Genomic DNA, 56242 nt, shown 5'->3' on the forward strand with positions numbered 1-56242 from the left:
CACCCCCCACACCCCCGCCCTGCCCGCCCCCGCCCCCCTGGGGGGGGGCGGCCCGGTGGGGGCGCTGAGCCGGAGAGGGGAGCGGGGACTTTTGTCCGCGGACAAAAGTCGGAGCGGCGCCGGGAGCGGGGAGTTCGCGGTCTGGTGAGGGGCGTAGGACGTCGTACGGCGTTGCTCGGTACCAGGCATCGCGGAGGACGGCACGTCCGACCACGCGGGCGGCGGTCGTCGGCATGGCCATCTGGGGACGCCCTTGGCAAGGGCCGGCGGAGGTCGCCGGTGGTGGCGGTCGAGGCGGCGGCCCCTCTCCTCGGTCTGTTCCAGGGGCGCGACGAACTCTTGGTCTGTACCGCCCTGCCCCGGCAGGTTCGCCGTCTTGAGCGCGGGCTTCGGTGGATGGACCCGAGGGGCCCCGGTCAAGGGGCGTCCGGCATGCTGGGGTCCGGCCGGCCGGCGCGAGGTTCGGAGAAGTTCTCGGGCGGCTCGGCCGTCACCGCCAATGGGTGAGGGATGACTCCGGGAAGAGGACGAGACGTTGGACATCGCGGTGGACGACCTGACGGGTCCCGAGATCGCCAGGTTCCTTGAGGAACACGTCCGGCAGATGCGGTCCATCACGCCCGAGGGCAGCAAGCACGCCCTCGATCTCGACGGCCTCCGGAACGCGGACACGACGGTCTGGTCGGTCTGGGACGGGCACACGCTGGTCGGCTGCGGCGCGATCAAGCGGTTGGACGCGGCGCACGCGGAGCTGAAGTCGATGCGTACGCGGGCCTCCCGGACAGGGAGCGGGGTCGCGTCGCGGCTGCTGGAGCACATCATCGCGGAGGCCAGGGGAATGGGTTACGCCCGGCTGAGTCTGGAGACCGGCTCCTCCGCGTTCTTCCTGCCCGCGCGCAGGCTGTACGAGAAGTTCGGCTTCCGGGAGTGCGTGCCGTTCGCGGCCTACCGGCCCGACCCGAACAGCACCTTCATGACCAGGGAGCTCTGAAAGGGGCTGAAGGGGGCTCTTCGTGGGCCTCTCGCAGCGGCTCGTGGACCGGGAGGTCGGGCCGGCTGTTTCCCGTGCCCTTCTTCTGTGTCCTCCTTCCGTCCCTCCTGTCGAGGGGCGCTGCCGCGCTTCGGGGTCGAGCCCCCCTCCCCTGTCCCCCCTGACCCCCGACAGGTGCTGAGGGTCTGAAGAACGGCTTCGGTCCCTGGCCCTTCAGTCACTGCATAACCTGCAGGTCAGGGGCTTGGGCCCGGCTGCACAGGGACCGAAGGGACTCAAATCTCTAGTTATAAGCCAGATATGCATTACCTAGATCCTTTACGCGCCCGCGCATACACACACGCACGTAAAGGCCGGAAGTAGTGACTTTGAGTCCCTTTGGTCCCTGTCAGTCCCTGTGCATCTCTGTGACCTGCGGTTTTTCCGAGGGACTGAACGGTCAGGGACCGAAGCGGTTCTTCAGACCCTCAGTACCTGGGGAGGCGGGCCGCACCCGGGCGAGACCGCAGGTTGTCTTTTTTCCTGGGGTGGCCGTCGCGGACGACTGGAAGCCCGGTGGAGGAGGAGCGAGCTCTCGGCAGGTGCGAAGGGAGGCGACACGCCCGGGGGGAAAGGCCGAAAACCGCCGGGATCCCGGCGGGGCGAAGGAGCGTAGGACCTCAGGGACGGAGGGACTGAAGGGACTCAAATTCGAATAGAGGAGTGATCCACACCGGACGCGGCGGTGTGGCTGGGGTAATCTCCGCGATAGTGAATCTTCAGTCCCTCTGGTCCCTCCCTAGCAAGGTCCGGGGACAGAGCAGTCGACCCGACACCGCGTCAAGGAAGAGCCAGTGCTTGTCCATCCCGAGGAGCCGTCACAGGGTGTGCGCGGCGGGGGGCCGGTGGATGTGGCCGTCTGGCTGGCGGGGCGGGGTTATCCCGTCCATCCGCTGGCTCCGGGGGGCAAGACCCCGGCGGCCAACTGCCGTGACTGCCGGGAGAGTGAGCACGCCCCGGAGGCGTGCCCGTGCCGTGCCGAGCGTCGTTGGTGTCATGGGTTCCACGCGGCGACCACCGACCTGCGTACGGTGCGGGAGTGGTGGGCGGCCGAGCCGGGATTCGGGATCGGTGTGTCCTGTGGGGGCGCCGGGCTCGTGGTCATCGACGTGGACGCGCACTCGACGCCGCTGCCCGACCGGCAGCGGCTGCTTCCCGGCATTCCCATCGACGACCGGGTCGATCTGACCGGTCTGCAGAGCGGATTCGACACCTTGGCGCTTCTGGCCGCATACAGGTCCCGGCCCAACCCCTGCGAGGACACCTCCACCTTGCGCGTACGCACGCCCTCCGGCGGGATGCACATCTGGTACCGGGCGCCCAAGGACGGGCCCCGGTTCCGGTGCTCCAGCGGGTCGAGTTCCCGGGTCGCCCTGGCCTGGCAGGTCGATGTGCGGGCGATCGGCGGCTACATCGTGGCGCCCTCCACCCGTACCACCGCGGGGGTCTACGAGGCGCTGCCCGGGGCCCGGGTGCCCGCGGCCCTGCCGCTGTGGCTGGCGGCCGAGTTGGTGAGTACGGGGCACGACGGGCAGTCCGTCGCCGCCGCGGCGGTCCCGGGCCCGGCCAAGCCGCCTGCGCGGGGCCGGGGGCGGCAGGGGCACGGTCAGGGTCAGGGGCGGGGTGAGCGGCTCCTGGCGTCGCTGTTGGAGGAAGTGCGCGCCTGTGGACTCAGCCCCTCCGGGACGGCGTTCAGCGAGAAGCTCAACCGGGCCGCCTTCACCGCCGGCGGACTGGCCGCCGCCGGGCACCTCCCGGAGGAGGAGGGCCGCCGGCTGCTCCTGGAGGCGGCGGACCGGGCGCGGCCGCACCAGACGCGCCGCAACGTCCTGATCGTCGACGCGGGGCTGCGCGCCGGAAGAGACCGACCGATCCAGCCCAAGGAACGCACATGAGCGCCGGAAGCACGGGGTTCGACGCCCAGGCCGCGGCGGAACAGCTCGCCGCGTTCACCACGGATGCCACACCGGCGGGGCCTCGGCTGCCCGCCCAGCAGGGAGGGGGGCAGGCCGTCGCGGGCGCCGCGGACTTCGTCCAGGCCGGTCTGTTGAACAACCTGACCGACCGGGGCAACGCGAAGCTGTTCGCGCACCTGCACCACGACCGGTTCCGGCACGTCGAGGGCCTGGGTTGGTACGTGTGGGACGAGTACCGGTGGAAGCGCACCGGTGGCGAGAAGGCGGCGATCTGGGCCGCCGGGGACATGGCCGAGGAGCTGCCCGTCCACGACCCGCGCGGGGTGTTCACCGATCGCGAGCTGGCCCAGCACCGCAAGCGGGCCATGTCCACCTCGGGCGTGAAGGCCATGCTCACGCAGGCCAAGGCCTCGCCGGAGCTCGCGCTCGACCCCGACACCCTGGACGGGGACAAGTACGCCCTGTGCACCCCGGCGGGCGTCGTGGACCTGCGTACGGGCGACCTCCACAAGCCCAACCCCAACCGCGACCTGCACTCGCGCGCCACGCACCTGGCGCCCGAGGCCATGCCCACGCCCCGGTTCCACCGGTTCCTCGACGAGACCTTCGGCGAGGACGACAAGGGCAAGGAGATGATCCACTTCCTGCATCTCCTGCTCGGCTACAGCATCACCGGCGATGTGGGCGGGCAGGTGCTGCCGTTCCTGTACGGGGTGGGGGCGAACGGGAAGTCCGCGCTGCTCGACGTGGTGATCAAGATCCTTGGGGACTACGCGGACGTGGCGCCGCCCGGTTTCCTGATGGAGCGCGGCAAGTTCAACGAACACTCCACCGAGCTGACGGAGCTGCACGGTCGGCGGCTGTTCGTCTGCAGTGAGCTCAAGCCCCACGACAAGTTCGACGAGGCGCGGGTCAAACTGCTGACCGGCGGCGACCGGCTCAAGGCGCGTCGGATGCGGCAGGACTTCTTCAGCTTCGAACCCACCCACAAGCTGTGGCTGTTGGGCAACCACCGGCCGGAGGTGGGGACGGGCGGCCATGCCTTCTGGCGCCGGATCCGGCTCATCCCGTTCGAGAAGGTGGTGCCCGACCACCGCAAGATCGACAACCTGGCCGAGACGCTGGTGCAGGAGGAGGGCCCCGGGATCCTCCACTGGATGATCCAGGGCGCCAAGGCGTACCTCGCCGCCAAACCGGCTCTGGTGGGGCCCAGCGTGGTCCGTACGGCCACGCAGGCGTACGCCACCACCGAGGACCACATCGGGCGGTTCCTGGCGGAGTGCTGCACGACCGGGAGCGACTTCGCCGAGCCCCGCGACCTGAAAGTGGAACAGGGCGCCCTCTACCGGGCCTACAGTGCCTGGTGCAGTGACGGGGAGGGCCTGCGGCCCGCGACCACGCGCGCGTTCGCCACGCGGATCAGGGCCGAGGTCGGCGTCGCGTCGCCCAGTGAGATGTTGCGCTCGAACGGGCAGAAGTTCTATCCCGGGCTGGCGCTTCTCGCGGACGAGGACCAGTTACCGCGCGAGGCGAACAGGGCAACCACGACGTGATCGGCCCATGCGTGCCGCCGCCCCGGGACGGGCATGCCTACGATGGACGAGGAACATGAAGACATCCACCACCCGTTCGCGCCGCACAGGCGGCGGCTGCATAACGGCACCGGCGTCGCTCGCGGCGTGGCGGAACCAGGGGCCCCACGGGGGCGACGTGCACGAGGAGGGACCCACGCCATGAGCTCGCTACTGTCAGCAAGCGATCTCGCCCACGAGGTCAAAGTGGTGTGGCTGGAGAACCCCGAACAGCTCGACTACGTCCGCCAGGCCCTCGACAAGACCCCCCGGCGGCGGGGCAAGCCCCGTTACCACCGCGACGGGCGGATGATCGGCTTCACCGAACTCGGTGAGACGGCGGAGGCCGATCCCGACAGCGGGCTCCAAAAGCGTCGGGTCTTCTACTTGCTGCCGCACGACCGGGACGCCGAGCCCGACGGGCTGTACCGCGAAGGGGCGCCGGGCGAGGCCGTGGATCCCCGCACGATCCAGCCCCGACAGGTGGGCCGGAAGACGGAGCGGTCGCAGCGGGGCCTGTCCGCGCCCACGGTCGCCTGACCCGTTTCCGGTAGCGGTCCCTCAGGTCCCTCGGGTCCCTCGGCGCGCGGGGAGGCCGAGACGCGGGGGACGTCCTCGCCCAGGCCGCCGCGCGGATCGTGGAGGCCGTCGGGGGGCGGGGAGGTCAGAAGGCGAAGTCGACGTAGTCGATGTCGGTGAACTCGACCAGGAGTCCGGAGGCGCGGGCGCCGTTGTCCTTGAAGTAGATCTCCTGGAGGCCCTCGGCCGCGATGGCGCGGAGTTCGGCTTCGGTGGCGCCGGCCGCCTGGGCGGTGAAGAGGCGGCTCGCGTACTCCGGAGGCAGGTGCTGGGTGATGCGTCGGATGCGGCCGTCGTCGGTGGTGCCGGGGGCCGCGGTGAAGCCGAAGCGGGCGCGGGTCTCGATGACGAGGCCGGTGGTGCGGGCGGCCCGGTCGCGGGCGCGCCTGCGGACCACGGGCTGCCAGCGCCGGCGTACCTCGTCGGCCAGGCGGGCGGCCAGGGTCGGTTTTGGGCTCCGGATCTGGTTCTTGACGTATCGCTCGACCGTGCGCTGGGAGATGCCCAGCAGACGGGCCGTTTCCCGGGTGGACTTGAGCTGCTTCACGAGGAAGCGCATCTGGGCGCCCGCGGACTTGGGGATCGGGCGGGTGAAGTTCTGCTCGTCGGCGCGGAGCAGGCTGTCGTCGATGTCGGAGGGGGGCATGGGTTCTTACTCTCCGTCGGCCGCTGCGTCGTGGCCCTTGATGTGGCGTGCGGGGTTGAGCTGAGAGTCGAGCATCTCGACCGCCCAGAGGAGGGGTTGGGTCCCCTCGTGCTTGACCATGCCCGGGCTGACCCCGATCCGGAAGCCGCCGGGGAGGGGCTTGCCCTCGGGGGTGCGGGGCAGGAAGTCGAGCGGGCCCGGGCCGGGGGAGAGGTAGACGGCGCAGTCCGAGAGGACCGCGATGGGGTACTCCCCGGCGGCGGTGGCGAGCTTGCGCATCTTACGGTGCATGTTGACGCGGGCCGTCGAGATGACGGCGGCGCGGATGTCGGGGCGCCACGTGGCGCGTTCGAGGGCGGCCCACGGTTCGCCGGGGCGGTAGCCGGCGCCCTGGGGGCGTTCGCGGAGTTTGCCGATGCCGCCCTTGACGGTGGATTTGATCGCGGAGAGGACCGAGGCGGCGATCGGATCGTGCTGCTTGTACGTCGTCATGGCCTCCAGGAACTCGGCTTCCGTGAGGGCGGGGGTGATGCCGAGGTCGGCCATGGTGGCCATGTAGGCGTCGCGGAGGCGGGTGTACCAGGCGTCGAGGTAGGCACCGCTCTCGGGGCGGATCCACGCTTCGGTGGGGTGCACGGCGTGGCCCAGTTCCTCGGCGTAGGCGAGGGTCGGGGTCGCGTACCAGGCGGGGCCGGTGGGGGGCCGGCCGTGGGGCGTGAAGGGGCTGGGGAGGCGGGGGTCGTGGGGGAGGGCGGAGAGGTCCGCCAGCCAGCAGCCGGGGGTCTTGGGGTCGAAGCGGGGCGCGGTCGTGTGGGTCGCGGGACCCAGGCCGACGACGAGCCGGTTGGCCGCCGCGGCGAAGGCCATGTTCACGTCGATGCCGACGGCGTGGGTACGGGCGCACTCGGCGTCGGTGAGGAGCTGCGGGTCGCGGATCCAGTCGTACGCCTCTTCGTCCAGGACCTGGTCCGGGGTGCGCTGGTGGGCGCGGGGGTAGAGGGCGGCGACGACCGGGTGTTCGTCGGGGGCCTCCGGGGGCGCCGGGTCGACGGGGTGGGTGAGGGAGCCGGCCACGGGGGCGGACTCCCAGGCGTTCGTGACGGGGTTGCGGGCGGCGCGGGTGGGCGGGCGCAGGGCCGTCATGAGTTCGAGGCCGGTGACCGCCGTGGAGCCGCGCGGGGTCAGCACGCGGGTGGCGTACGTGGTGAGCAGTTCGGCGAGTTCGGGCGCGGGGAGGTCGGCGGTGTCCTCGCCCCAGGCGCGGGGGTCGAGGGCGCCCCAGGGCAGGACCGCGAGCTGGACGCACTGGCGGCCGGTGGTGGGGCTCGCGGGGCGGTAGACACGGGCCCAGGGGCCGAAGCCGCGGCGGGTGAGCTGCCACTTGTGCTGCGCGAGGAGCTTGAGGGTGGGGTGGTTGTCGGGGAGGCGGAGGGCGCGGCGGTCTTCGAGGGTGAGGGGGAGACCGAGGGCTTCGGTGGCGGCCGCGGTGAGGACGAGGAGGGGGTCGCCGTCCTTGCCGTTGCGGTGGAGGCGGGGGGAGCGGAGGTCGGCTTCGGGGCTGAGGGCCCAGGTGATGAGGGTGGGGAGGTGGGTGGCGGCCTTGGGGGGGAGGTCGAGGAGGAGGCCGCCGGTGGTGTGGGCGTGGGAGGTGCCGGTGAGGACGGCGAGGGGGGTGGTGTGAGGGGTGGTGCGTGGGGTGGGGGAGTGACGAGGGAGGGCGGTGGGGGTTTTGGGGGTGCTGGGGTGGAGCTGGGTCGGGGGCGCCGGCGCCGGCGTGGGTCGAGGTGTGGGTTCGGCGGCCTCGGTGGGGGAGGGGCGAGCGGGCGGCGCGGGCGGGGGGGTGGCCGGCGTGCCGGGGGCCGGGTGGAGGGCCGAGAGCCCTTCGAGGAGGCGGGCGTAGGCCGCGCGCTTCGGGGGACGGGGGGCGGTGCGGCCGGTTTCCCAGGAGGTGACCGTTTCGCGGCGTACGGAGAGGGCCTTGGCGACCTGGTCCTGACTCAGGCCGGCGGCTTCGCGCAGGCGCTTGCGCTCGTCGGGGTGGGGCAGGCCGTCCTGTGCGGCTGCCTCTTCCAGCAAGGCGTCGACCGCTGCGAAGAGCGTGGTCTGTTCAGGGTCGTGGCTCATGGGGTCTCGTCGGGTCTCTCGTGTGGCGCGTTCGTGGACGTCTCCGCGGTAAGGCTATGCGAAGCGCACGTTTGAACGCACTTGAAACGCACGGAGGTCATGGACGGCGTCGAAGGATCGAGGCGGACGGGCCTTTCGTCCCGGCCGGGGAAAACCGTAGGTGCCCGTCGTCCTCGGCTGCTTACCCTCGGCCCATGTCGAACTCGGAGCTCCGGCGGATCAACTCCTTCATGACGGCCTTCGCCCGCCGCGCGGCTGCGCGTACCGTCGACCTCCCGGGCGGGTTCGCCGTGTACGACGACGCCTTCGCTCACTCCCACGCGGACAACCAGGTCGTCATCGACGACGCCGTCGACGGCGAGGCGCTGACCGCCATCACGGACGAGGCACTGGGGCATCTGCCCCACCGGCGGATCTCGGTCCTCGACGACACGGTCGCAACGGCGTGCGCGGAACCCCTGCTCCGGGCCGGATACACCCACTCCACCCTCCTCGTCATGCTGCACACCGGCCCCGTGCCGGCGGGGGGACCCGCGCAGGAGGTGGACCTCGACGCCCTGCGCGTCCCGCTCACCCGGCGATGGCGGGGTTTCCTTCCGGACGCCGATGACGAGGTGCTGCGCCAGCTCGTGGAGCGGCGCGAGGCGCGCCGCCGCGGCGCCGAGATCGTTCGTTTCATCGCCGCCCGCACACAGGAGGGCGAGGTCGCCTCGTGGGCCGACCTCTATGCGGACCCGGCGACCGGTACGGCGCAGATCGAGGACCTGATCACCTCGGAGGCCCACCTCAGGCGCGGTTACGCCGATGCCGTCCTGGCCGCCGCCCTGCGCCTGGCCGCCGACAACGACTGTGGCACCCGGTTCCTGATCGCGGATGCGGCGGACTGGCCCCGTCAGTGGTACGAGCGACGTGGCTTCACCGTCATCGGCCGCTCGCACTGCTTCGAACGCGGCTGATCGATCGCGAGCCGACCGCGCGCACACCCCGCCTTGAGCTTCCTCGCCGAAATCAGGGGCGCCGGGTTTTGCATGATCATGCGAGGGTGTGCATACTCTTCCTATGTCTAAGGTCCTCACCTCCCTTCCCGCCGGCGAGCGCGTCGGCATCGCCTTCTCAGGCGGGCTCGACACGTCGGTCGCGGTCGCGTGGATGCGCGACAAGGGCGCGATCCCCTGCACCTACACCGCCGACATCGGCCAGTACGACGAGCCCGACATCGGCTCCGTGCCCGGGCGGGCGAAGACCTACGGGGCCGAGATCGCGCGCCTGGTCGACTGCCGTGCCGCGCTGGTCGAGGAGGGTCTGGCCGCGCTCACGTGCGGCGCGTTCCACATCCGCTCGGGCGGCCGGGCCTACTTCAACACCACGCCGCTCGGCCGCGCCGTGACGGGCACGCTCCTGGTCCGGGCGATGCTGGAGGACGACGTACAGATCTGGGGCGACGGCTCCACCTTCAAGGGCAACGACATCGAGCGGTTCTACCGGTACGGGCTGCTCGCCAACCCGCACCTGCGGATCTACAAGCCCTGGCTGGACGCCGACTTCGTGACCGAGCTGGGCGGCCGCAAGGAAATGTCGGAGTGGCTGCTCGCCCACGACCTGCCCTACCGGGACAGCACGGAGAAGGCGTACTCCACCGACGCGAACATCTGGGGCGCCACCCACGAGGCCAAGACGCTGGAGCACCTGGACACCGGTGTGGAGACCGTCGAGCCGATCATGGGCGTGCGGTTCTGGGACCTTTCGGTGGACATCGCCCCGGAGGACGTGACGATCGGCTTCGACCAGGGCCGTCCCGTGACCATCAACGGCGCGAAGTTCGCCTCGCCCGTCGACCTGGTGATGGAGGCGAACGCCATCGGCGGTCGCCACGGCATGGGCATGTCGGACCAGATCGAGAACCGGATCATCGAGGCCAAGAGCCGCGGCATCTACGAGGCGCCCGGCATGGCGCTGCTGCACGCAGCGTACGAGCGCCTGGTGAACGCGATCCACAACGAGGACACCGTCGCCCAGTACCACAACGAGGGACGGCGCCTGGGCCGGCTGATGTACGAGGGCCGTTGGTTGGACCCCCAGGCGCTGATGGTGCGGGAGTCGCTGCAGCGCTGGGTCGGCGCGGCCGTCACCGGCGAGGTGACACTGCGGCTGCGGCGCGGCGAGGACTACTCGATCCTGGACACCCGGGGCCCCGCGTTCAGCTACCACCCGGACAAGCTGTCGATGGAGCGCACCGAGGACTCGGCCTTCGGCCCGGTGGACCGGATCGGCCAGCTCACGATGCGCAACCTGGACATCGCCGACTCGCGCGCGAAGCTGGAGCAGTACGCGGCCCTCGGCCTGATCGGCACCGCCAACCCCGCGATCGGTGCGGCGCAGGCGGCGGCGACCGGGCTGATCGGCAGCATGCCGGAGGGCGGCGCCGAGGCCATCGCCTCCCGGGGCGAGGTCTCCGGTGAGGAAGAGATGCTGGACCGCGCGGCGATGGAGTTCGGCACGGACTGACGGACCGGGGCCGACGGGTCCGACGGGGTCCGTCGAGCGCGTTGAGCGCGACGTGCACGATCAGCAGGACGAGCAGGACGAGCAGGACGAGGACGACGCGAGAGGTCGGCCCGGCGCCCGTGGCGCGGGGCCGGCCTTTTTGCGTTGTGTCGCCGGCGGCGGCGACCTTCGGAAGTCCGCTCCTCGCGGCGCGGGTCCGTTTCCCGGGCGGTGGGTCGGGGGGAGGGGGCCGGGGACGCCGTCGAGGGGAGGACCTGTGGCGGGTGATCCGCTGCCGGGGGTGCTGATCGCGGTGCCCGTGGTCCTGCTCCTGTGCCGGGCCGGCGCGGTGGCGATGCGCATGGCCGGAGTTGTTCACGGTGCTGGTGCTGATGGCCGTGGTGACCACCGCGCTGACGGGCCCGGTGATCCGGCGGATGGTCGTGCGGGACACCGTGGACACCGTGGGCGTCGACGCCGGCAACGCTCCTCCGGCGGATCGTTGACGGCCGTGGGTGTCCCGGGAGGGTCAGCGGGTGGTCCAGCCGCCGTCCACGGAGAGCGTGGTGCCGACGACGAACGAGGCGCGGTCGCTGCACAGCCACACGGCCGCTTCGGCGATCTCGGACGGATCGGCGATCCGGGGAAGGAGAGCCGCCTGGAGGAGCATGTCCTCCACCTCCGGGTTGTGCTTGATCCAGTTGTCGATCATCTCGCTGCGCGTGGAGCCCGGGGCGACCGCGTTGACGCGGATGCCGTGGGGCGCGTACTCGGTCGCGGCGGCCTTGGTCAGGCCGATGACGGCGTGCTTCGAGGCGATGTACGTGGCCCCCACCGGGGTGGCCACCAGGCCGGCGGTGCTGCTGTTGTTCACGATCGCGCCGCCGCCGGTCAGCAGCATCGCCCGGATCTGGTGGCGCATGCAGTTCCACACGCCGCGGACGTTGGTGTCCATGGCGGTGTCGTAGGCGTCCTCGTCGAGGAGGTGCATGGGCTTCGGCTCGACGCCGATACCGGCGTTGTTGAAAGCCGCGTCCAGCTTGCCGTACGTGTCCACGGCCGCGGCGACGGCGCGGGCGACGTCCGCGGAATCGGCGACATCGGCGACCACGTACTGGGCCTGGTGTCCCGTGGCGCGCAGCTCCTCGGTAAGTGCGGCAAGTTGCGGTTCCCGGCGGGCCACCAACGTGACCGCGGCGCCTTCCCGGCAGAACATGCGGGCCGCTGCCGCCCCGATACCGGCGCTGGCACCCGTGATCAGAGCCGACTTGCCTGCGAGAACACCGATGTCACCAGTCATGAAAGCTGACATTAGCAGCGGGTAGGCGGCTTGCACCGGGCTGTCACCAAGAGCGCGTGAGGAAGGGAGAAGGGTGTGGAGAGCGGGTGGGACAACGGGGCGTGTCGAGGGTGCGGCGGAGGTACGGGGAGCGGCCGACCGGAACGGGAAGCCGTGGCTCCAGTGGGAGTCCGCCCGGACTCCTCTGTGGCCACCGACTGTGGCGGCCCGATCCCGTCACACCCTCTCAGGTGTACCGCGCATGCGGCGAATGCGGTTTGTGGAGCCCCCATGGATAAGCAGGAACGTGCCGCGCGCACGCGGGAGTCACTCGTGCGCGCGGCCGCGGAGGTGTTCGCCGAGGAGGGGTTCGCCGCCGCGTCCGTCGCGACGATCAGCCACCGGGCGGGAGTGACCACCGGGGGATTCCACTTCCACTTCGCCGGAAAGGCCGCGCTGGCGCGGGCCGTCGAAGACCGGTCCGTCGAGGCGGTGCGGCGGATCATCGACACGGCCAGGGCGGCCGGGGAGGTGACGGCGGACCCGTTGCGGGTGTTGTTGGACTCCACGTCCGCGCTGATGGTGTTGCTGGCCGAGGACGTCGTGGTGCGGGCCGGCTTCGGGCTGTCCGCCGATGTCGCGCACGGCGGCCGGGTCGACGTGTGGGGCAAGTGGCGGGTGTGGGTGGACGAGTTGCTGGAGGCCGCCGAACGGGCCGGGACCCTCGCCGAAGGCGTGTCCCGCCGGGACGCGGCGCGGGCGGTGGTGGCCTCGACGGTGGGGCTGGAGGTGATGGGCGCCGCCGAACCGGGGTGGGCCGCGCCGGAGACGGTGGCCCGGATCTGGACGCTGATGCTGGGCGAACAGGCGGCGGAGTAAGAAAAAGAGACCAAACGGTTTGATAATTGGCGGGATTTGCGGGGCTGGAGAGGATGAGGTGATGCCGGCGTGAGGGGAACTGTGCAGGTGGCGAGGGTAATGAAGGGTATGGAGGCGAGCGGGAGGGGCGGAGTTGGGGTAAATGGATCGATGCACTCTGCTGGTTGACAAACCGTCTGTCCCGTTTTTTACTGGCTCTCGCGACCTCATCCAAGGACAGGGGAGTACGACGTGGACATCGATGTACTGGGCGCACTGGCCGTGCGGGAGAACGGGATTTCCATCACGCCCACCGCCCCCAAGCCCCGGCAGGTCCTGGCCCTTCTGGCCCTCCATGCCGACCAGGTGGTACCCGTGTCGGCACTGATCGAGGAGCTGTGGGGCGGTCTGCCGCCGCGCAGCGCCCGGACGACGTTGCAGACGTACGTGCTCCAACTGCGCTCGCTGATAGCGGCGGCCCTGGACGGCGGTGACGGCTCTCGGACGGCGAAGGACGTGCTGGTCACCCTGCCGGGCGGGTACCTGCTGAACAGCGGGGGCGGGACGAGCGACGTGCGGGAGTTCGACCGGCTCTCGTCGCTGGGCTACCGGGCGATGGACGCGGGCGACCACCCGGGGGCGGCGCGGCTGCTGCGGGAGGCGCTGGCGCTGTGGTCGGGACCGGCGTTCGCCGACGTGCACGGCGGTGTGCAGCTGGACATGGAGACGCGGCGGCTGGAGGAGACCAGGCTGTGCGCCCTGGACCAGCGGATCGAGGCGGACCTGCGGCTGGGGCGGCACCGGGAGCTGGTGGCGGAGCTGACGGTGTTGGTGAGCCGGTACCGCACGCACGAGAACCTGCACGGACAGTTCATGCTCGCGCTGCACCGGTCGGGGCGGCGGGGGGAGGCGCTGGACGTGTACCAGCGCCTGCGGACGACGCTGGTAAGGGACTTGGGGCTGGAGCCGTCCGCCGCGTTGCGGCGGCTGCAGCGGTCGATCCTGATGGCGGGGCCCGACGGGGTGGCCGCGGGGCGGGTGGTCGGAGCGACGGCGACCGCGGGCGTCGGCGTCGGTGTCGGTCTCGGGGCAGGTACGGGGGAAGTGCGGGAGCGGCTCGTACGGGCCTGATGGCCGGGCCCGATGACGGGCCTGGGGGCCCGGGGTGCGGGCTCGATGTACGGGTGGCGTGCGGTAGGTGCGTGGTGGCGCGGGCGAGAGGAGACGAGCGGTGCAGGAGAGGTCGGAGCGGACACGTAGGCGGTTGGTCTTCGCCGGGGCCGAGTTGTTCCACCGCCACGGCTACGCCAACGCGACGCTGGGCGACATCGCGCGGGCGGCGGGCGTGACCAAGGGGGCGCTGTACTTCCACTTCGCGTCGAAGGACGACCTGGCCGACGCCGTGCAGCGCAAGGGGTGTCGGCTGTTGCACGAAGCGGTGCGCGGGCTCCGGGAGGGCGGGGCCTCGCCGTTGCAGGCGCTGATCGACACGACGCACTGGCTGGCGCGGACGCTGCACGAGGACGCGGCGATCCCGGCGAGCTTCCGCATCACCAAGGAGTGCGCGGGGCAGGAGCCAGCGGTGATGGACTTCCACGGGGCGTGGCTGGCGTCTGTGTGCGAGCTGCTGCGGATGGCGCGCGACGCGGGGGAGATGGCGGCGGCCGGACCGGTCGCGGACGGGTTCGACGGGGACGGGTTCGACGCGGGCGGGCAGCCCGGCCGGGAACGCTGGGAGGAGGCGGAGGCGTTGGTCGCCGCCGCCCTGTCCGGGATCGAGGTGCTGTCCGGGACCGGTTTGTCGTACGGGGAGTTGCGCCGCAAGGTCGCGGCGCTGTGGGGGTTGCTGCTGCCGAGCCTGGTGGGTGAGGCCCGGGTGGGGCAGTACCGGACGGCCGGCGTCGCGTAGCGGCGGAGTACGCGGCGGACCGGGCAGCCGGTCACGGGGTCGGGCCGGCCGCCGCCCGGTGCACGGCGTCGAGGGCCGGCGTCCAGGGGAAGGGGGCCGGGGCGGCCTCGCCCGGCGCGGCCGGGGCATAGCCGTTCTCGCCGTACAGCAGCCCGACACCCGCACCGCGCAGCACGGTCAACGACAGCTCGAAGCGCGGATGCGCCGCCAGCGCGGCGTTGAGGCTGGGCACGGCCACGGTCGGGGTGCCCCTGCCGATGGCCTCGGCGGCGACCCCGGCAACGAACCGGTCGGTGAGGCCGAGGGCCCAGGCGTTGAGCGAGTTGAAGGTGGCGGGGGCGAACAGCACCGCGTCGGCGGGCGGCCAGGCATCGGGTTCGCCGGGCAGCGGGTACTGCCACAGCACGGCGTTCCCGGTGAGCGCGGCCAGTCCGTCGAGGCTCGCGGAGACCCAGTGCGCGGCGGTCGGGGTGAGGCCGAGGCAGACGTTCCAGCCGCGCGACTGGGCGTCTTCGATGACATGGGCCACGTCGAAGACGGGTGGCGCGGCAGAGCAGAGCAGGTACAGAGTCCTCGTCATACCGCCATGTGATCATATTCCCCGCCCTCGACCATGCGTGAGGGTGCCGGGAGCCGCCGCAGCCCCGCCGCCGCCGCCCCGCCGCGTCGCCCGGCAGGAGGAAACGGCGGGCGCCGGGCCCGCTACGCGGAGGGCGTCAGGTCCAGGACGCCCACCCGCTGGCCGCCGCTGAGTTCGCCCGTGGTGCGGAAGCCGAGCCCGAGGTAGAAGGGCTCGGGGCCGCGCTCCCCCGCGTGCCAGGTGACGTAGAGGCGCGAGCCGCCGGAACGGCGGACCTCCTGGGCGACGGCCCCCACGGCGAAGCGGCCGTACCCCTTGCCCTGGTGGTCGGCGGAGATGTTCAGGCGCCACAGGCCCGAACGCCGGTCGGCCGGGTCGCCGTCCCAGGCACAGTCCAGGAACGCCATGACGAATCCCACCACTTCGTCCCCGTCGACGATGGCCCGGGGCCAGGCGAACGGCCCGTTGACATACGCTTCCGCAAGCGATTTCAAGACAGGAGCCACGAAGTGCTCCTGGTGCGGGTGGAGCCGGATCGCGCACACGGCGTCGAAGTTGTCGGGGGTCACCGGCGTCAGACGTGGAGTTGAGCTGGTCATATTCTCAGCCTACTTTCCTGTCGTCGGGTGATCGTCAGGCCGGACATGAGGTATGACAGGACGAGACCACGATCGGGGACCCCCGGTCAGGGGCCTCGACAAGGCCCGAAGAGAATCCCCAGCAGAGCCTCCGGCTCTCCGGCGAAAGGCTGTCGTTGATACCCGAACGGATCCTCGTGACGGGCGGCACCGGCTTCGTCGGCTCCCATGTGACGCGGTTGCTGCGGACCTCGGGCCATGACGCCCCCGTGCTGCGGTTGTTCACCCACCGCCGCCCGACCCCCGGGGACGGCGCCGACGCACGGGCCGTGGAGACCGTGACCGGCGACCTCACCGACCCGGCTTCGCTGCGCGGGATCTGCGACGGCGTCACCACCGTCGTCCACCTCGCGACCCGGATCGGCGGCACGCACGAGCAGTGCCGGGCGGTCAACACCGAGGGCACCCGCGCCCTGCTGGCCGAGGCCGAGCGGGCCGGCGTACGGCGCTTCGTGCACCTCGGCACCGCCGCCGTGTACCGGGACGAGCCGCACCGTGGCGCGGCGGAAGGAGTGCCGGTCGAGGAGCCGTCCTCCTCGACCAGCGTCACCCGGCTGGCCGCCGATCGGTTGGTCCTCGCGGCCGGCGGCACCGTCCTGCGGCCGTACCTGATCTATGGCCGCGGAGACACCTGGGTGATCCCCGCGGTCGCGGACCTGATGGGCCGGCTCCCGCACTGGGTGGACGGCGGCCGGGCGCGGATCTCGATGATCTCGGCGGACGCGCTGGCGGGGGCCGTGGCGGACCTGGCACGGCTGCCCGGGCTCCCCGCCGGACAGGTGTTGCACGCCTCGCACCCGGAGCCGGTGACCTGCCGTGAGCTGATCACCGCCGTGTCCCGGGCGCTGGACGTGCCGCTGCCGGAGGGGGATGTCACCCTGGACGAGGCGCTGGCGCTACTGGGCGGCGCGGACGATCCCCTCGTACGCCGCAGGCTCTCCCTGCTCACGGTCGACCACTGGTACGACAGCAGCCGGTTGTGGAAGCTGGTGGGGACGGAGCCCGGCCCGCCGCCGGCGGCGGCGTTGGAGCGGTACGCCTCGTGGTACCGGGATCAGAGGACGGCGAGCGCCGGGGCGGTGAGGGGAGCCGCGGCGACCTGAGCCGCGGCGACGTCGGTGGTGGCGGCGACGGTGGCGACGTCGGTGGCGGACATCGAGCCGGTGACCAGCGCCTCGAAGACCTTGGTGTCGCCCTGACGGCCGACCACCCGCACCGTGCGCACGGAGGGGTCCGAGGAAGGGGTCGGCTCCGCCTCGATCCAGCAGGGCGCGTCGAGTTCGGCGTAGTTGAGGAAGGACGACTCGATGCCCGTGACGCTGAACGAGTCGCTCGCGAAGGAGCTGTACGCCGCCTGCCGGGCCGCCTCGACCAGGACCATCGCGGGGTGGTGGTCGTTGGCGTGCTCGAACAGGATGGGGTGGTTCAGGTGGGGGTTGAGCAGCCAGCGGCCCGCTTCCGCCGTGGGGGCGAGCACGACGTCGATGGGTAGGACCCGGCCGGCCTCGACCGCGGGGATGGGCGTCTCCCGGGGTACCGGTGCGGCGGCGCTGCTGCTGCATTCGCCGCGAAGCCGCCGGTAGACCGCCGGAGGGACGAAGCTGAAGAACGCGGTGCCGGTGGCCGCGACCCGGCCTTCGCGGCGGACGCTCACTTCGAGGAAGCCGGAGAACCGGTTGCCCTTCCAGGCGAAGTCGCGGCACGAGGCGACGAGTTCGAGGTCGGTGGGTCTTGTGCCTATGAGGAGCTGCGCGCGGTCCGCCTTGAAACCGAGGTTCCACAACAGGGCGTTGTGTCCGAGCGGTACGCCGTACTCGGCGTGGCACAGCAGGAGCCCGGCCTGGCGGATGGTCTCGCCGGCCTGAACCGGGTCGTGGCTGGTGCCGTCGGCACTGGTGAAGAAGGTGTGGGCGCGGGGCCACTGGCCGTTGAGCATGAAGAGGCCGTCACCGATGCGTCGGTAACCGGTCAGGAACACCTCCGCGACGGAGCTCCGGTGGACGTATTCCCTCGGTACCGTGCTCGTGAGCTCTGGAAGGTCGTTGCAGCGCGTCCAAGGCGCCCCTGTTCCAGACAGGGGTTGCACCTGGGCATTGGTCTGGAACGTCAGCAGGGTCATTGAGCTCTCCACAGAGTCGTATCGACGGTTGGGGGTGCACTCCTGAAGCCGCAAGATACGTACTCTCCGGTTTTGTTTGCAAGGTAGTTCGGCGGTGCAGTTGTGACATGACCGCGGCCTCCCGAGGGCCTCGACAGGGGCGCGGGGGTACCTCATCCCGACCCCCATCAGGCACGTTACGGATTGATCGCACTGAGTGGCACTCTGTGGTCCCGTCCCAAGTGGGAGGGGGTATTCCGGTCCTCCGGGGTCCCTCGGGGGCGAGTGGCCGCGTCGCGCGCCCGGACCTTTTGCCGCCTGCGGAGAGTAGGTTCGGTGGCGGTAATGCCGGCGCGTGGCCGAACCGATGTAGGGCTCAACAAACCGCTCAAGCGGTTTAGTATCCATTCCAGCGATGGAGTGGCAGCCTGGCTGGAAGAGGATGGTTTCGTCCCCGTGTGCAGCGCTGCGACGGAGAGGAGGCCGGCTGGTGAAAGCGCCTCGAACTCCAGGTTGTTATCTTCCTGGACTTGATAAAATACGGACCTTCTGGTTCTTTTTGTGGTGGGGGAGAGGGATCTCCGAAGAGAGCCCCTTGGTCGGTTTCCCACACACCATCGGAGGCATCGTGGCACGGCAAGAGCGTGCGGTCCGCACGCGGCGCGCAATCTTGGAGGCGGCGGCCGCCGTCTTCGACGAGCGAGGCTACGAGGCGGCGACGATCGCGGACATCCTCGCCCGGGCGGGCGTCACCAAGGGCGCGCTGTACTTCCACTTCTCCTCGAAGCAGGAACTGGCGCAGGGCATCCTCGACGAGCAGATGGCCGAAGGCGATGTCCCCCCGCGCGAGAGCAAGCTCCAGGAGCTCTTCGACGTCGGCATGGTGCTCGGCCACCGGATGCGGCGCCATCCCATGCTCAGCGCCGGTGCGCGGCTGTCCCTGGGGCCCGAGATGCGGGACATCTTCGGCGGCGGATCGGTGCCCGCCTGGAACTACTTCACCGAACAGCGACTGGTTCAGGCCAAGGCCCAGGGAGAGCTGCTCCCGCACGTGGAACCGTCGGAGGCCGCCTGGATCCTGTCCGCCGGTTGGGCCGGCGTGCAGCTCTACTCCCAGACGTTGACCGGTCGGGCGGACCTGGAACAACGGGTGGCGTCGCTCTACCAGCACATCTACCCCAGCATCGCGACACCCGCGGTGCTCGCGCGCCTGGACATGGCGGCGGACCGCGGGGAGCGCGTCGTGGAGGAGATCCGCGCATTGGAACTGTCCCTCGGGGAAGAGGCGGAGGCGGCACCGGCCGCCGTCGAGGAGCCGGTGGCTTCCTGAGGGTCGAGTGGGACTCCGGGCCGGTTCGATCGGTCCGGCCGACCATCACGATCCACACGTTCCCTGGGGCAAACCGCTGACACGGTTTGTGGAGATGTCATGGTGAAGCAGGAGCGCGCGGTCCGTACGCGCGAAAGTCTGGTCCGTGCCGCCGCAGAGGTGTTCGCCGAGGAGGGGTACGAAACCGCCTCCATCGCCACCATCAGCAAGCGGGCGGGTGTCAGTACGGGCGGTCTGCACTTCCACTTCGGGAGCAAGACCGCCCTGGCGGACGCGGTGGTCGACCGGGCGGCGGAGTCCTTGCGGGTGATCACCGTCTCCCGGCTCGCCGGCGCCAACCCCCTCCAGTCGCTGGTCGACTCGACCCACGACCTGGTGGCGCTGCTGGCCCGGGACGCCGTCGTCAGCGCGGCGTTCGGGCTGGTGGCGGGCAACGGCGCCCGTTCGGCGGTGGGCCGCGAGCGCGGCTGGGCCGTGCGGCGGCAGTGGCAGCGCTGGGTCGAGGCGCAGTTCCACGACGCGGCGGCCGAAGGGCTGTTGGCCGAGGGCGTGTCCCCGCAGGACGCGGCCGCGGCCGTCGTCGCGGCGATCGTCGGCTTCGAGGTGCTCGGCGTCGACCGGCGAGAGTGGTCCTCGCGTTCCTCGCTCACCCGGTACTGGGGGCTGATGCTGCCCCAGTTGGTCCCGGTGCACCGGCTCGGCGACGTACTGGCCGGCGGGTCGGGCGCACCGCCCGCCTCTCGGTCCGCCCGGGCCTCCTGACGCCCGACCGTCCGAGCCGCCGGGGGGCCGGTGGACGGGCCGGGCGCGACATCCGACCGGAGGGCCGGACCGGAGCGGGCCGGACCGAAGCAAACCGGTCCGGACCGGACCCCGTGGTCGGTTCCCTGCCGCTTCAACTTCCCCTCGGGATGCGTCCCGAGGGGATTTTCTGTGTGCGCCCGGCGGCCCGGCAGCGCTCCCCGGGGCACTTAAAGCGCAGGTCGGGGGCGTGGTGCGGGACTTCAGGCCGGCGTTCCGAAGGAAACAGGGCGAACGGTTTGGTATTGACAAACCGGCGATGCTGTTTTTTCCTCATTCCAGCGGGACTCAAGGAACCATCCAGGATCAAGCAGGGGGAGCACGTCGTGGACATCCAGGTTCTCGGAACACTGGCGGTACGGGAGAGCGGAACCTCCATCACCCCGACGGCCGCCAAACCCCGGCAGGTCCTCGCGCTGCTCGCGCTGCACGCCGACCGGGTGGTGTCGGTGACCGCGCTCATCGAGGAGTTGTGGGGCGGCGAGCCGCCGCGCAGCGCCCGCACCACCCTCCAGACGTACGTGCTCCAGCTCCGCACCCTCGTCACGGCGGCGCTGGAACGGGCCGGCGACCACACCAGGACCGCGAAGGACGTCCTGCTCACGCTGCCCGGCGGCTACCAACTGAACAGCGCCGGCGGCACCAGTGACGTCCGCGAGTTCGACCGGCTCGCGGGCCTGGGCTACCGGGCCATGGACTCCGGCGACCACCGCGGCGCGGCCCGGCTGCTGCGCGAGGCGCTGGCACTGTGGTCGGGCCCCGCGTTCGCCGACGTGGCCGGCGGCGTGCAGTTGGACATGGAGGCCTGGCGGCTGGAGGAGACCCGGCTGTGCGCCCTCGACCGGCGCATCGAGGCGGACCTGCGGCTCGGCCGGCACCGCGAGCTGCTCGCCGAACTGACCGTCCTGGCCAGTCGCTACCGCACCCACGAGAACCTGCACGGCCAGTTCATGCTCGCCCTGCACCGCTCCGGCCGCCGGGGCGAGGCACTGACCGCCTACCAGCGGCTGCGCACCAACCTGGTCGAGGAACTCGGCATCGAACCGTCGGGCGCCCTGCGCGCGCTCCAGCGCTCGATCCTGCTGGCCGACCCCGACGGCGCCGCCGAGGCACAGGAGGAGACGGCGCGTCCGGCGCGCCCCAAGCGGCTGGTCCCGGCGGGCTGACCGCCCGGCCCGGAACCCGCCCTACACCCTCGGTGCACACCGCCGACCACCCTCGGCCCACACCCTCGGCCGACCACCCTCGGCCGACCACCCTCGGAGCGCCGCTCGACAGCGGCTCGAGATTTCGGGGACACCGCACACCGCGCCGCTACCGTGCTCGCGTCGAATGCTGACACCCGTGAGCATCTCGACCCATTCCGGAGGGGAGACGGGAGACCGTGAAGATTCAGGTTCTGGGACCGTTGAATGCCGAAGTCAACGGGGGATCGATCGTTCCTACGGCGGGCAAGCCGCGCCAGATCCTGGCGCTCCTCGCGCTCCACCCCGGGAAGGTGGCGCCGATCCCCACCCTCATGGAAGAGATCTGGGGCACCGAACCGCCGCGGAGCGCGCTCACCACCCTGCAGACGTACATCCTCCAGCTCCGCCAGCGCCTGGGGACGGCCATGGGCCCCGGCGCCCCCGGCTCGGCCAAGGACGTGCTCACCACCCGGCACGGCGGCTACCTGCTCCAGATCCCGCCGGAGAGCGTGGACGTCCACGCGTACGAGACCCTCGTGGCCGGCGGCCAGAGCGCCTTCGAGGCCGGGGACGACGAGCGCGCGGCCGACCTGCTGCGCAAGGCGCTCGCGCTGTGGGAGGGGCCGGCGCTGGTCGACGTACGCGTCGGACCGGTCCTGGAGATCGAGGTGCTGCGGCTGGCGGAGAGCCGACTGGTGACCACCGAGCGGCGCATCGACGTGGACCTGCGGCTGGGACGGCACACGGAACTGCTCGCGGAACTCGCCGAGCTGATGGCGAGACACCCGCAGCACGAGGGGCTGCACTCCCAGGCCATGGTGGCGCTGTACAGATCCGGCCGGCAGGCGACCGCGCTCGACGTCTACCGCAGGCTCCGCACCCGGCTCATCGACGACCTCGGGATGGAGCCCTCGCACCAGCTCCAGCGTCTGCACCAGGCGATGCTGCGCGTCGATCCCGCCCTGGACGTGGTGGCGGGCCCGCGCCGCAGCTCGACCTTCGACCTGTACGCGGCCTGAAACCCGACGGCGGTCGCACCGGACGGCCGCCGCACCCGGCGGCGGTGGTCGAGCGGCGCCGTACGCGCGCTCAAGGCGGGCTCGACCGGGCGCGGCCAGACTCTGCTCGGCCCGACACGCCACGTCGGGGCCGCGGGAGGGGGGACCGCTCCCGGTGGGAGGAGAAAGGAAGGCCATGGACCGGCTGGAACTCACCGACCTGACCCGCGTCCTGCGGTTCTGGGAAGGCGAGGACGAAGGCGTCGAGCTGAACGAGGACGCCCTCGACCTCTACTGGGTGGAACTCGGCTACGACTGTCTGTCCGTCTACCAGGCCACCGGCTACATCGAGCGGAAGTTCGACATCCTCCTCGACGGCGAGCTCCTCGAAGCCGCCGACACCCCCCGGCGCTACCTCGCCCTCGTCAACAGCGTGCTGGGCGCACGCGCCGCCGTCTGACGCTCCGGGCGGGCTCCGGCACGGCTCCGGCGGGTCTCCGTCGGCTTCGGACAAGGTCTGCGTCAAGCGTTGGAGGAGGTGTCCGATGTCCCTCGGGCGAGCACACCGGATGTCGTGCGCGGTCGACGCCGCAGCCCCGGCCGGCGTCCTGTACGCACTGCTGGCCGACACCACCCACTGGCCGCTGTTCCTGCCCCACGTCCTGCACGTGGAGCCGCTGGACGCCGACGGCGAGCGGGACGGGTTCTGCCTGTGGTCCGCCCACGAGGGGAGCGCCGTGTCCTCGACGCGGTGGCGCCGGACCCTCGACGCGGGCGCGCTGCGGGTCGACTTCCACCAGGAGGACCCGCGGGCGCCCTTCGCCTCGGTGGCCGGCGCCCTGAGCGTGACGCACCTGGCGCCCGGCTGGTCCAGGCTGACGCTGGAGCGGGAGAGCACCGCCTCCGGGGCCTGGACGGCGCGGACCGAGCAGGCGCTCGCGACCGCCGAGCGGGGCGCGTGCGCCGCGCTGGACGGGCTCAAGGTGGCGGCCGAGCACTGGAGCGCCCTCGACGGGCTGCTGATGACCTTCGAGGACCGGGTGCGCGTGCCCGGGACCGCCGAACAGCTCCTGGAAGTCCTGTACCGCGTCGGCTCCTGGCCCGGCCGGGTCCCGCACGTCGTCCGCGCCGACGTCACCGAGGAGCGGCCGGGCGTACAGCGCGCCGTCCTGGTCCAGGTGAACGGCGACGGCTCCGCGTACACCACGGAGTCGGTACGGGTGTGCTTCCCGGCGGCGGGCCGCATCGTCCACCGCCACACGCGGCCGCACCCCCTGCTGGCCGCCCACGGCGGCGAGTGGTCGGTGCTGCCCGACCCGGAGGCCGGGTGCACGGTGGTGTCCCGCCACGCCGTCCTGCTGGACGGGCGCGCGATCGAGCGGGTGCTGGGGCCGGGCGCGGACCAGGAGTCGGCGCGCCGTCATGTCCGCGAGCTGCTCCGGCGCGAGAGCGCCGCCGTCCTGGGGCCGGCGCAGCAGTCCGCGGCCGAGGGGGGACGGGCCCTGCGCGCGGTGTGACGCGGGGCGCCGACCCCTCGCGACCCGCGGCTATGCCTGGAGTTCGAGGTCCCGCAGGGCCTTTGGGTCCGCCAGGCAGGGCAGCACCACCTGCCAGAAGCCGATCAGGGTGCGTCGGGAGAGCCACTGCGGGTCGTCCCGACCCAGGATTTCGAAGCCGATGGTCGCCGCCACCACCATCGCGGCGGCGTGCCGCCGGCACAGGCCGGGCAGCAGCGTCTCCTCGGCGTCCGCTTCCCTGAGCAGCCGGCGCACATAGGCGTGCCATTCCTCGCGCAGGTCGTGCACCGTCGGGTACAGCGCCTCGTGGCCGAGCTGGAAGCCGGCGCGGGCCACCACGTCGGACAGGAGCGCGTGGGCGAGCGCCAGCGAGCTGTCGGCTAGGGCCTGGAGGGCCGAGGTCCGGCGCACGTACACCTCGTGGGCCACCGTGCGCAGGCAACCGGCCGCCGCGGACTCGACGGCCGCCGCGACGGCCGCCTTGTTCTCGAAGTGGAAGTGCAAGGCGCCCGGGGTCACTCCCGCTCCCGCGCTGATCATGTTCAGCGTCGCCTCCGCGTATCCGCGCCGTCCGAACACCCTAGCCGCTGATTCGATCAGCGCTTGGCGGGTCCGGAGGGCGCGTTCCTGTTTCATCACGCTCGCTCCTATGACAGTTACTCCCTTTATTAAACCGTCTCGTTGGTATTGTCCAGCGGCCGTGCGCTCCGGCAAAGTGGGTGAGTGGGGGAAGTGGCGAAGAGTTCAGCTGCCCTGCGACCTTGTTTCACCCCTTTGTGGCGTATTTCGCCGGAGTTTGAGGGGTAATCAGATCTTTGACAAACCGACGGAGCGGTTTGTATGTTCGTTGACGTTGACTCAACTGAGCTTGAGGACGGAGGGCAGATGAACCAGCGTTCCATGGCTGTGCTGGAACCTCACACGGTCGCTGCGGGAGTGAACGGAGGGCACTCCCTCGCGGAGGGTCTCAGGACGCAGCAGAGCGGACCCGCCCAATCGGCGCTGTGGCGCGTTCTCATCGTCGAGAGCAACGCGGTCGAGGCCGAGACCCTGGCGCGCGGCCTGCGCCGCCACGGGCACGAGGTCGACATCGTCACCACCGGCGGCGAGGCACTGCGCAGCTACGCCGACGCCGACCTCGTCCTGCTCGACCTGGAACTCCCGGACGTGGACGGGCTGGAGGTCTGCCGGGGCATCCGCGCCGCCCACGAGGTCGCCGTGATCGCGGTGACCGCCCGGGGCAGCGAACTGGACCGTGTGCTCGGCCTCCAGGCCGGCGCGGACGACTACCTGGTCAAGCCCTACGGGTTCCGCGAGCTGATGGCCCGGATGGAAGCGGTCTTGCGCCGGGCGCGCCCGCCGCGCCCCGCGGCCGCCGCCATCACCGCAGGACCGCTGCGGATCGACGCGGGGACCCGGGAGGTCACCTTGGACGGGGAGCCCGTCGAGACCACCCGCAAGGAGTTCGACATGCTCTACCTCCTGGCCTCCCACCCCGGCACCGTCATCCCGCGCAAGGTCCTGATGGAGCGGGTCTGGGGCGACTCCTGGTCGCGGCGGACCGTCGACACGCACGTCAGCACGTTGCGCAACAAGATCGGCGCCGGCTGGATCATCACGGTCCGCGGCGTCGGATTCCGGTTCGGCCACGCCTGATCCCGGCCAGCGACACGACGCGGCCCGGCGCGCGAAGCAGAAGGGGGAACGACATGACGGTGACGGCCCTGTGCCACGGCGAGGGTTGCCGCGGCGGTCACGCCCGGCGGCGCGCGTCCGTGGGCACCCGGCTGTGCCGCCCCTGCCGGGACCACTTCGCCGCCGGGCTCGCCGAACTGGCGCACCTGTACGAGGAGTGCGGTCGGATCCTCGGCGGCGGCGCCCCCGGCAGCCTGCGCGAGCGCACCACCGGCGGCGACCTGCCGGGCCTGCCGTTCAACGCCGCCGCCGCCGACGTACGGACGCGCATCGTCTCCGTCCTCGGCTCCTGGAGCGGCCTGGTCGCCCAGCAGCGCGGGCTCGCCGCGCCGCCCCGTACCGTCACCGCCCTCACCGCCTTCCTGCTGCGTCACACCGACTGGCTCGCGGCGCACTCGGCGGCAGCCGAGGCGAGCGAGGAGATAGCCCGCCTGATACGGGGCGGGCGCCGGGCGGCCTTCCCCGACCGCGCCCGCAGCGTCCGCCTGGGCGCCTGCCCCGAGCCCGGCTGCGCCGGAGCCCTCGCCTTCGCCGCCCGCGCGGGGGAGCGGGCCGACGGACCCGCGATCGTGTGTGACGCCGATCCCGCCCACCGCTGGAGCAGCGACCGGTGGAGCGAGCTGAGCGACTGCCTGGACTCCGCGCGGCCGGCGGGCACCGCCGGTGCGCCGGCCACCGAGCGGTGGCTGGCCGGCGCCGACATCGCGCAGCTGTGGCAGGTGCCGATGGGCACCGTCTACCGGCTGGCGAGCGAGGAACGGTGGCGCCGCCGCAACCGGGCGGGGCGCACGTACTACAACGAGAGCGACGTCCGTTCCTGCTTCAGCCGCCGCGCCGCGCGCCGCTGACCGCACCGCGGAACGCCGGAACGGAGAACGCGGTCCGCCGCCCGCACCGGAGTCCGGGGTCGCGCCCTGACCTGTCCTTTCCTTGACATGCTCTTGGCCGTCCTCCGAGGCTGCGGACCGGCTCTTGTGGAACCTGACCGACTCCTGAATCCACCGCCATTGAATGCCCGTTCGCATCCGAAGAACCTTGTAGTCAAGATCCGGTGCACTGTCTCCGGAGGCGAATTCAAGGAGACGTGATGGGCGCACCGGTCATCGTCGTCGGCGCGGGACCCATCGGAATGACCCTCGCCGGCGAACTGCGGCTCGCGGGGGTCCACGTCGTCGTTCTGGAGCGGCTTGAACGGCGTACGGGAGAATCGCGCGGCCTCGGCTTCACCGCGCGCACCCTGGAGACCTTCGACCAGCGCGGCCTCCTGGCCCGCTTCGGCGAGATCGAGACCAGCACCCTCGGCCACTTCGGCGGTCTGCCGCTCGACTTCGGCGTGCTCGGGGAGACGACCTGCCGCGCCGCCAAGGCGGTGTGGGTGAGCGCCTTCGGCGACGCGGCCCGGCAAGCCGGGGAGTACCGGCGCGGCCGTGTGCTGCCGGCCGGCGACGCGGCCCACATCCACCTCCCCGCCGGCGGCCAGGGCATGAACACCGGCATCCAGGACGCCGTCAACCTGGGCTGCAAACTCGCCGCCGAGGTACGCGGCGACGCGCCGCCGGCCCTGTTCGACAGCTACCACGGCGAGCGGCACCCGGTCGGCCGCCGGCTGCTGATGAACACCCGCGCCCAGGGACTGCGAAGACGTGCTGCCGGACAGCTCCGTCTCCGTCGCGGCCGCCCTCACGGCGGTCGCCGAGAGCTGCCTGGCGCAGATCACCGACCTGGAGCAGGACCTGATCGTGCTGGGCCGGGCCTGGCTCGCGCCGCTGGAGGCGTTCCGCGAGCACTTCGCCATCGTCCACCCCGTCCGCCCCGTCAGCGCCGAGGTGACCCGGCTGCCGGCCGAAGCCGTCGAGAAGTGGCAGGCGACCGGCCCCCGCCAGGCCCGCCGCGAACTGGCCCGCAGGCTCCTGGGCGTCGCGGGCTTCATCCGGCTGTAGCACCCGTGAACCACTCCCCGACGCACGGAAGAGAGAGACCAGATGACGCACAGCAACCTGATCGTGGCCCGGATGGACAGCATGTCCAGCGATCAAGTGGCGCACCTCTTCGCCGAGTTCGACAAGACCGACATGCCCGAGCGGATGGGCACCCTGCGCCGTCGGCTGTTCATGTACAAAGGCCTCTACTTCCACCTCCAGGACTTCGCCGAGGACGACGGCGGCCGGCGCATCCAGGAGTCCCGCCACGACCCCCGCTTCATGCAGATCAGCCACGACCTGCTGCCCTTCATCCAGCCGTACGACCCGGCGACCTGGCGCACCCCGGCCGACGCCATGGCCACCCGCTTCTACGACTGGAAGGCGTCCGAGTGAGTCGCCGCCACGCCGACACGAGGGGAGGGCCGTGCCGGTGGCTCGCCGGGTCGTGATCACGGGGGTGGGAGTGCTGGCACCCGGAGGCACCGGCACCGGGGCCTTCTGGCGCCTGCTGAGCGAAGGGCGCACCGCGACGCGGCGGATCACCCTCTTCGACGCCTCCGCGTTCCGCTCCCGGGTGGCGGCCGAGGTCGACTTCGACCCGCGGGCACACGGGTTGACCCCGCGGGAGATCTGCCGCATGGACCGCGCCGCCCAGTTCGCCGTGGTCTCGGCGCGCGAGGCGTTCGCCGACAGCGGGCTCGCCCTCACCGGGCTCGACCCGCACCGCACCGGTGTCAGCCTCGGTACCGGGGCCGGAGCCGTGGGCGCGCTCTACCGCGAGTACCGTGCCGTCAGCCACGACGGCCGGCTCGACGTGCTCGACCACACCTATGCCTCGCCCGGCCTCTACGACCACTTCGTGCCGAGCTCCTTCGCCGCCGAGGTGGCCTGGGCCGTCGGCGCGGAGGGCCCCGTCACCACGGTCTCCACCGGCTGCACCTCGGGCATCGACTCGGTCGCGCACGCCGCCGACCTGATCCGCGAGGGCAGCGCCGACGTCATGGTCACCGGCGCCACCGACGCGCCGATCACGCCGATCACCCTCGCCTGCTTCGACGCCATCAAGGCGACGACCCCGTACAACGACGCACCGGGCACCGCCTCCCGCCCCTTCGACGCCTCCCGCAAGGGCTTCGTCCTGGGCGAGGGCGCCGCCGTGTTCGTACTGGAGGAGCTGGCGGCCGCCCGCCGGCGCGGCGCGCACGTCTACGCGGAGATCGCCGGACACGCCGCCCGCTCCAGCGCCTTCCACATGACCGGCCTGCGCCCCGACGGGCGCGAGCTGGCGGAGGCCGTCACGGTCGCCCTCGACGTGGCGCGCCTGCGCCCCGCGGACATCGACTACGTCAGCGCGCACGGCTCGGGCACCCGGCAGAACGACCTGCACGAGACGGCCGCGTACAAGCGGGCCCTCGGCGAGCACGCCTACCGGATCCCGATGAGCTCCATCAAGTCGATGATCGGACACTCGCTCGGGTCGGTCGGCTCGATGGAGATCGCCGCCTCCGTCCTCGCGATGCGCCACCACGTGGTGCCGCCCACCGCCAACCTGCGTACTCCCGACCCCGAGTGCGACCTCGACTACGTCCCGCTTCACGCGCGGGAACACCGCACCGACGCCGTCCTCACCGTGGGCAGCGGCTTCGGCGGGTTCCACAGCGCGATGGTGCTGACCCGCCCCGACAGGAGGACCACATGAGTGCCAGGACCCTGGTCACCGGCATCGGCGTGGCCGCCCCCAGCGGGATCGCAGTGGAGGACTTCTGGGCGGCGACCCGGATCGGCAAGAACGCGATCGGGCCCGTCACCCGCTTCGACGCCTCCTCCTACCCCTCCCGTCTGGCGGGCGAGATCCACGGCTTCGACGCCAAGGAACACCTGCCGGGACGGCTCGTACCGCAGACCGACCGGGTCACCCAGCTCGCCGTGGCCACCGCCGACCACGCCTTCGCCGACGCCGGAGTGACGCCGGGGGACCTCGACCCGTACCGGATGGGCGTGGTCACCGCGGCCGGGTCCGGCGGGGTCGAGTTCGGCGGCAACGAGCTGCGCAAGCTGTGGGGTCGGGGCGCCAACCACGTCAGCGCCTACCAGTCCTTCGCCTGGTTCTACGCCGTCAACAGCGGGCAGATCTCCATCCGGCACGGTCTGCAGGGGCCCTCGGGAGTCGTCGTCAGCGACCACGCCGGCGGCCTCGACGCCCTCGCGCACGCCCGACGCCAGATCCGCGCCGGCGGCAAACTGGCCGCCACCGGCGGCTTCGACGCCCCGATCTCCTCCTGGGGCTGGGCGGCCCAGCTCGCCGGTGGTCTGATGTCGACCGGAGCCGACCCCGACCGCGCCTACCTGCCCTTCGACGAGGCGGCGGCCGGATACGTACCGGGGGAGGGCGGCGCCCTGCTCGTCCTGGAGGACGAGGACAGCGCCCTCGCCCGCGGCGCCGACACCGTCTACGGCGAACTCGCCGGATACGGGGCGACGTTCGACCCCCGGCCCGACAGCGGGCGCGAACCGGGTCTGCGCCGGGCCATCGACACGGCGCTCACCGACGCGGGCTGTCACCCCGCCGAGGTCGACGTGGTCTTCGCCGACGCCGCGGGCACCAAGCGGCTCGACCGCGAGGAGGCCGAGGCCATCACCAGCGTGTTCGGCCCGCGCGGGGTACCCGTCACCGCGCCCAAGACGACGACCGGGCGCCTGGGCGCGGGCGCCGCCCCGGTGGACGTCGTCTCGGCGGTGCTCGCCATGCGCGAGGGCCTGATCCCGCCGACCACCAACGTGGAACTGTCGCCCGCCTACGACCTCGACCTGGTCGCCGTACGACCCAGGACCGCCTCGGTGCGCACCGCGGTGGTCCTCGCCCGGGGCCGCGGCGGCTTCAACTCCGCGGTGATCGTCCGCGCCGTCGACTGACGGCCTGCCGGCCGGCGCCCCGCTCGCGCCGGGCGCCTTGGACTCGGCGCGGATGGCGTTGCGGCCGGCCCCCGCTTGTGCCGTCTCCGCGGGCCCCCTCGGCCGCGCCGCTGGGCTACGCGCTCTACCCGCGGGCTCCCGGCCGAACGCCGGCCGGCGGGCCCTGCATCCAGACCTGCGTCCCACCGGACGCGGCCCTGACGGCTGTTCCCTGGCCGTGCTGTACCCGACTTTCCCACTTCCCCGGGCGTACGGGGACACCCGTACGCCGTGACCGTGACCAGGAGCGCATCATGACCACACTTCACCTGTCGCACACATACGAGACGGATAGCGGGCTGGTCCACATCAGCCCGCCCGACGTCACCCTCCTGCACACCGTCGGCAAGCGCGAGCGCACCCGCATGCTGGAGCAGTACGTGCGCGAGGAGCTCGGCCGCATCCTCGGCATCGAACCGCACCGCGTCGACACGACGGGCCGCCCGATGGGCTGCCTGGGCATCGGCTCGATCTCCGGCATCGAACTCCAGTACCGGATGGAGTCGGTGCTGGGCGTCGACCTGAACCTCCAGCGGCTGCTGACCGGCAACAGCGCGCAGGAGCTCATCGACTGCCTCGTCGGCCAGTTCGGCCCGGAGTCGCACCTGCGCGGGGCAGCAGTCCCGGCATGACGACGACCACCCTGCGGCAGACCGTCCGCCCGGTCGTGAACCACCTCGACCTGCCCGACGCCGACTTCACCCTCTCCCCGGACCGGGTCGACCTGTGGCTGGTGCGCCGCCCCACCGGGGTCGACGCCGAAGCGCTGGCCTTCGCGGAACTGGACGCGGAGGAGCGCAAACACACCGACGCCTTCATCCGGCGCTCCGACGGCCTGCTCTACGCGGCCGCCCACGTGGCGGTGCGTCGGCTGCTCGGCCGCTACACGCAGACCCTGCCGCAGGACGTGCGCTTCATGCGCGAACCCTGCCCGGGTTGCGGCGAACCGCACGGCCGCCCCGCGATGTCCCCGCCGCCGCCACCGCTGCACTACTCCCTCTCGCACAGCGGTGGGGTCGCGCTGGTGGGCGTGGGCACGGTTCCGCTCGGCGTCGACGTGGAGAAGCTGCCCGGAGTGGAGACCGTCGACATCTGCTCGAAGGCGCTGCACCCGGACGAGCAACTGGAGATCGCGAATGCCGCGGCCGGCGAGGCCCGTCGACAGCTCTTCGGCCAGATCTGGACCAGAAAAGAGGCGTTTCTCAAGGGACTCGGGACAGGGTTGAGCCGTTCCCCCGCCGAGGACTACCTCGGCACCGACCACGACCGGCACCCGGACGACTGGACCATGGCCGGCATACCCGCCGACACCTCCCACGCCGCCGCCGTGGCGGTGGCCGGGACCGCCCCCGCGGTGGTCGACGTCCGCTGGGTTCCCAACAGCTGGCTGGCCACCGGCGGCACCGTGTGCGGTGCGTCCGCCCCCTGGCCGGACCGCACGCCCCTGGCCGGTTGACCGCAGATTAAGGACGTGACCGGATGACCCGTACCGCCTTCGTCTTCCCCGGCCAGGGCTCCGAACGCGCCGGCATGTGCAGAGAGTTGCTCGCCCGGCGCCCGGAACTCGCGGATACCTATTTCCGGGTCGCCGACGACCTCCTCGGGATCCCCCTGGCGCGGCTCTGCCGGGACGGCTCCGACCGGGACCTGGAGGACCCCGTCGTGGCGCAACCCGCCCTGTTCCTGACGAGCCTGGCAGCCCTGGAAGTGCTGCGCGGCGAGGGCTTGGAGCCGTACGCGGTCGCCGGGCACAGCCTCGGCGAATACGCGGCGTTGGTCGCCGCGGGGGTCCTGGAGTGGACCGACGCGCTGTGGCTGGTCCGGCTGCGCAGCGAACTCGTCGCCACCGTCGGCGACCGGGTCGGCAGCGCCACCGCGGCCGTCATCGGCCTGAGTCGACGGGACCTGGTGCGGCTGTGCGCCGAGACTCGCGCTGCGACGGACCGGGTCGTCGAGGTGGCCGGGGACAACGAACCCCGCCAGACCGTGGTCTCCGGGGAGGTCGAGGCGGTGTCCCACCTCGCCGAGGCCGCCCGCGCGGCCGGGGCGCGGGTGCGTCCGCTGCGGTCCGGCGGCCCCTTCCACTCCAGCCTGCTGCGCGACGCGGAGGCGGAGTTCACCGAGACCCTGATCGCCACCGCCTTCCGCGACCCGGTGCTGCCGCTGGTCTCCAGCGTCACCGGGGGGCGGATCGAGACCGCCGCCGAGGCCGTCGTCGCGCTGCGCGGCCAACTGACCAGCCCGGTGCGGTGGACGCGGGCCGTCGCGACGCTCGCCGCCTCGGGTGCCGACCGGTACGTGGAGGTGGGGCCCGGGTGGGTGCTCGGCGGCCTGGTCCGGCGCATCCTGCCGGGGGCCCTGGTCCACACGACGCACGCCGCCGTCGGGCCGGCCGTGGCGGTGGGCGCGCCGAGCGACACCGCCGTCGGACCGGCGGCCCTTCCGTACGCGGGCGGGCCGGCCGTCCGCGAGACAAGGAGCACCCTGTGAGCAGGCATGATTCCGGCCGGTTCATCCGCTTGGTGAGGGGCCGGCCCGACGCCGACGAACTCGCGGCCCTGACCGCCGTCGTACTGGCCCACACCCGGCGGGACAACCCCGCCGCGGCGCGCGCCGCCTGATCCGTCCGGGGTTCGCGGCGTCCCGCACCCGGCCGAAGCGCCCACCCTCTCGGAATTTGGCCGACAACTGACGGTCTCTGACATGGACCTGGCGAAGGTTGACACTGATCTGACATAGGGCCCGTTGACCCACGGATCGGTACCAACGAGGCTTTTGGAGAGCATCCGCGACATGTACTGAAAGCCGTCATACCGGGGCACATCCCCTCGGTCAATGCCGGCAAAAGTGCTGGTCGATCAGCTTCACACTGAGGCCGCCCGGGGGCACCCCCGTCGGGCCCCGGCCGCAGCCCGTCTCCACCGACCGACAAGAAGCAGGTTCCCATGGCGACCGGCCACCACAACGTCCATCCGTTGCCGCAGACCAACCAGCTACGGGCGATGCACACGATCATCCGAGACCGTGACGCCTCCCGCGCCGACTTCGTCTTCTACTCCCGGCGCATCATCCGCCTCCTGCTCGAATCGGCGCTGGACCTGCTGCCCTTCGACAAGCAGGAAGTGGTCACGCCGACCGGCGAGACCTTCGACGGGCTGAAGTTCACGCCGAACCTGTGCGCCGTGCCCGTGATCCGGGCCGGGGACTCGATGGTGGACGAGCTGCGCGCCCTCGTACCCGACATCCGCGTCGGCAAGATGCTCATCCAGCGGGACAAGACCACCAAGCTGCCCCACTTCCTCTACCAGAACCTGCCGGACGACATCGCGCACCGGCAAGTGCTGCTGCTGGAGCCGATGCTCGCCACCGGCGGCAGCGCCAACGCCGCCGTCGACCTGCTGCTGGAGGTGGGCGTGCGCGAGGAGAACATCGTGTTCGTCAACTTCCTCGCCGCACCCGAGGGCATCGAGGCGGTCAACACCCAGCACCCCCTCGTCAAGATCGTCACCTCGTCCGTCGAAGAGCGGCTCAACGAGGACGCGTTCATGATCCCGGGCCTCGGCGACTTCGGCGACCGCTTCTTCGGTACCACCGACTCGGCCGTGGTCCAATGAAGAGTCGCGCGCTGTCCGACTCGGCCCTGACCGCGCTCGCACCCGCCGTCTGGGGTTCGACGTACCTGGTCACCACCGAGCTGCTGCCGGCGGGCCGTCCGCTGCTGGCGGCCGTGTTGCGGGCGCTGCCCGCGGGCCTGTTCCTCGTACTCGTCGGCCGCACCCTGCCCCGCGGCATCTGGTGGTGGCGTGCGCTGGTCCTGGGCGTCCTGAACATCGGCGCCTTCTTCTACCTGTTGTTCGTCGCGGCGTACCACCTGCCGGGCGGGGTCGCGGCGCTGGTGATGTCCATCCAGCCGATGATCGTGCTGCTCCTGGGCGCCCTGCTGCTCAAGGAGAAGATCAAGCAGATCCACCTGGTCGCCTGCGCGCTCGGCGCCGCAGGGGTGGCCCTGCTGGTCCTCCAACCGAACGCCGGCCTCAACGCCACCGGTGTCATCGCCGGTCTGCTGGGTGCGCTCAGCATGGCCTCCGGCATCGTCTTGACCAAGCGCTGGGGCCGCCCCGAAGGCGTGGGCCTGCTGACCTTCACGGGCTGGCAGCTCACCGTCGGCGGCCTGGTGCTCCTGCCGGTCTTGCTGATCGGCGAGGGACTGCCCGACACGATCACCGGCGAGAACCTGGCGGGCTTCGCCTACCTCGGCATCATCGGGGCCCTGTTCGCCTACGCGATCTGGTTCCGCGGCATGGAGCGGCTGCCCGCGCTCGCCGTCTCGTTCCTGAGCTTCGCCTCGCCGCTCGCGGCCACCCTGCTGGGCTACTTCGTCCTCGACCAGGCCCTGTCGCCGCTCCAACTCGTCGGCGCGCTCACCGTGGTCGCCGCCGTCGTCCTGGCCCAGCCGCGCCCCGGCCGGGCCAGGAGGCAAGCGGCCAGGGCCCATGCGCGGGAGCCCGTCGACGCCTGACGCGCGACGGAGTCCCCTCCCCGACTCCCCGCCCCACCGAACCCCTCTGATGGGGCCGGGAGTGGCGGTGGCACACCGAGGTCTCCCCCGTCCTGGGTGTGCCACCCGTCCGCCACCGATAAGGAGAGGAACCGAGTCCGTGCCCCACATCCACGTCCGGCACTACCCGAGAGACTTCACGGCCGAGCAACTCCGGGCGATCGACGACGCGGTGACCGCCGCGGTGACGCGGACCTTCACCACCGACGAGGACTCCGTCTCGATCTCGCTGGAGCCGGTCGAACCCGAGGACTGGGACGCCCATGTCCTCACCGAGATAGCGGCCCGCCGGGACCTGCTGGTCAAGCCGCCCGGCTACTGGAACGAGAAGTGAGAGACCTTCGATGAGCGCAAGCAGCGGCATCCCCGTCGTCTACACCGAGGAAGTCCGTGAGGCCCTCCACGACGGCGCGGCCGTCGTCGCCCTGGAGAGCAACGTCATCACGCACGGCCTGCCCTACCCCGACAACGCCGCCACCGCCCGCAAGGTGGAGGACGCGGTACGGGCCGGCGGCGCGGTGCCCGCGACGATCTGCATCGAGGCCGGCCGGATCCGCGTCGGCATGTCGGACTCCGACATCGAGCGCTTCGCCTCCCTGCCGGACATCCCCAAGGTCTCCAGCCGCGACATGCCCCTCGTCCTGGCCGGGGGCGGCCTCGGCGCGACCACCGTCGCCTCCTCCGTCGTGGCGGCCGAACTCGCGGGGATCGCGTTCTTCTCCTCCGCGGGCATCGGCGGCGTGCACCGCGGCGCGCAGGAGACCTGGGACGTCTCCTCCGACCTCATCCAGTTCACCCGTTCCAAGGTCGCGGTCGTCTGTGCCGGGGCGAAGATGATCCTCGATCTCGGGCTGACGCTGGAGTACCTGGAGACGCAGTGCGTCCCGGTCGTCGCGTACCGCTCGGACGACTTCCCCGCCTTCTACTGCCGCACCAGCGGCCACCGGGCGCCCCACCGCCTGGACGACGAGCAGGTCATCGCCCGCGCCGTCGAGGCCCACTGGGCGCTCGGCAACAACAGCTCCTTCCTGATCACCACCCCGGTCCGGGAAGAGGACGCCATCGACTCCGCCGAGGTCGACACGGCCATCCGCGAAGCCGTCGCCCGGGCCGCCGCCGACGGCATCTCCGGCCAGGGCATCACCAAGTACCTGATGCGGGCCGTGGACGCGGCCACCGACGGACGCTCGGCGCGCGCCAACATGGCCGTCCTCGCCTCCTGCGCGGAGGCCGCCGGCCGGCTCGCCGTCGCCCACGCCACGCACCTCGCCGAGCGCACGGGCCGCTGACCGGCTCCGGCCCGCCCCGCCCCACTCCGCCGCCGTACGGCGCACCACGCGAAGACCTCGACCTGGATGGGAGACACAGGATGTACGAGAAGCCGTTCGAGCCGGTCACGCTGAGGAAGCCGGCCCCCAGCAACCGCCTGGTCACACCCCGAGCCGGCGGAGGCCGTGGGGGCGGAGCCGGGTAGGACACGGTCGCCCCACTCATCGCAGGCGCCGCCCGTGAGGTGTGCGAGAACGGATTGGTGACCCGGTTGCTCCATGACCGGTAGGGGAGGGGCGTGCGGGCCGAGGGGGCCCGCCCGTTCCCCGGGGCCGTGCGCTGGGGGCGCACGTCCCGACAACCCTGCCGGGGGAATGAGTCTGGTCCCCTGTCCGTCGGTTTCTTCACGCCGGGCCGCCGCCCGGCTCTGCCGGCTCACCCCCGCGTGGCACCCCGGCCCCGCGGGGGCCGTCCGTACCGCGTGAGCCGCTGCAGGCCGGGCCGCCGCGAAGTGCGGTCCGGTGCGCGGGCGTCGGGCACGCCCGCTGTTCCACGAAGGAAGTTAAGGAAGCGAGAAATGACCTTTCAGGAGACCAGCGTGCTCGAGCCCACCCTTCTGGGGACCAAGGCGTTGCCGGACCTGCTCGCCGAGCGGGTCGCGGAGCACCCGGAGGCGACCGCGGTCGTCTACCGCGACCAGAGCCTCACCTACCGTGAACTGGCGGCAAGAAGCTTGGCCCTGGCCGAGTACCTGAGACATCTCGGTGTCTCGGCGGACGACTGCGTCGGCCTCTTCGTCGAGCCGTCGCTCGACCTGATGATCGGCGCCTGGGGCATCCTGTCCGCCGGCGGTGCCTACCTGCCGCTGTCCCCGGAGTACCCCGAGGACCGGCTCCGGTACATGATCGAGAACAGCCAGGCGAAGATCATCCTCGTTCAGCAGCGCCTGGTGTCCCGACTGCGCGAACTCGCGCCGAAGGACGTGACCGTCGTCACCCTGCGTGAGTCCGACGCGTTCGTGCTGCCCGAGGGCGCGCCCGCGCCCGCCGCCGAGGGCAGCCGCCCCGACAGCCTCGCCTACGTCATCTACACCTCCGGCAGCACCGGAAAGCCCAAGGGCGTGATGATCGAGCACCGCAGCGTCGTCAACCAGCTCGGCTGGCTGCGCGAGACGCACGGCATCGACCGGAGCAAGGTCGTCCTGCAGAAGACCCCGATGAGCTTCGACGCCGCCCAGTGGGAGATCCTCTCCCCGGCCAACGGCACCACCGTCGTCATGGGCGCCCCCGGCGTCTACGCCGACCCCGAGGGCCTCATCGAGACCATCCGGAAGCACGACGTCACCACCGTCCAGTGCGTTCCGACGCTGCTCCAGGCGCTCATCGATACCGAGCAGTTCGACGCCTGCTCCTCGCTGGAGCAGATCTTCAGCGGGGGCGAGGCGCTCTCGCGCAATCTCGCCCTCCAGGTCACCCGCGAGATGCCGGGCCGCGCCCTCATCAACCTGTACGGGCCGACGGAGTGCACCATCAACTCCTCCTCGTACACCGTCGACCCAGAGGTCCTGGACGAGGGCCCGCAGTCGATCTCGATCGGCAGCCCCGTCCACCGCACCGAGTACCACATCCTCGACAAGGACCTGCGGCCCGTCAGCGGCGGCGAGATCGGCGAGCTGTACATCGGCGGCGTCCAGCTGGCCCGCGGCTACCTGCACCGCCCCGACCTGACCGCCGACCGCTTCTTGGAGATCGCGCTCACCGAGGACGCCGCGCCCACCCGCCTCTACAAGACGGGCGACCTGGGCCAGTGGAACCCGGACGGCACCGTGCAGTTCGCCGGCCGCGCCGACAACCAGGTCAAGCTGCGCGGCTACCGCGTCGAACTCGACGAGATCTCCCTCGCGATCGAGAACCACGAGTGGGTCCGCAACGCGGCCGTCATCGTCAAGAACGACAGCCGCACCGGTTTCCAGAACCTCATCGCCTGCGTCGAGCTGAGCGAGAAGGAAGCCGCCCTGATGGACCAGGGCAACCACGGCTCCCACCACGCCTCGAAGAAGAGCAAGCTCCAGGTCAAGGCGCAGCTGTCCAACCCGGGCCTGCGCGACGACGCCGAGCTCGCCGCCCGCCCGGCCTTCGACCTGGAGGGCTCCGAGCCCACCCCCGAGCAGCGCGCCCGGGTCTTCGCCCGCAAGACGTACCGCTTCTACGAGGGCGGCGCCGTCACCCAGGACGACCTGCTCGACCTGCTCGGCGCCAAGGTCACCGCGGGCTACTCGCGCAAGGCGGCCGATCTGGCCTTCGCCGAACTGGGCCAGATCCTGCGCTGGTTCGGCCAGTACGTCAGCGAGGAGCGGCTGCTGCCGAAGTACGGCTACGCCTCCCCGGGCGCGCTGTACGCGACGCAGATGTACTTCGAGCTGGAGGGCGTCGGCGGACTGAAGCCGGGCTACTACTACTACCAGCCGGTCCGCCACCAGCTCGTGCTGATCAGCGAGCGCGAGGCCACCGGCAAGCCCACCGCGCAGATCCACTTCATCGGCAAGAAGAGCGGCATCGAGCCGGTCTACAAGAACAACATCGTCGAGGTCCTGGAGATCGAAACCGGCCACATGGTCGGCCTCTTCGAGCAGATCCTGCCCGGCTACGGCCTCGACATCCACGACCGCGCCTATGAGCCGGCCGTCCGCGAGCTGCTGGACGTCGCCGACGAGGACTACTACCTGGGCACCTTCGAGCTCGTCCCGCACGCCGGCCCGCGCGCCGACCACGCCGAGGTCTACGTCCAGACGCACGGCAGCAAGATCGCCGGCCTGCCCGAGGGCCTGTACCGCTACGCGGACGGCGAGCTGGCCCGCTTCTCGGACGACATCGTCCTCAAGAAGCACGTCATCGCGATCAACCAGTCGGTGTACCAGGCGGCGAGCTTCGGCATCAGCGTCTACAGCCGGGCCCCCGAGGAGTGGCTGCGGTACATCACCCTCGGCAAGAAGCTCCAGCACCTGATGATGAACGGGCTGAACCTGGGCTTCATGTCCTCCGGCTACAGCTCCAAGACCGGCAACCCGCTGCCCGCCTCGCGCCGCATGGACGCCGTCCTCGCCGCGAACGGCGTCGAGAGCGGCCCGATGTACTTCTTCGTCGGTGGCCGCATCAGCGACGAGCAGGTCGGCCACGAGGGCATGCGCGAGGACAGCGTCCACATGCGCGGTCCGGCCGAGCTCATCCGCGACGACCTCGTCAGCTTCCTGCCCGACTACATGATCCCGAACCGGGTCGTGGTGTTCGAGCGGATGCCGCTGTCCGCCAACGGCAAGGTCGACGTCAAGGCACTGGCCGCCTCCGAGCAGGTCAACGCCGAACTCGTCGAACGCCCCTTCGTCGCGCCGCGCACGGAGACCGAGAAGGAGATCAGCGCGATCTGGGCGAAGTCCCTGCGGCGCGAGAGCGTCTCGGTGCAGGACGACTTCTTCGAGTCCGGCGGCAACTCCCTGATCGCCGTCGGTCTGATCCGCGAGCTCAACTCCCGGCTCGGCGTCACCCTGCCGCTGCAGAGCGTCCTGGAGTCCCCGACCGTCGAGAAGCTCGCCCGACGCCTGGAGCGCGAGGTCGCCCAGGAGTCCTCGCGCCTGGTGCGGCTGCACGCGGAGACCGGCAAGGCCAACCCCGTGATCTGCTGGCCGGGTCTGGGCGGGTACCCGATGAACCTGCGCACCCTGGCCGGCGAGATCGGGCTCGGCCGCTCGTTCTACGGCGTCCAGTCGCACGGCATCAACGAGGGCGAGACCCCGTACGAGACCATCGTCGAGATGGCCAAGGCGGACATCGAGGCCATCAAGGAGTTCCAGCCGGCCGGCCCCTACACCCTGTGGGGCTACTCCTTCGGCGCCCGCGTGGCCTTCGAGACCGCCTACCAGCTGGAGCAGGCGGGCGAGAAGGTGGAGAACCTCTTCCTCATCGCCCCGGGCTCCCCGAAGGTGCGCGCCGAGAACGGCAAGGTGTGGGGCCGTGAGGCGTCCTTCGCCAACCGCGGCTACACCACGATCCTCTTCTCCGTCTTCACCGGCACCATTTCCGGTCCGGACCTGGAGAAGTGCCTGGAGGTCGCGAGGGACGAGGCGTCCTTCGCCGAGTACATCAGCGAGCTCAAGGGCATCGACGTCGACCTCGCCGAGCGGATCATCTCGGTCGTGGGCCAGACCTACGAATTCGAGTACTCGTTCCGCGAGCTGGCCGAGCGCACCCTCCAGGCGCCGATCAGCATCTTCAAGGCCGTGGGTGACGACTACTCGTTCCTGGAGAACAGCAGCGGTTACTCGGCCGAGCCGCCGACGGTCATCGACCTCGACGCCGACCACTACAGCCTGCTGCGCGAGGACGTCGGCGAGCTGGTCAAGCACATCCGCTACCTGCTCGGCGAGGAGTGACGGCGCGGATCACACGGTGACGGCCGCCCCGCCGGAGCGATCCGGCGGGGCGGCCCATCCGTCGGTGCGGCCGTCCGGCCGCCGCCGTCCCGCTGACGAGGAGCCACCTTCCATGCGTTTCCATCTCATCGGCCCGTTCGAGATCGTCGCCGACGACGGACGGGTGTACCGGCCCGGGACCCCGAAGGTCTGCCAGACACTGGCGCTGCTGCTCACCCGGCCCCATGAGATCGTCACGGCGGAGGCGCTCATCCACGAGCTGTGGGGCGACCGACCGCCGCGCAGCGCCGTCACCACCCTCCAGACGTACGTCTACCACGCCCGCAGGATGCTGGTACGGGAGAACCTGGTGCCCCCCGGGCGCTCCCTGATCGTCACCAGTCCGCCCGGCTACCGCATCCTCGCCGACGACGCCGAGATCGACATCCGCGTCTTCGAAGGTCTCGTCGCCCGGGCCCTTACCCGGCTCGCGGACGGCGACCCGGCCGGCGCGCTGCGCGACGTCCGCGAGGCCCTGGACCTGTGGCGCGGCCCCGCCCTGTCGAACCACCCCGTCGGCGACGTGCTCGCCGGCCACCTCGTCCACCTGGAGGCACTGCGCGTACGCGCCTACGAGATCCGGATCGAGGCACAGGAACAGCTCGGCCTGGCCCGTGAATCCATCCCCGAGCTGCGCAAGCTCATCAACGACTACCCGCTCAACGAGTGGTTCCACAGCCGGCTCGTCACGGCCCTCGTCGCCGCGGGCCGGCGCGCGGAAGCCGTACGGGCCTACCAGCACGTCCGCCGGGTCCTCGCCGACGAACTCGGCACGGAACCCTCGCCCGAGCTGCGGCGGCTCCAAGCCCGGCTGCTGAGCCCCGCCCCCCGGGCCGGCGGCGAGCGGTTCGCGGTGCGGTCCGGTACCTGACGGGGGCAGCCGGAGGGCAGGTCGGCGGTGGTGCGCGCCGCCTGACGACGGCCCGTGCTGCATGAGGCGGGCGCGCCGGCGCCCGCCTGCTCGGGCGTCAAGGGCCGTCGTCGGGCGCCAGGGCGTCAGGGCGTCAGGATCAGGGCCCAGGCCAGCAGGCCGGTGGCCGCCGTGCACAGCAGCGTGCGCCCGACGTTGGCCCGTACCCACGATCCCTCGAAGGCATGGCGGACGGCGGCCGGGTCGGCGATCCGCGCGGGCGGACCGGCCTTCTCCAGGGCGTTGTTCAGCGGGATGTTGACCCGACCCGTGACGGCCATGGCGGCCAGGTAGCACACGAACGCCCCCGCCAGTGGTGCGAGCACGGCGCCGCGGGCGGACACGGCGTGCAGGACCAGGGCCAGGCCGGTGAAGAGCAGGGCGCCGATGTAGCCGAGGACGAACCAGCCGTTGAGGATGGCGACGTTGACGCGCTGCATCACCTCGATGACGGTCCGGTCGTCGGCGCGCCGCAGGGCGGGCATCACGGACACGGCGAATCCGTAGAAGAGGCCGCTGACCAACCCCATGGTGATCGTCGCGGCAACGAGCGACGCCAAACGTGCCATTTCCATACGGGTGTTTCCCCCCGGGTCGACCGGCCCCCACGCGTCCCGCCGATCCTAAGGGCCCCCCACGTCACGGCCGGTGGCGAACGCGGCCCGAAGCGCGCCGCTCCGGCGGGGCGCGTGCCGGACTCCAGGGGCGTTCCAGGGGGCGGAAGCCCTCTCCACGCCCGGGGCGACGCACGGTACTCTCCCGCCTGGGCCCGCACGCCCGCCTGCCACCCTCCGAGAGGAAACACGTCGTGAAGGACCCCAAGGACAGGCTGGACGCACTGCGGGCCGACATCGAGCGCCGCAACCCCGCCCAGCCCGAGTTCCACCAGGCCGTACGGGAAGTCCTGGACACCCTCGGCCCGGTGTTCGCCGCGCGCCCCGAGTACGCCGACCCGGCCGTGGCGCTGGTCGAGCGGATCACCGAACCGGAGCGGCAGATCCTCTTCCGCGTGCCGTGGACGGACGACCGGGGCCGCGTGCAGGTGAACCGCGGCTACCGCGTCGAGTTCAACAGCGCGCTCGGCCCGTACAAGGGCGGCCTGCGCTTCCACCCGTCCGTGGACATCGGCGTGGTGAAGTTCCTCGGCTTCGAGCAGATCTTCAAGAACGCTCTGACGGGCCTCGGCATCGGCGGCGGCAAGGGCGGCAGCGACTTCGACCCGCACGGCAAGTCCGACGCCGAGGTGATGCGCTTCTGTCAGTCGTTCATGACGGAGCTGTCGCGTCACATCGGTGAGCACACCGACGTCCCCGCCGGTGACATCGGCGTCGGCGGCCGTGAGATCGGCTACCTGTTCGGCCAGTACCGGCGCATCACCAACCGCTGGGAGGCCGGCGTCCTGACCGGCAAGGGCCAGGGCTGGGGCGGCTCCGCGATCCGCCCGGAGGCCACCGGCTACGGCTCCGTGCTGTTCGCCGCGGAGATGCTCAAGGTCCGGGGCGAGTCGCTGGACGGCCTGAGCGCGGTCGTCTCGGGCTCCGGCAACGTCGCCCTCTACACGATCGAGAAGCTCCAGCAGCTGGGCGCCAACCCGCTGACGGCCTCCGACTCCTCCGGCTACGTCGTGGACGAGAAGGGCATCGACCTCGCGCTGCTGAAGCAGATCAAGGAGGTCGAGCGCGGCCGGATCAGCGAGTACGCCGCCCGGCGCGGGGCGTCGGCGCGCTTCGTACAGGGCGGCCGGGTCTGGGAGGTCCCGGCGGACGTGGCGTTCCCGTCGGCCACGCAGAACGAGCTGGACGTCGACGACGCGCGCACGCTGGTCGCGGGCGGCGTCAAGGCCGTCTCCGAGGGCGCCAACATGCCGACGACGCCGGAGGCGGTGCGGGTGCTCCAGCAGGCGGGCGTCGCGTTCGGCCCCGGCAAGGCGGCGAACGCGGGCGGCGTGGCCGTCAGCGCGCTGGAGATGGCGCAGAACGCGGGGCGGGTGGCGTGGGGACGCGAGCGGGTGGAGGAGGAACTGGCCCGGATCATGCGGTCGATCCACGCCGTGTCCTACGAGACCGCCGAGCGGTACGGAGCCCCGGGGGACTACGTCACCGGCGCGAACATCGCGGGCTTCGAGCGTGTGGCGGACGCGATGCTGGCCCAGGGCGTGATCTGACCCCGGCCCACACGCCGTGAGCCTGCGGCCGGGCCCGTTCGCGACGCCGTCCGACGCGCGGGCCCGGCCGGGGGCTCCGCCTTGCGGCCTCTGGGAGCCATCCAACCCCGGGCAACTCCGGCCCCGCGCCCGCGACCGGGCGCCGGCGGGCGTTGGCTGGGCAACAAGAGTTGCGGGCCGGGTTCGAGAGTCAGGTCGTCGGATCCCAGACGCCGTCGAACAAGGCGAGTTCGAGCAGATCAGGGCTTGACGCAGGCCACCCGATCCCGGCGGAGACGAGCTGCTCGGCAGAAGCGGTGATCCAGCGCAGGTACACCTCGTAGCGATGTGGCGTCCAGCCACCGTCCGACCACGTCCAGGTCGCCACGTCCGACGCCGATGCCAGTCCGGCTTCCAGCCCGATCCGCGTGGCGTGGGCGCGCACGACGCGGGCGACCCTTTGGTCCAGGATGAGGGCACGAGGGGTGGCGGCCGCGTCCATCGTCAGGCCGAGGAAGTAGAGGAGCTTGGTGAAGAACGCCGGTCCCAGCCCTCTGACCGCTCGGTACAGCACGCCATACGCCGCGGTCGCCCCATCCTCCCGCAGGGCCGCGTCGGCACTCGCCAACGCATCGGCGACATTCGGCTCGGCCAGGATGTCCTTGAGGCGGTGCGGACCGTAGCCGATTCTGCCTTGTCCCCACACATACGAGGCGACGAGAGCCTCAGCCTGTCGGCCGCCCCGCACTGCCTCCCGCACCACCTCTGCCACTTGCGCGCGGCTGATCGTCACGGCCCCTGCCTGCGACCGGTCGGAGAGCCCGTCGGGCCACGGCTCGATGCCCGACCAGTGCGCAGGCACGTACTTCACGCTATGAGCGCCGGCGCCGGCGGCGTACCGAGCCCCCGGCCCGGCCCGCCACCCGTCCATGGCGCGTATCGCACCGGTCGGCAGCAGCCGCTCCATCAGCTCGGCGTCCAACGCGTCCGCATCATCCTGTCGTCCCATCCCACCCCTCCGGAGAGTCTGCTGCCATCATGTACGGCCCGACGGCGGGGCGGATGCCGTCTGCCGATTCCAGCGGGGACCCGCGTGGGATGTGGTCGGGCACCGGGGGTGCGCGAGGGGTGGTCGTAGCCTGGGGGGACCACTATCAGGGAGTCGCGCGTGCTTACCGCACTGGACGGGGTGTACGGGGACCGGCCCGACGCTCTCAGCGTTGCCGGCCGGGTCTGTTCGTACGAGCAACTGCTCGGCGCCGCACGGGCCGTGGCGGCCGACGTCATCGACACCGGGGCCCCCGCGTTCGCCGTCACCGCGACCGCGTCGCTGGAGACCGTCGCCGCCGCCGTCGGCGCGCTGCTGGCCGGGGTGCCCCTCGTACCGTTGCCGCCCGACGCCGGGCCCGCCGAACGGGGGCACATCCTGCGGGACTCCGGGGCGGTCGAGATCGACGTGGACTTCGCCCGCAAGGGCAGGGACCCCGACCGGCAACGGCCGCCCGCCGCCGACCGGGACCCCGCACTGATCCTCTACACCTCCGGCACCACCGGCCCGCCCAAGGGCGTGGTCCTCACGGCGGCGGCCATCGCCGCCGACCTCGACGCCCTCGCCGAGGCATGGCAGTGGAGCGCCGAGGACACCCTCGTGCACGGCCTGCCCCTGTTCCACGTGCACGGCCTCGTCCTCGGCGTCCTCGGCGCGCTGCGCACGGGCAGCCGCCTCGTGCACACCGGCCGGCCCACCCCCGAGGCGTACGCCGCGGCCGGCGGCAGCCTGTACTTCGGTGTGCCGACCGTCTGGTCCCGCGTCGCCGCCGAACCCCGCGCCGCCGCCGCCCTGTCCGGGGCCCGGCTGCTCGTCTCGGGCAGCGCCGCCCTGCCCTCACCGGTCTTCCGGGACCTGGAGGCCCTGACCGGCCACCGGCCCGTCGAGCGGTACGGGATGACCGAGACCCTGATCACCGTCAGCGGTCGGGCCGGCGGCGAGGTGCACCCGGGTACGGTCGGCACCCCGTTGCGCGGCATCCGCACCCGGATCGCCGCCGAACCTGGCGCGGAGATCGGCGAACTCCAGCTCACCGGGCCCACCTTGTTCTCCGGGTACCTGGGCCGGCCGGAGGCGACCGCGGCCGCGTACACCGAGGACGGCTGGTTCCGTACGGGCGACATCGCCGCCGTCGACGAGGACGGCGTCCACCGCATCGTGGGCCGGGCCTCCATCGACATGATCAAGTCCGGTGGCTACCGGATCGGCGCGGGCGAGATCGAGAACGCCCTGCTCGACCATCCCAGGGTCAGCGAGGCAGCCGTGGTCGGCGTCCCGGACGCGGACCTCGGGCAGCGCATCGTGGCCTTCGTCGTCGCCGAGGGCGTCACCGGCGCCGAACTCACCGACTTCGTCGCCGCGCACCTGTCGGTGCACAAACGCCCCCGCGAGGTCCGCTTCGTCGCGTCGCTGCCGCGCAACGCCATGGGCAAGCCGCAGAAGAGGCTGCTGCTCACGGACGGGTCCGCGGACGGGTCCGCGGACGCGGCTGCGGCGGGCGGCGCGGCGGGGGAGCGGCGGTGACCGGGCCCGACCGCGCCACCCGCGCCGCCCTCGCCACCGGCAGTCCCTGGCTGCGCCGCTTCGACGCCGGCCCGCCCTCACCGGACGCACCCGTCATCGTGCTGCTCCCGCACGCCGGCGGGAACGCCGCCTACTACCGCCCGTTCTCCCCGGCGCTGTCCACGCACGCCGAGGTGCTCATCGCCCAGTACCCCGGCCGTCAGGAGCGGCTCGGGGAGCCGGTCCCCGAGTGCGTCGGCGCGCTCGTCGACGGGGTGGAGGAGGCGCTGCGGCCCTGGCGCGGGCGGCCGTTGACCGTCTTCGGGCACAGCATGGGCGCCCTGGTCGGCTACGAGCTGACGCGCCGCCTGGAGCGCGCCGGCGCGGGCCCGCGCGGGCTGATCCTCTCCGGGCGCCGCTCGGCGCTCCTGCACCGCGAGGAGGACGTGCACCTGCGGGGCGACGACGCCCTGATCGGCACGTTGACCGCACTGGCAGGGACCGACGCACGACTGCTCGCCGATCCGGGGTTCCGGGAGCTGATCCTCCCGGCGCTGCGCGGCGACTACAAGGCGGTCGAGACCTACCGCCACGAGCCGGGTCCGCCGCTGCGCGCGCCCGTCAGCGTGCTGATCGGCGCGTCGGACCCGCGCGTCGGCGCCTCCGAGGCGATGGCCTGGCGCGAGCTGACCGAGGGCGCCTTCACCTTCCGCTCCTTCCCGGGCGGACACTTTTACCTCAATGACATGCGCGAGGCGGTCACGCGGGCGCTCGTAGAGGACCTGACCGTCTTCACGGCCCGTCCGACACCGGCCGGTTCACCGGGATAGCCGAAGCGCGCCGCCGGTGGCCGGATCGGGCGAGACGATCTGGGCAGCGTGGGCCGGCGTGAGTACGTTGCTCGTATGGATCAAACGGCTGGCGCTCCCAGAACCGATCACCGTGCCCTCTTGGCGGCCTCCGTCACCGTCGTGATGTGGGCCTCCGCGTTCGTCTCCATCCGCGCTTCGGCCCAGCATTTCGGGCCCGGCGCCCTGGCCCTGGGCAGGCTCCTGACCGCGTCGATCGCGCTCGGCGCGGTGCTGCTGGTCAAGCGGGTGCCGCCGCCGTCGCGAGAGGCGTGGCCGGGCATCCTCGCCTCCGGTGTGCTGTGGTTCGGGCTCTACATGGTGGCGCTGAACTGGGGCGAGCAGGGAGTCGACGCCGGCACGGCGGCGATGGTCGTCAACATCGGCCCCCTCGTCATCGCACTGCTGAGCGGATGGCTCCTCAGGGAGGGTTTCCCGTCGAAGCTGTTGGCGGGGATGGCCGTCTCCTTCGTCGGCGCGGCCGTCGTCGGGCTGTCCACGTCCAAGGGCGGCTCCTCCTCCCTCACCGGTGTGCTGCTCTGTCTGCTCGCCGCCCTCACCTACGGGGCCGGCGTGGTCTCGCAGAAGCCGGCGCTGCGGCACGCGAGTCCGCTCCAGGTGACCACGTACGGCTGCTTCGTCGGTACGGCGGTGACCCTGCCGTTCGCCGGACAACTGTTCACGCAGCTCCCCGAGGCGCCGCTGACCGCCACCCTCAACATGGTGTACCTGGGCCTCTTCCCGACCGCCCTGGCCTTCACCACCTGGACGTACGCGCTCTCGCGGACCACCGCCGGGAAGATGGGCGCGACCACCTACGCCGTGCCGGCCGTGGTGGTGCTGATCGCCTGGCTCGTCCTGGACGAGGTGCCCGGTTGGCTGACCCTGCTGGGCGGGGCGATCTGCCTCGGCGGCGTGGCGGTCTCCCGGACGCGGGGCGCGCGACCGGCCCCGGCGGTGGTCCCGGCGAAGGAGGCCGCCGACCGGCCGTGACCGGCGGCGCGTGAGGCGCCCGGGAGAGGGCGGCGGGGTGTCCCGTCGCCCTTTCTTCGGTCCAAAAATCCCCCGGAACACAGACCTTGCGGTCTGTTTTTGAGTGGCCGTCAGGTCGAATCCATGCGCCAGCTAGGGCCTTTGTGTGGCGCGGTACAGGCGGATGGCGAGTACGGGGCGGTGTTCCGTGCGAGAACCCCTGATGAAAACGGCGCAGTTGGTTTGATATTGACAAACCGTGGGGCCTGTTTTTTACTGAGGCAGGCTCATCCACGGACAGGGGAGTACGGGTGGACATCGAAGTACTTGGCACGCTGGCGGTGCGGGAGCACGGAGTCTCCATCACGCCGACCGCCCTCAAGCCGCGGCAGGTCCTGGCGCTGCTGGCCCTGCACGCCGACCAGGTCGTCCCCGTGTCGGCCCTCATCGAGGAACTGTGGGCCGGCGAACCGCCGCGCAGCGCCCGCACCACCCTCCAGACGTACGTGCTCCAGCTCCGGTCCCTGATCACCACGGCCCTCGAACGGGGCGGCGACCAGACCCGGACCGCGAAGGACGTCCTCGTCACGCTGCCCGGCGGGTACCTGCTCGACAGCAACGGCGGCACCAGCGACGTCCGCGAGTTCGACCGACTCGCGGGCCTGGGCTACCGCGCCATGGACTCCGGCGACCACCCCGGCGCGGCCCGCCTGCTGCGCGAGGCGCTGGCACTGTGGTCGGGCCCCGCGTTCGCCGACGTGGCCGGCGGCGTGCAACTGGACATGGAGTGCCGCCGCTTGGAGGAGACCCGGCTCTGCGCCCTCGACCAACGCATCGAGGCGGACCTGCGGCTCGGCCGGCACCGCGAGCTGCTCGCCGAACTCACGGTCCTCGCCAGTCGCTACCGCACCCACGAGAACCTGCACGGCCAGTTCATGCTCGCCCTGCACCGCTCCGGCCGCCGCGGCGAAGCCCTCGACGTCTACCAGCGGCTGCGCGCCACCCTCGTGCGCGAACTCGGCATCGAGCCGTCCGTGGCCCTGCGCAGGCTCCAGCGCTCGATCCTCATGGCCGGCCCGGAGGCGGCCACCGCAACCGCCGCCGCCGTGCCCGCCCCGTCCGCCGCGTCCGCGCAGAACCCCGACGAACGGCTCGTCCGCGTCGGCTGAACCCCGCCCCGGCGGGGGCTACCGGAGGGCCGGGTCGGTGCGGCCTGTCTCCCCCGTAGGTGACGAATGTGATATTTGTGCAGGTCACGGCCGGTGTGATCGTTCCAGGAAGGTGCGGTCGAGGAATTCTGGAAAGGTGCTGGACCATTCGGGGAAGCCGCCCCGGCCTTCGCTACCGTTCGATGTCCGAGACCGAAAATCGACGGAATGCGACCAGGTACGGAGGAAACCGTGAAGATTCAGGTTCTGGGTCCGTTGAGTGCCGAGGTCAACGGGGGCTCGATCGTTCCGACCGCCGGGAAACCGCGCCAGATCCTGGCGCTGCTGGCCCTGTATCCGGGACGGGTGGTCCCCGTCCCCACCCTCATGGAAGAGCTCTGGCGGACGGAACTCCCGCAGAGCGCCCTGACCACGCTCCAGACCTACATCCTCCAGCTGCGCCGGCGCCTGGGCACGGCCATGGGGCCCGGCGCGCCCGCCGGCGCCAAGGACGTCATCGCCACCCGGCACGGCGGCTACCTGCTCCAGATCGCTCCCGAGGCCGTCGACGTCCACACGTACGAGAGCCTCGTCCGCGCCGGTCAGCAGGCGTTCGACGCCGGTGACGACGGGGGCGCGGCGGCCCGGCTGCGCGAGGCGCTCGCCCTGTGGCAGGGCCCGGCGCTGGTCGACGTCCACGTGGGACCCGTCCTCGGCATCGAGGTCCTGCGGCTGGAGGAGAGCCGGCTCGTGACCCTGGAGCGGCGCATCGACGTCGACCTGCGGCTCGGCCGGCACGCCCAACTCATCGTGGAACTCACCGGGTTGATCGCCCGCCACCCGCAGCACGAGGGCCTGCACTCCCAGGCCATGGTCGCCCTCTACCGCTCCGGCCGGCAGGCCACCGCCCTGGACGTGTACCGCAGGCTGCGCACCCGGCTGGTCGAGGAGCTCGGCGTCGAACCGAGCCCGCAGCTCCAGCGCCTGCACCAGGCGATGCTGACCGTCGACCCCGCTCTCGACGTCATCGCCGGACCGCGCCGCTCCTCCACCTTCGACCTCTTCGCCGCGTAGCGGGCCGCTTCACCGCGCAGCGCCTCCCGCCTCCCCGACGCCCACCTCCCGCCTCCCCGACGCCCGCGTCCCGACGCCCGACCGAGGTTCGAGGGGCCGTCGACCGGCCCTCCGGTGCCTCCCGCGATCGTCGGAGCCCCGGGGGTCGAGAGAGGTGTGAGCCGATGTCAGGTGAGCGTGTGCGTCGCACGTCGTACGCGGTGGAGGTGGCGGCGCCCGCCGGGGTGGTCTACGCGCTGCTCGCGGACACCACCCAGTGGCCGTTGTTCATCCCGCCGAGCATCCACGTCGAACGGCTGGACTTCGACGGGACCCACGACCGCTTCGGCATGTGGGCCACCGCCGGCGGCACCGTCACGTCCTGGACCTCCCGCCGGTCCTTGGACGCCGCCGCCCGCACCATCGACTTCCGCCAAGAGCTCCCGGCACCGCCCGCCACCTCCATGGGAGGCCGCTGGGCCGTCGAGGAGCGGGGCCCCGGGCGGTGCCTGCTGACCCTCCTGCACCACTTCACCGTCGCGGACGACAACGCGGCCGACGCCGAGTGGGTCACCCGCGCCACCGATGCCAACAGCGCCGCCGAACTGGCCCGGCTCAAGGAGACCGCCGAGCGCTGGACGCGCCTGGACGACCTCCTGCTCACCTTCGAGGACTCGGTGCGCGTCCAGGGCCCCGCCGAACTCGTCTACGAGTTCCTCTACGGGGCCGCGGACTGGCCCGCCCACCTGCCCGACGTGCTGCGCGCCGACGTCCGCGAAGACCGCACCGGCGTCCAGCTCTTGAGCCTGGACACCCGCGGCGCCGACGGTCGGGTCCACACCGCCGAATCCGTGCGCGTCTGCTTCCCGCACGCCGGGCGGATCGTGTTCAAGGAGACCCGCGGCCCCTTGCCGCTGGCCGCGCACACCGGCGAATGGTCGCTGATCCCCGACGAGACCGGGCTGAACGCCGTGGCCCGCCACAGCGTCGTGCTGCGCGAGGAGGACATCGAACGATTCCTCGGCCCGGGCGTCGACGTCGCCCAGGCGCGCGACCACGTACGCCGCACCTTGGGCGCCGGGAGCACCGCCACGCTGCACCGCGCCCGCCGGTACGCGGAATCCGCGGTCCGGGTCCTCACCCCGGGCCGGTGACCGCGCCCCGGTGATTCGCCCGGCCGGGCATTCCCGCGAAGGCGGGCAACCGGCCGGTTCCACGGAGAAACAGATCCGGAATGTGCTCAGGAGGCACCACATGACCGCCACCCCGGAAAACCCGGAAAGCAACGCCGCCGGGACCGAAGGCAAGCACGCGTTCCGCGAGGCCCTGGAGCGCAAGGCGCGCATCGCCAGGGCGCGGCAGGCCGGCCAGGAAGGCCGTTCGAAGCTCAAGGGGTACAACGGACCCCAAGGGCAGAGCCGCGGGTTCCGCCGCAAGACCGGCTGAGGCCGCCCGGCACACCGCCCCGCACGCCGCCCTGCACCCGCAGGGGCTGCCGCGATCCGATTCCCGTTCGGATCGCGGCAGCCCCCTTTGCCGGCGCGCCATAAGCCCGCTCGAATACCGCCGGAGTGCCGCCGGAATGCCGCGCGGGAGCCCCGTCGCGCCCCGCCGTGCCCGCGTCCCGCGATCGTCGGACCCCTCGCCGGACCCCTCGTCAGACCACGTACGTCGCCTCGTTGCGGCCGAGCAGATAGCCGAGCTGTAATCGGTTGAGCGCCCCCAGTTCCTGCTTGATGGCCGCGATGTGCGCCTGCAGAGAGCGCTCACTGATGCCGATCCGGCGGGCGATCGCCTTGTCCGAGTAACCCTCGACGAGCAGTCTGCTGATGGACTCCCGGATGGCCGGCACCACTTCGTCGGCAGCCTTGGCGGCGTGCAGCGGGACGAACGGAAAGGGCTTGGCCCGGTCCCACGCCTTGTCGAACGTGTCGCGCAGAAATCGGATGATGGTGGGCTCGGTAATGGAAATGGCGGTCGTGCGTTCCGCGTTCGCCGGAATGAAGGCCGTGTCGTCGACGATGATGAGCCGGTCGAAGAATTCCTCCAGGGTCCTCACCTGTGCCCCGTATTCGGTGACCGTACGCACGTAGTCCTTCGTCGCCTCGTCGAAACGCGTGGTGTGCTGGTAGAGCGTGCGCATGGAAATGCCCGCCGCGATCTGCCGGCGCACGGATTCCAGCGCTTCCTTCAGTACCGCGCTCGGCCGCGCCCCGTCCGGCTGGGCGGTCAGGATGTCCCTGCGCACCGCGGCCAGCGCCTCGTTGATCGCGGAGGAGATACTGCCGAGGCCGTGCAGGTAGCGCACTCCGGGCCCGACGACCTGTTCCTGCGGACCGGCCCCGATCTCCGTGCGGGCTTCCGCGCGCGTGGCCTGCTGTGCGGCTTCCTGGGCCAGCAGGCCGAGGTGTGTTGCGAGTTCTCGCAAGAATGCCTGCGGTTCCTCCTCCGCGGGCGCACGCGGCTCCTCGGGTGCACCGCTTTGTGCAGATTTGACGTATTTAACTACGTCCACACGCCACCCCTGTCTGTCCGATATATGGGTGTTCGGGGCGCTTGAGACCCCGTGGATTCCCGCAATGCGGAAACCGGAGCCATCGTAGGTCTACCTCGGGATCTCCCGGCAGAGGAGATTTGGTCTCACCGCAGGAACGAACACCGAGAAGGCGCCCGGCGGATCACCCAGCCGCCCACCGGATTCGGACTTCCGTTTCTCGAATGACCAAAAAGCGAAAACGACCGAGGGGACTGGGGAAATGACGAAGAACCAGAGGGTTACCGGCGGGGCCGCCAGCGTTTCCGGAATCCGCGGCCGAGTGGTCCTGGCCGCCGCAGGAGCCGCCCTCGCTCTGGGAACGGCGGTCACCGGCCTCGCCCAGGGCGCCCTGTCCGACGGATCCGGCACCCACCTGCGCCTCGGCGATGTCGGCTGGAACCACACGGCCCCCCGCGTCCTCGCAGATGGCGCCGGTGACGTCGGCTGGAACAACCCGAAGCCCGGCACCACCCCCGCCCCCCAGCCCGCCAAGCCGGCTGACGTTGGCTGGAACTGATCCGCGGCCACCACCCCTCCTGCACTTCCTCCCCTCCCGCCACCGCCCGACCGGCAAAGGAATGGCTGATCTTCGTGGCTGCGTCCCCCTGGTTCCTGACCTCCGAGACCGCCCCCGGCGCCACCCCCGCCGCCGACCCCGCCGACACCCGCACCCGCGTCTACTGCTTCCCGCACGCCGGCGGCAACCCGCGCACCTTCCTCGACTGGCAGGACGGCATGGGCGACGACGCCCGGATCCTCGCCGTGTGCCCGCCTGGCCGAGGCCACCGCTTCCGCGAACCGGCCCCCGCCGGCGTCGCCGAACTCGCGGACGGCGCCGCCCTGGCCATCGCCCTCGACGCGGCCCCCGACCGGCCCTTCGTCCTCTTCGGCCACAGCTTCGGTGCGGCCCTCGCCTTCGAGGTCGCCCGCCGCCTCGACGGCGTACCCGGCCTCGCGGCCCTCGTCGCCTCCGGCTGCTCAGCCCCCTCCCTGCTCCCCACCCCGCGCGTGGTCGAGACGGCCCGACTGGAGGGCCGCCGGTTCACCGAGGCCGTCGGCTTCTTCGGCGGCCTGCCGCCCGAGGTGCTCCAGGACGAGGCGATGCAGGAACTGCTCCTGCCCCACCTCAAGGCCGACTTCACGATGGTCGCCGGGTACGAGTACCGACCCGCCCGGCCGCTGCACGTGCCGCTCACCCTGCTCAACGGCATCGACGACCCGCACGTCACCACCGCCTCCCTCGCCCCGTGGGCCCGCGAATGCCCGGGAGAACCGGCCCGCCACTGGGTCGACGGAGGCCACTTCTACTTCGAGGGCCGGCCCGACACCGTCACCGACGTACTGCGCCCGCTGGCCCGCGCCGCCCGTCGGGACGCCGCAACGCCCGCCCGTGATGAGTACGTTGAGCTGATCTGACCACCGGCCGACGCACCAGCGAGGACACCGTGAACCCCAGCACCGACGCCCGCCACCCCCGATCCCGGTACGCTCGCGGTGTCGCCTTCCGCGACCTGCACACCGGCCCCGGCCCGTTCGTCGTCCCCAACCCCTGGGACGCCGGCACCGCCCGCATCCTCGCCTCCTTCGGCTTCGCCGCCCTCGCCACCACCGGCGCCGGCCTCGCCCACAGCCTCGGCCGCCCCGACGGGGCCAACCAGGTCGGTCGCGACGAACTCCTCGCCAACGCCGCCGCGATCGTCGACGCCACCGGTCTGCCCGTCACCGCCGACCTGGAGAGCGGCTTCGGCGAGCGTCCCGAGGACATCGCCGAGACCATCCGGCTGGCCGCCGCCGCCGGTCTGGTCGGCGGCTCCATCGAGGACTCCACCGGTCGCGACGAGGACCCCGTACGGCCCCTTGCCGAAGCGGTGGAGCGCGTCGAAGCGGCCGTCGAGGCGGCAAAGGGACTCGACTTCCCCTTCACCGTCACCGCCCGCGCCGAGAACTTCTTCCAGGGGCGCCCCGACCTCGACGACACCATCCACCGCCTCCGGGCGTACGAGGCCGCCGGCGCGGACGTGCTCTACGCCCCCGCGCTGCCCGACGCCGAAGCGATCCGCGCCGTCTGCTCCGCCGTCTCCCGCCCCGTCAACGTCCTGATGGGCGGGGCGCTGAAGCTGTCCGTCGCCGACCTCGGGGCGCTCGGCGTACGCCGGATCAGCACCGGCTCGGCCCTGTCCCGCGCCGCGCTCGGCGCCCTCACCCGGGCCGCCCGCGAGATCGGCCAGTACGGCACCTTCGGCTTCGGCGCCGACGCCCTCCCGTACGCCGAGGCCAACGCCCTGCTGGCGACGCCCGCCCCGTCCGCGCCCGTCCCGACCGCCCCGTCCGACGACCGAGAGAGCGATCCGGCACCGTGAGCCTTCCTCCCGCAGCCTTACCCGCCGTCCACCTGTCAGCGCCGCGCTACGTGCTCGGCGAACAGGTGGCCGACCACACGAGCATCGGCAACCTCCAGGAACGGGCCCGCCGGTTCAAGATGGCGCCACGGGCCGAGCTGTGGGGCTGGGGCAGCGTCCGCAGGACCGCCAAGAGCCTGGACACCCTCGCCGTCGAGAGCGCCCGCGCGACCGTGGAGGCCGCGGGCGCCGACCCGGCCGGCATCGACTGCCTGATCCTGTGCTCCACCCGCTTCCCCGGCGGCCCGCGCACCCACGGCGGTTTCGTGGAGAAGGTGATGACCGGCATCGGCCTCCTCGACGCCGCCTTCATCGGCCTCACCCTCAACCGCTGCACCAACCTCCTCACGGGCATCCGCACCGCGCACGCCCTCGTCGCCGCCGGAACCCAGCGGCGGGTGCTGGTCGTCACCACCGACCGGGTCACCGACGAATCCGTCCGCATGGAGAACTTCGCCCTGTTCAGCGACGGCTCCGCCGCCTGCCTGATCTCCGCCGAACCCCTCGGCGCGGACACCTACGAGTTCATCGCCGGGGCCGCCGCCCAGGACCCCACATCCCTCGACTGGTCCCACGAGATCAGCTCGGAGCTCGCCCGCACCGTCAACGAGCGCATCCTCGACGCCGCCGGCATGAAGCTCGACGAGATAGACGGCCTGCTGCACCCCAACCTCTTCAAGCCCCTCATCACCCTCAAGGAACGCCAGGCCGGCTTCAGCCGACAGCAGCTCCACCTCGACAACATCACCCGCTTCGGCCACTGCTTCGCCGCCGACCCGCTGATCAACCTCGTGGACCGGGCCACCGCCGGAGCACTGCGCCCCGGCGGCCACTACCTGCTGGCCTCCAGCGTCCCCGGCTCCCGCGTCGGCGTCCTGCTGCGGGGGCCATCGCCCGTCACCCCGGACCGGGGGGAGAACTGAGATGACCACCGCGCCTTCCCTCGACAGCGCCCGCACCCGCCCGGCGCCCGCCTTCCCGCTCCCCGACCTGACCACCTCGCTGCCCACCGGGCCCGTCGAGGCGAGCCCGGCGGCCCTCGCAGAGGCCGAGCGGATCACCGCCGCCGCGCCCGCCGAGCTGTTCCGCCGGCTGCTCGCCGACCAGGAGAGTGAGAGCGCTCTCCTCGCCGCCCGCCTGGTCCTCACCGCCTTCCTGACGGCGGAGCCGGACGGCGAAGACGCCCCGGCCGATGCCGATGCCGATGCCGATGCCGTCGCCGACGCCGTCGCCGCCCATGTCCTGGCCGCCCGCGCCGAACTCGCCGCCGCCCTCA

The 56242-nt window shown here is 71.8% G+C and carries 56 protein-coding genes and 1 pseudogene (1 of these 57 cut by a window edge); 47 read left to right on the top strand and 10 right to left on the bottom strand.

Features of this window, described 5'->3' with window-relative positions:
* The first annotated feature begins 535 nt into the window (after positions 1-535).
* The 4 genes from ABZ934_RS25350 (at position 536) to ABZ934_RS25365 (ending at position 5057) form a co-directional block, all read left to right on the top strand.
* Complete coding sequence (locus ABZ934_RS25350) at positions 536-991, top strand: GNAT family N-acetyltransferase (protein ID WP_361317314.1); 456 nt, start codon at positions 536-538, stop codon at positions 989-991.
* 890 nt (positions 992-1881) lie between these two features.
* Positions 1882-2925 carry a bifunctional DNA primase/polymerase gene (locus tag ABZ934_RS25355; RefSeq protein ID WP_361317562.1) on the top strand — a complete coding sequence of 348 codons (1044 nt, stop codon included), beginning with the start codon at positions 1882-1884 and terminating at the stop codon, positions 2923-2925.
* The gene (locus ABZ934_RS25360; protein ID WP_361317317.1) at positions 2922-4499 is read left to right on the top strand and encodes a phage/plasmid primase, P4 family; all 1578 of its coding nucleotides are present in this window, start codon (positions 2922-2924) and stop codon (positions 4497-4499) included. The genes ABZ934_RS25355 and ABZ934_RS25360 overlap by 4 nt, the downstream gene beginning before the upstream one ends.
* 180 nt (positions 4500-4679) lie before the next feature.
* The gene (locus ABZ934_RS25365) at positions 4680-5057 is read left to right on the top strand and encodes a DUF6009 family protein (RefSeq protein ID WP_136214053.1); all 378 of its coding nucleotides are present in this window, start codon (positions 4680-4682) and stop codon (positions 5055-5057) included.
* Between the two features lie 124 nt (positions 5058-5181).
* On the opposite strand, the gene ABZ934_RS25370 is transcribed toward ABZ934_RS25365, so the two are convergent.
* Both ABZ934_RS25370 and ABZ934_RS25375 read right to left on the bottom strand, forming a co-directional pair.
* Entirely contained in the window at positions 5182-5742 is a 561-nt protein-coding gene (locus ABZ934_RS25370; protein WP_361317321.1) for an XRE family transcriptional regulator, read from the bottom strand.
* A 6-nt stretch (positions 5743-5748) separates the two neighbouring features.
* On the bottom strand, positions 5749-7866 hold the full coding sequence (locus ABZ934_RS25375) for a helix-turn-helix transcriptional regulator (protein WP_361317324.1): 2118 nt from the start codon (positions 7864-7866) through the stop codon (positions 5749-5751).
* A 194-nt stretch (positions 7867-8060) separates the two neighbouring features.
* Here ABZ934_RS25375 and ABZ934_RS25380 point away from each other — a divergent pair, with 194 nt between their 5' ends.
* The 3 genes from ABZ934_RS25380 (at position 8061) to ABZ934_RS25390 (ending at position 10856) form a co-directional block, all read left to right on the top strand.
* On the top strand, positions 8061-8822 hold the full coding sequence (locus ABZ934_RS25380) for a GNAT family N-acetyltransferase (protein WP_361317327.1): 762 nt from the start codon (positions 8061-8063) through the stop codon (positions 8820-8822).
* Positions 8823-8925: 103 nt separating this feature from the next.
* Positions 8926-10371: an argininosuccinate synthase gene (gene argG / locus ABZ934_RS25385; RefSeq protein ID WP_361317330.1), complete on the top strand. Its 1446-nt coding sequence runs from the start codon at positions 8926-8928 to the stop codon at positions 10369-10371.
* A 350-nt stretch (positions 10372-10721) separates the two neighbouring features.
* Positions 10722-10856, top strand: a complete 135-nt coding sequence (locus ABZ934_RS25390) for a hypothetical protein (RefSeq protein WP_361317332.1) — start codon at positions 10722-10724, stop codon at positions 10854-10856.
* Positions 10857-10879: 23 nt separating this feature from the next.
* Here the strand turns inward: ABZ934_RS25390 and ABZ934_RS25395 are convergent, their stop codons facing one another.
* Entirely contained in the window at positions 10880-11650 is a 771-nt protein-coding gene (locus ABZ934_RS25395; protein ID WP_361317335.1) for a glucose 1-dehydrogenase, read from the bottom strand.
* A 270-nt stretch (positions 11651-11920) separates the two neighbouring features.
* Here ABZ934_RS25395 and ABZ934_RS25400 point away from each other — a divergent pair, with 270 nt between their 5' ends.
* From ABZ934_RS25400 to ABZ934_RS25410, 3 genes are all read left to right on the top strand, one after another.
* Positions 11921-12508: a ScbR family autoregulator-binding transcription factor gene (locus tag ABZ934_RS25400; protein ID WP_361317338.1), complete on the top strand. Its 588-nt coding sequence runs from the start codon at positions 11921-11923 to the stop codon at positions 12506-12508.
* A gap of 231 nt (positions 12509-12739) precedes the next feature.
* A complete protein-coding gene (locus tag ABZ934_RS25405) occupies positions 12740-13618 on the top strand; it encodes an AfsR/SARP family transcriptional regulator (RefSeq protein ID WP_361317340.1) in 879 nt (292 codons plus the stop codon).
* A 100-nt stretch (positions 13619-13718) separates the two neighbouring features.
* Entirely contained in the window at positions 13719-14396 is a 678-nt protein-coding gene (locus ABZ934_RS25410; RefSeq protein WP_361317343.1) for a ScbR family autoregulator-binding transcription factor, read from the top strand.
* Between the two features lie 31 nt (positions 14397-14427).
* On the opposite strand, the gene ABZ934_RS25415 is transcribed toward ABZ934_RS25410, so the two are convergent.
* Together ABZ934_RS25415 and ABZ934_RS25420 are read right to left on the bottom strand one after the other, a co-directional pair.
* Complete coding sequence (locus ABZ934_RS25415) at positions 14428-14976, bottom strand: flavoprotein (RefSeq protein ID WP_361317346.1); 549 nt, start codon at positions 14974-14976, stop codon at positions 14428-14430.
* Between the two features lie 122 nt (positions 14977-15098).
* Positions 15099-15575 carry a GNAT family N-acetyltransferase gene (locus ABZ934_RS25420; protein ID WP_361317348.1) on the bottom strand — a complete coding sequence of 159 codons (477 nt, stop codon included), beginning with the start codon at positions 15573-15575 and terminating at the stop codon, positions 15099-15101.
* Positions 15576-15751: 176 nt separating this feature from the next.
* On the opposite strand from ABZ934_RS25420, the gene ABZ934_RS25425 reads away from it, so the two are divergent.
* Positions 15752-16717 (top strand): NAD(P)-dependent oxidoreductase, encoded by a 966-nt coding sequence (locus tag ABZ934_RS25425; RefSeq protein ID WP_361317351.1) that lies wholly within the window; start codon positions 15752-15754, stop codon positions 16715-16717.
* On the opposite strand, the gene ABZ934_RS25430 is transcribed toward ABZ934_RS25425, so the two are convergent.
* On the bottom strand, positions 16669-17733 hold the full coding sequence (locus ABZ934_RS25430; RefSeq protein ID WP_361317354.1) for a ScbA/BarX family gamma-butyrolactone biosynthesis protein: 1065 nt from the start codon (positions 17731-17733) through the stop codon (positions 16669-16671). The genes ABZ934_RS25425 and ABZ934_RS25430 overlap by 49 nt on opposite strands.
* A 607-nt stretch (positions 17734-18340) precedes the next feature.
* Here ABZ934_RS25430 and ABZ934_RS25435 point away from each other — a divergent pair.
* From ABZ934_RS25435 to ABZ934_RS25460, 6 genes are all read left to right on the top strand, one after another.
* Entirely contained in the window at positions 18341-19042 is a 702-nt protein-coding gene (locus ABZ934_RS25435; protein ID WP_361317356.1) for a ScbR family autoregulator-binding transcription factor, read from the top strand.
* A 99-nt stretch (positions 19043-19141) separates the two neighbouring features.
* Positions 19142-19804: a ScbR family autoregulator-binding transcription factor gene (locus tag ABZ934_RS25440; protein ID WP_361317359.1), complete on the top strand. Its 663-nt coding sequence runs from the start codon at positions 19142-19144 to the stop codon at positions 19802-19804.
* Between the two features lie 365 nt (positions 19805-20169).
* Positions 20170-21009 carry an AfsR/SARP family transcriptional regulator gene (locus tag ABZ934_RS25445; protein WP_361317362.1) on the top strand — a complete coding sequence of 280 codons (840 nt, stop codon included), beginning with the start codon at positions 20170-20172 and terminating at the stop codon, positions 21007-21009.
* Between the two features lie 218 nt (positions 21010-21227).
* Positions 21228-22049 (top strand): AfsR/SARP family transcriptional regulator, encoded by an 822-nt coding sequence (locus ABZ934_RS25450; RefSeq protein ID WP_361317364.1) that lies wholly within the window; start codon positions 21228-21230, stop codon positions 22047-22049.
* A gap of 175 nt (positions 22050-22224) precedes the next feature.
* Positions 22225-22488: an actinorhodin polyketide synthase gene (locus ABZ934_RS25455; protein WP_361317367.1), complete on the top strand. Its 264-nt coding sequence runs from the start codon at positions 22225-22227 to the stop codon at positions 22486-22488.
* Between the two features lie 85 nt (positions 22489-22573).
* Entirely contained in the window at positions 22574-23545 is a 972-nt protein-coding gene (locus ABZ934_RS25460; RefSeq protein ID WP_361317369.1) for an SRPBCC family protein, read from the top strand.
* A 30-nt stretch (positions 23546-23575) separates the two neighbouring features.
* Here the strand turns inward: ABZ934_RS25460 and ABZ934_RS25465 are convergent, their stop codons facing one another.
* The gene (locus tag ABZ934_RS25465; protein WP_361317372.1) at positions 23576-24181 is read right to left on the bottom strand and encodes a ScbR family autoregulator-binding transcription factor; all 606 of its coding nucleotides are present in this window, start codon (positions 24179-24181) and stop codon (positions 23576-23578) included.
* A 249-nt stretch (positions 24182-24430) separates the two neighbouring features.
* On the opposite strand from ABZ934_RS25465, the gene ABZ934_RS25470 reads away from it, so the two are divergent.
* The 17 genes and pseudogenes from ABZ934_RS25470 (at position 24431) to ABZ934_RS25550 (ending at position 41277) form a co-directional block, all read left to right on the top strand.
* Complete coding sequence (locus tag ABZ934_RS25470; RefSeq protein ID WP_361317375.1) at positions 24431-25201, top strand: response regulator transcription factor; 771 nt, start codon at positions 24431-24433, stop codon at positions 25199-25201.
* 53 nt (positions 25202-25254) lie between these two features.
* Positions 25255-26088 carry a hypothetical protein gene (locus ABZ934_RS25475; protein WP_361317377.1) on the top strand — a complete coding sequence of 278 codons (834 nt, stop codon included), beginning with the start codon at positions 25255-25257 and terminating at the stop codon, positions 26086-26088.
* Positions 26089-26327: 239 nt separating this feature from the next.
* A pseudogene (locus tag ABZ934_RS25480) lies at positions 26328-26876 on the top strand (FAD-dependent monooxygenase); the annotation flags it as partial.
* A gap of 7 nt (positions 26877-26883) precedes the next feature.
* Complete coding sequence (locus tag ABZ934_RS25485; RefSeq protein WP_361317380.1) at positions 26884-27180, top strand: hypothetical protein; 297 nt, start codon at positions 26884-26886, stop codon at positions 27178-27180.
* A 42-nt stretch (positions 27181-27222) separates the two neighbouring features.
* Positions 27223-27555 (top strand): TcmI family type II polyketide cyclase, encoded by a 333-nt coding sequence (locus ABZ934_RS25490; RefSeq protein ID WP_361317382.1) that lies wholly within the window; start codon positions 27223-27225, stop codon positions 27553-27555.
* A gap of 37 nt (positions 27556-27592) precedes the next feature.
* On the top strand, positions 27593-28861 hold the full coding sequence (locus ABZ934_RS25495) for a beta-ketoacyl-[acyl-carrier-protein] synthase family protein (protein WP_361317564.1): 1269 nt from the start codon (positions 27593-27595) through the stop codon (positions 28859-28861).
* Positions 28858-30075 carry a ketosynthase chain-length factor gene (locus ABZ934_RS25500; protein ID WP_361317385.1) on the top strand — a complete coding sequence of 406 codons (1218 nt, stop codon included), beginning with the start codon at positions 28858-28860 and terminating at the stop codon, positions 30073-30075. Before ABZ934_RS25495 ends, ABZ934_RS25500 begins: the two co-directional genes overlap by 4 nt.
* Positions 30076-30368: 293 nt before the next feature.
* Positions 30369-30746 carry an acyl carrier protein gene (locus tag ABZ934_RS25505; protein WP_361317387.1) on the top strand — a complete coding sequence of 126 codons (378 nt, stop codon included), beginning with the start codon at positions 30369-30371 and terminating at the stop codon, positions 30744-30746.
* A complete protein-coding gene (locus tag ABZ934_RS25510) occupies positions 30743-31570 on the top strand; it encodes a 4'-phosphopantetheinyl transferase superfamily protein (protein ID WP_361317389.1) in 828 nt (275 codons plus the stop codon). The genes ABZ934_RS25505 and ABZ934_RS25510 overlap by 4 nt, the downstream gene beginning before the upstream one ends.
* A gap of 23 nt (positions 31571-31593) precedes the next feature.
* Positions 31594-32604, top strand: a complete 1011-nt coding sequence (locus ABZ934_RS25515) for an ACP S-malonyltransferase (RefSeq protein WP_361317392.1) — start codon at positions 31594-31596, stop codon at positions 32602-32604.
* Positions 32601-32735, top strand: a complete 135-nt coding sequence (locus ABZ934_RS25520; RefSeq protein ID WP_361317394.1) for an acyl-CoA carboxylase subunit epsilon — start codon at positions 32601-32603, stop codon at positions 32733-32735. The genes ABZ934_RS25515 and ABZ934_RS25520 overlap by 4 nt, the downstream gene beginning before the upstream one ends.
* 324 nt (positions 32736-33059) lie before the next feature.
* The gene (gene upp, locus ABZ934_RS25525; RefSeq protein WP_361317397.1) at positions 33060-33728 is read left to right on the top strand and encodes a uracil phosphoribosyltransferase; all 669 of its coding nucleotides are present in this window, start codon (positions 33060-33062) and stop codon (positions 33726-33728) included.
* On the top strand, positions 33725-34633 hold the full coding sequence (locus tag ABZ934_RS25530) for an EamA family transporter (protein WP_361317399.1): 909 nt from the start codon (positions 33725-33727) through the stop codon (positions 34631-34633). Before upp ends, ABZ934_RS25530 begins: the two co-directional genes overlap by 4 nt.
* A gap of 139 nt (positions 34634-34772) precedes the next feature.
* Positions 34773-35006: a tautomerase family protein gene (locus tag ABZ934_RS25535; protein WP_361317402.1), complete on the top strand. Its 234-nt coding sequence runs from the start codon at positions 34773-34775 to the stop codon at positions 35004-35006.
* Between the two features lie 10 nt (positions 35007-35016).
* Entirely contained in the window at positions 35017-35961 is a 945-nt protein-coding gene (locus tag ABZ934_RS25540; protein ID WP_361317404.1) for a pseudouridine-5'-phosphate glycosidase, read from the top strand.
* 557 nt (positions 35962-36518) lie between these two features.
* The gene (locus tag ABZ934_RS25545; RefSeq protein WP_361317406.1) at positions 36519-40367 is read left to right on the top strand and encodes an amino acid adenylation domain-containing protein; all 3849 of its coding nucleotides are present in this window, start codon (positions 36519-36521) and stop codon (positions 40365-40367) included.
* 112 nt (positions 40368-40479) lie between these two features.
* The gene (locus ABZ934_RS25550; RefSeq protein ID WP_361317409.1) at positions 40480-41277 is read left to right on the top strand and encodes a BTAD domain-containing putative transcriptional regulator; all 798 of its coding nucleotides are present in this window, start codon (positions 40480-40482) and stop codon (positions 41275-41277) included.
* A gap of 125 nt (positions 41278-41402) precedes the next feature.
* Here the strand turns inward: ABZ934_RS25550 and ABZ934_RS25555 are convergent, their stop codons facing one another.
* Positions 41403-41891, bottom strand: coding sequence for a DUF1772 domain-containing protein (locus tag ABZ934_RS25555; protein WP_361317411.1), 489 nt, complete (start codon positions 41889-41891; stop codon positions 41403-41405).
* A gap of 233 nt (positions 41892-42124) precedes the next feature.
* Here ABZ934_RS25555 and gdhA point away from each other — a divergent pair, with 233 nt between their 5' ends.
* Positions 42125-43480 carry an NADP-specific glutamate dehydrogenase gene (gene gdhA, locus ABZ934_RS25560; protein ID WP_361317414.1) on the top strand — a complete coding sequence of 452 codons (1356 nt, stop codon included), beginning with the start codon at positions 42125-42127 and terminating at the stop codon, positions 43478-43480.
* A gap of 190 nt (positions 43481-43670) precedes the next feature.
* Here the strand turns inward: gdhA and ABZ934_RS25565 are convergent, their stop codons facing one another.
* Entirely contained in the window at positions 43671-44441 is a 771-nt protein-coding gene (locus ABZ934_RS25565; RefSeq protein WP_361317417.1) for a hypothetical protein, read from the bottom strand.
* A 186-nt stretch (positions 44442-44627) separates the two neighbouring features.
* Here ABZ934_RS25565 and ABZ934_RS25570 point away from each other — a divergent pair, with 186 nt between their 5' ends.
* The 7 genes from ABZ934_RS25570 to ABZ934_RS25600 all read left to right on the top strand — a co-directional run bounded on the left by ABZ934_RS25570 (position 44628) and on the right by ABZ934_RS25600 (position 51477).
* Entirely contained in the window at positions 44628-46031 is a 1404-nt protein-coding gene (locus ABZ934_RS25570) for an AMP-binding protein (RefSeq protein ID WP_361317419.1), read from the top strand.
* On the top strand, positions 46028-46840 hold the full coding sequence (locus ABZ934_RS25575) for an alpha/beta fold hydrolase (RefSeq protein ID WP_361317421.1): 813 nt from the start codon (positions 46028-46030) through the stop codon (positions 46838-46840). Before ABZ934_RS25570 ends, ABZ934_RS25575 begins: the two co-directional genes overlap by 4 nt.
* Before the next feature lie 75 nt (positions 46841-46915).
* On the top strand, positions 46916-47851 hold the full coding sequence (locus ABZ934_RS25580; RefSeq protein WP_361317423.1) for a DMT family transporter: 936 nt from the start codon (positions 46916-46918) through the stop codon (positions 47849-47851).
* 290 nt (positions 47852-48141) lie between these two features.
* Positions 48142-48999 (top strand): AfsR/SARP family transcriptional regulator, encoded by an 858-nt coding sequence (locus ABZ934_RS25585; RefSeq protein ID WP_361317426.1) that lies wholly within the window; start codon positions 48142-48144, stop codon positions 48997-48999.
* 231 nt (positions 49000-49230) lie between these two features.
* On the top strand, positions 49231-50052 hold the full coding sequence (locus tag ABZ934_RS25590) for an AfsR/SARP family transcriptional regulator (protein ID WP_361317428.1): 822 nt from the start codon (positions 49231-49233) through the stop codon (positions 50050-50052).
* 164 nt (positions 50053-50216) lie between these two features.
* Positions 50217-51185: an aromatase/cyclase gene (locus ABZ934_RS25595; protein WP_361317430.1), complete on the top strand. Its 969-nt coding sequence runs from the start codon at positions 50217-50219 to the stop codon at positions 51183-51185.
* Between the two features lie 100 nt (positions 51186-51285).
* Complete coding sequence (locus ABZ934_RS25600) at positions 51286-51477, top strand: DUF5302 domain-containing protein (protein ID WP_361317433.1); 192 nt, start codon at positions 51286-51288, stop codon at positions 51475-51477.
* Positions 51478-51688: 211 nt separating this feature from the next.
* Here the strand turns inward: ABZ934_RS25600 and ABZ934_RS25605 are convergent, their stop codons facing one another.
* The gene (locus tag ABZ934_RS25605; protein ID WP_361317435.1) at positions 51689-52546 is read right to left on the bottom strand and encodes a helix-turn-helix transcriptional regulator; all 858 of its coding nucleotides are present in this window, start codon (positions 52544-52546) and stop codon (positions 51689-51691) included.
* Positions 52547-52787: 241 nt separating this feature from the next.
* Between ABZ934_RS25605 and ABZ934_RS25610 the strand changes: the two genes are divergently transcribed.
* From ABZ934_RS25610 to ABZ934_RS25630, 5 genes are all read left to right on the top strand, one after another.
* Positions 52788-53084: a hypothetical protein gene (locus tag ABZ934_RS25610; protein WP_361317438.1), complete on the top strand. Its 297-nt coding sequence runs from the start codon at positions 52788-52790 to the stop codon at positions 53082-53084.
* A gap of 74 nt (positions 53085-53158) precedes the next feature.
* Positions 53159-53983: an alpha/beta fold hydrolase gene (locus ABZ934_RS25615; RefSeq protein WP_361317440.1), complete on the top strand. Its 825-nt coding sequence runs from the start codon at positions 53159-53161 to the stop codon at positions 53981-53983.
* Positions 53984-54012: 29 nt separating this feature from the next.
* Entirely contained in the window at positions 54013-54927 is a 915-nt protein-coding gene (locus ABZ934_RS25620) for an isocitrate lyase/phosphoenolpyruvate mutase family protein (RefSeq protein ID WP_361317443.1), read from the top strand.
* Positions 54924-55889, top strand: a complete 966-nt coding sequence (locus ABZ934_RS25625; protein ID WP_361317446.1) for a 3-oxoacyl-ACP synthase — start codon at positions 54924-54926, stop codon at positions 55887-55889. Before ABZ934_RS25620 ends, ABZ934_RS25625 begins: the two co-directional genes overlap by 4 nt.
* Before the next feature lies 1 nt (position 55890).
* On the top strand, positions 55891-56242 hold the start of the coding sequence (locus ABZ934_RS25630) for an iron-containing redox enzyme family protein (protein WP_361317448.1). It continues 1934 nt past the right edge of the window; only the first 352 of its 2286 coding nucleotides appear in the window; the start codon lies at positions 55891-55893; the stop codon falls past the right edge of the window.

The organism is Streptomyces sp. NPDC046557, from assembly GCF_040645975.1.
GTDB lineage: Bacteria > Actinomycetota > Actinomycetes > Streptomycetales > Streptomycetaceae > Streptomyces.

Excerpts from the sequence above, each read along its gene's own strand:
- ABZ934_RS25360 (WP_361317317.1), top strand. The coding sequence starts at position 2,922 with ATGAGCGCCGGAAGCACGGGGTTCGACGCCCAGGCCGCGGCGGAACAG.
- ABZ934_RS25365 (WP_136214053.1), top strand. The coding sequence starts at position 4,680 with ATGAGCTCGCTACTGTCAGCAAGCGATCTCGCCCACGAGGTCAAAGTG.
- ABZ934_RS25370 (WP_361317321.1), bottom strand. The coding sequence starts at position 5,742 with ATGCCCCCCTCCGACATCGACGACAGCCTGCTCCGCGCCGACGAGCAG.
- ABZ934_RS25375 (WP_361317324.1), bottom strand. The coding sequence starts at position 7,866 with ATGAGCCACGACCCTGAACAGACCACGCTCTTCGCAGCGGTCGACGCC.
- ABZ934_RS25380 (WP_361317327.1), top strand. The coding sequence starts at position 8,061 with ATGTCGAACTCGGAGCTCCGGCGGATCAACTCCTTCATGACGGCCTTC.
- argG (WP_361317330.1), top strand. The coding sequence starts at position 8,926 with ATGTCTAAGGTCCTCACCTCCCTTCCCGCCGGCGAGCGCGTCGGCATC.
- ABZ934_RS25395 (WP_361317335.1), bottom strand. The coding sequence starts at position 11,650 with ATGACTGGTGACATCGGTGTTCTCGCAGGCAAGTCGGCTCTGATCACG.
- ABZ934_RS25400 (WP_361317338.1), top strand. The coding sequence starts at position 11,921 with ATGGATAAGCAGGAACGTGCCGCGCGCACGCGGGAGTCACTCGTGCGC.
- ABZ934_RS25415 (WP_361317346.1), bottom strand. The coding sequence starts at position 14,976 with ATGACGAGGACTCTGTACCTGCTCTGCTCTGCCGCGCCACCCGTCTTC.
- ABZ934_RS25420 (WP_361317348.1), bottom strand. The coding sequence starts at position 15,575 with ATGACCAGCTCAACTCCACGTCTGACGCCGGTGACCCCCGACAACTTC.
- ABZ934_RS25430 (WP_361317354.1), bottom strand. The coding sequence starts at position 17,733 with ATGACCCTGCTGACGTTCCAGACCAATGCCCAGGTGCAACCCCTGTCT.
- ABZ934_RS25440 (WP_361317359.1), top strand. The coding sequence starts at position 19,142 with ATGGTGAAGCAGGAGCGCGCGGTCCGTACGCGCGAAAGTCTGGTCCGT.
- ABZ934_RS25455 (WP_361317367.1), top strand. The coding sequence starts at position 22,225 with ATGGACCGGCTGGAACTCACCGACCTGACCCGCGTCCTGCGGTTCTGG.
- ABZ934_RS25460 (WP_361317369.1), top strand. The coding sequence starts at position 22,574 with ATGTCCCTCGGGCGAGCACACCGGATGTCGTGCGCGGTCGACGCCGCA.
- ABZ934_RS25465 (WP_361317372.1), bottom strand. The coding sequence starts at position 24,181 with ATGAAACAGGAACGCGCCCTCCGGACCCGCCAAGCGCTGATCGAATCA.
- ABZ934_RS25470 (WP_361317375.1), top strand. The coding sequence starts at position 24,431 with ATGAACCAGCGTTCCATGGCTGTGCTGGAACCTCACACGGTCGCTGCG.
- ABZ934_RS25475 (WP_361317377.1), top strand. The coding sequence starts at position 25,255 with ATGACGGTGACGGCCCTGTGCCACGGCGAGGGTTGCCGCGGCGGTCAC.
- ABZ934_RS25490 (WP_361317382.1), top strand. The coding sequence starts at position 27,223 with ATGACGCACAGCAACCTGATCGTGGCCCGGATGGACAGCATGTCCAGC.
- ABZ934_RS25500 (WP_361317385.1), top strand. The coding sequence starts at position 28,858 with ATGAGTGCCAGGACCCTGGTCACCGGCATCGGCGTGGCCGCCCCCAGC.
- ABZ934_RS25505 (WP_361317387.1), top strand. The coding sequence starts at position 30,369 with ATGACCACACTTCACCTGTCGCACACATACGAGACGGATAGCGGGCTG.
- ABZ934_RS25510 (WP_361317389.1), top strand. The coding sequence starts at position 30,743 with ATGACGACGACCACCCTGCGGCAGACCGTCCGCCCGGTCGTGAACCAC.
- ABZ934_RS25515 (WP_361317392.1), top strand. The coding sequence starts at position 31,594 with ATGACCCGTACCGCCTTCGTCTTCCCCGGCCAGGGCTCCGAACGCGCC.
- upp (WP_361317397.1), top strand. The coding sequence starts at position 33,060 with ATGGCGACCGGCCACCACAACGTCCATCCGTTGCCGCAGACCAACCAG.
- ABZ934_RS25530 (WP_361317399.1), top strand. The coding sequence starts at position 33,725 with ATGAAGAGTCGCGCGCTGTCCGACTCGGCCCTGACCGCGCTCGCACCC.
- ABZ934_RS25540 (WP_361317404.1), top strand. The coding sequence starts at position 35,017 with ATGAGCGCAAGCAGCGGCATCCCCGTCGTCTACACCGAGGAAGTCCGT.
- ABZ934_RS25545 (WP_361317406.1), top strand. The coding sequence starts at position 36,519 with ATGACCTTTCAGGAGACCAGCGTGCTCGAGCCCACCCTTCTGGGGACC.
- ABZ934_RS25550 (WP_361317409.1), top strand. The coding sequence starts at position 40,480 with ATGCGTTTCCATCTCATCGGCCCGTTCGAGATCGTCGCCGACGACGGA.
- ABZ934_RS25555 (WP_361317411.1), bottom strand. The coding sequence starts at position 41,891 with ATGGAAATGGCACGTTTGGCGTCGCTCGTTGCCGCGACGATCACCATG.
- ABZ934_RS25580 (WP_361317423.1), top strand. The coding sequence starts at position 46,916 with ATGGATCAAACGGCTGGCGCTCCCAGAACCGATCACCGTGCCCTCTTG.
- ABZ934_RS25595 (WP_361317430.1), top strand. The coding sequence starts at position 50,217 with ATGTCAGGTGAGCGTGTGCGTCGCACGTCGTACGCGGTGGAGGTGGCG.
- ABZ934_RS25600 (WP_361317433.1), top strand. The coding sequence starts at position 51,286 with ATGACCGCCACCCCGGAAAACCCGGAAAGCAACGCCGCCGGGACCGAA.
- ABZ934_RS25610 (WP_361317438.1), top strand. The coding sequence starts at position 52,788 with ATGACGAAGAACCAGAGGGTTACCGGCGGGGCCGCCAGCGTTTCCGGA.